Here is a 56,536-nt window from a genome sequence, read left to right as displayed (position 1 = left end):
CAGAGCCACGAGTCGACGCGGACGGGGGAGGCGGCATCCGTCATCTCGTCGCCTCCCGGCGCGAGGCCGGATGCCGGACGACGCCCGCGACGAGCAGTCCCTGTCCGAGGCAGTACGTCAGCATGACGACCGGGCTCGCCTCCCCGGGCATCGCCTCGGGGAGGAAGAGACGGAACGCGAGCACGGTGTCGGAGACGAGGAAGAACGCTCCGCCTGTGGCGATGACCGGTCCGCACCGCGCGGCGGCGGCCGCGGTGCCGCCGAGGACCAGCCCGTAGGCGGCGACGGGGATGGCGAGGCCGCCGAGGTGCGGCCACAGGATGAGCAGGAGTGCGACCCACCAGGCGGCGTACACGAGCGACCAGGCGGGGAGGCGCCTAAGGGCGAGCGGTCGGGCGAACAGCCAGATGTAGACGAGGTGGGCGAGGCCGAAGCACAGCAGCATGACCGGCACGGTCGGCGCATCCGGGAAGAACGCGCCGGCGCCGTCGCCGAGCCAGGAGAGGGCGAGCGCGAGGAAGAGGGCGGTGTAGGGCGTGCCCCATCCGGAGCCGCGGCCGGCCCAGAGCGCAGCCACCGCGAGCGCGGGCATGAGAGCGAGTTTGGTCGGGGCGGCGATCGCGTCGGTGCCGAGCCCCAGTGCCACGACGTGTACGAGGGAGACCGTGGTGAACAGCGCGAAGCCCCACCACCACGATCGCGGCGGCGTGGTGACGGGGGCGGACTCCGCGGCGGTGCGCATCGAACCACGGTAGCGCGCCGGCGGTTCAGCGCAGGCCGAGGGCGACGATCGCGCGATCGGCGCGGGGCCGGGCGGTCTCGGTGAACCCGGCATCGAGAAAGGTGCGGAGAGCTCCGATGTAGAGCTCGTTCGAACCGACCTGCCCGGCGGAGGTGTCGATCGGATACCCCTCGATGACGCGTGCGCCGTGATCGCGGGCGAAGTCGACGGCCCCGGACAGAAGGGCCGTGGCGACGCGTTGTCGGCGGAACTCCTTACGCACGGAGAAGCAGCTGACGGCCCAGACCGTGTGGTCGTCCCAGGGCTCGGGAGAGTTGGGCCCGAAGAGCCTCGTGCGCGCGAGTCGGCGCTGGCGGGTGCGGGGGCCCAGGCGCACCCAACCCGCGGCCTCGCCGCCGATCTCGGCGACGAGGCCCGGGGCGCGCGGCTCCCGGGTCTCCTGGCGGAGGAGCTCCGTGCGGGGGTGCGCTGGAACTCGGCGCTGGTGAGCGTCCACCACTGGCGCTGGCAGGAGCGGCCGTCGCCGCCCCCGATGAGCGCGTGCTCGACGGCATCGAATCGGTCTGCGGCCGCGGGAAGAACGGTGATCGTGCCCATGCCGAGACGGTACTCGGGGGCGTCGACACGGCGAAGGACTTGACGGGTGCGGCCGCGGCACGCCAGGGGCGGTCGTGTTTCGCTGTCGGTCGGCGGACCGGCTAAGATAGTCGAGTTGCCCGCGTGCGGGCGGCAACGGGATGTGGCGCAGCTTGGTAGCGCACCTGACTGGGGGTCAAGTGCGGTAGCGGCTGTTTCAGCCTGAAAAGTGAACAACGGGATGTGGCGCAGCTTGGTAGCGCACCTGACTGGGGGTCAGGGGGTCGCAGGTTCAAATCCTGTCATCCCGACACAAAAGCCCAGGTGAGAGCATGTTTCTCGCCTGGGCTTCGTCGTTCGCGTTCGAGGGTTTATGGGGACCTTCGTGGACTGGGTTCCGTTGCGTCGCGATGTCCACGAGTGGGTGCGTTGCCACGCGCCGGGACACAGCCGGGACACCGGCGCCCCATTCGCGGCTCGTGAGGCGGATCACCGGTGCGGTGAGGTCCGCGTCGCGCCGGAGGTCCGGGAGGGCGTTGGCCGCTGTTCTTGGGCGTCGAGGAATGCGTTGGCCTGTTCCGCGGCGGAGGCGAGGTGGCGGGTGTCGGGGTGTAGGTAGCCGCGGGTGGTCTCGATGGATTTGTGGCCGAGGATGCGTTGCAGCACGTGCAGGGGGATGCCCGCGTCGGCCATCCAGGTCGCGCCGGTGTGTCGGAGCCCGTGTCGGGTGAGTGAGGGCAGCCCGAGCTCGGTGACGAGGGCGTCCCATTTGGTCGCGTCGCGTACGCTCGCTGTGGTCAGGACGCCGCCGCGGGGTCCGCGCAGCAGCCGCTCGTCGGGCTCGCGGTCTGCGGTCAGACGCTCCAGGACTGGCTTGAGCGCGTTCAGGATCGGGACCGGGCGCGCCGCCCGTCCTTTGGTCTGCTTGGTGACCAGGCCGCCGGATCCGGGGTAGGTCTGCCGTTTGATGGTCACGATGTTTGTCTCCGTGTTGACGTCGCCCACGCGGAGCCCTGCGATCTCGGAACCTCGGGAGGCGAGGAGTGCGCAGAGCATGACGAAGTCCGAGTAGCTCTGATGCACTTGTGCGCAGGCTTCGGCGAGCCGGTTCAGCGTGGCGAGGTCGGGCAGGGCGTGGGCGCGAGGCGAGGTGTGTTCGGCGGGGATGATGAGGGCGGATTTGCCGAGGCTGCGGCGGGACCTGTTGCGGGCGGGGTTGCTGGCGAGCACGTCGTCGCGCACGGCCTCGTCGAGCACGCGAACGAGCGGTGCGATGCTGTTTTTGATCGTCGAGGCGGAGTGCACCTTCTCCCAGTCGTCAATGGTGCGATCGATCATCCCGGCCGTGATCTGCGAGAGCGGCAGGTGCCCGAGTGCGGGAAGCACGCGCAGACGCAGGCCGACTTGGTAACCGTCGGCGGTCGAGGTCGGGTCCAGGCCGCGCGTCCACCGGTCTCCGATGGTCGCCAGGTAGTCCGCGAAGGTGATGCGGCGGTCGATGCCGATCTCGGAGGACTTCAGCAGATCGCTGAAGAACGCATCGGCGGCCTCCTCGTCGGGTACGACGAGTGCGCGTACGATGCGCCGTCGGGTCTGCGGGTCGATCCAGCGCGCCCGTGCCCGGATGCCGGAGGCGCGGTACTCGAGGTCTGTGGTGACCTTCACCCCGAAGGGAGGGACGGCCGGGGCGCTCTCAGCTGTGCTCATCGGCGGAGAGCGACGCGAGCCACGTCTCGACATCATCGACCCGGTACCGGGTGATCCCGCCCATCCGCAGGAACGGGGGTCCCTTCTTGTCGGTGCGCCACCGCGACAACGTCGCCTCCGAGACTTTCAGGTAGGCGGCGACCTCTCTGCTGTCGAGCAGCGGCGACACCAGGTTCGACTCGGCGATCGTCTCGCTCATGGCCGGTCGCTCCAGTCGGTGTTCACGATCTCCTGGATCGTCGCGTCCTGCTGCTGCTGCCGGACGCGGATCTGCTCCTCCACGAAGGCGAGGAAGTCCTCGGTGCGCTCGGTCACGGGCCGGTCGGTGGTGTCGGGCTCCGCCCAGCCCGCGGCTTCACCACCGGGCCAAGGGGTGATGCGGGTGGGCCGGTCGCGGTCCAGGCGGGTGCCGGAGATGGTGACCCAGTCGCGGAGCCGTTCGCGGGCTAGGCCGAAATCGTGGTGCCAGGCGAGGGCCTGGTTCCCCTTGGCTTGCGGGTCGTAGCTGAACAGCCAGTGCTGGCGGAGCGCGGACAGCTCCCAGAGCAGCTCGGGGTGGCGGTGCCACATCGGCGGGATGATCTGGGCGGGCAGCCCGTACTCGTGTCGGAGCCAGTCGACCCAGGCGTTGAGCTCGAGCAACTCGTGCTCCAGATCTTCCGGGGGCAAGGTGCGCCAGTTGATCGGGCGGGGCACCTCGCCGAGGACGTCGTTGATGTGCTGGGTGTACTGCTCCTCGACGATGCGGCGTACCTCGTCGCCGGGATCGTCCGGAAGCGGCACCTCCGGGTCAGTCGTGTCGGGCATAGCGATCCTTTACATCCGCAGAGCGGAAACGGGAAGGGTGCCGCCGGCGGGTGGCTGCGGGGCCGCCGGCGGCACCCGGCTCATCGGGCGACCGCTGCGCGATCGGCCTGGACGACGCCGCCTGCGGCGGCTGTCTCGGGCTGGAGGGCCTGCTCGCGCTGGGCGAGCGCGACAGCGGCCGGGTCTCGTTCCCCGGCTGCCCGCTCTGGCGCCTCACGGTCCGCGCTCGGGCGCTCCTGGCGCGATCGGTCGACGGTGTAGGTGGTGCGGTTGTTGTCGTGGCCGATGCGGGAGGCGATGAACTGTTCGCGCTGCTCGCCCTGGTACTCGTGGATGTTGGTGCGGCCCTCGGCGATGAAGTTGTCGCCCTTCTGGAACTTCTCCGCCGCGCGTTCGGCGGCCTTGTCGAACATGACGAGGTTGGTGAACTCCGAGTCCAGCTGCGTGAACGAGCCGTCCTCGTTGCGTTCGAACTGCTCGATGCCGACGCGGGCATAGAGCCTGTGCCCGCCGGTCGCAGTCTCGGTCAGCTGCGGGTCGGTCGCGATGAACCCCGACAGGGCCTCGCGGGTGGGAATGGCCATGAACCCTCCTTCAGGGTCTGATCGGCTCGCCCGCTCATGCGGGGTCACAACTCAGGTACGAACTGCGACCGCGTGTTCAGGCGCCGGCGCGGAGGAGCCGCTCGATCTCGGTGCGGTCGCTCCGCAGCTGGTCGGCGTCCCGGCGGCGGGGCCAGGCCCGCAGGTTGGTGATGATGGGTCGGGCGGTGCGGAGCATGACGATGCCGGTACCGAAGGGCAGGGTTCGCAGGACGTCGGGTGGCAGGATTGGGAGGCGCCGGACCGATCGTTGGGTCGAGTGGGAGCCGTAGGCGTCGGTGGTGACGCTGTCGGTGGTCTCGTCGCGGTCGCCGATGAGCGTGGAGAGGTCTTGCAGGTCGCGGGAGTTGGAGGCGCCGCCGAGGATGATCTTGACGATGGAGGCGTCCCAGATCGCGTTGGCGTTGTTCTCGCCCCACTTCTCACGCGCCTGCGCCAGGGACTGGAGCACGGGCAGAGTCGTGATCCCGGTGCCGCCTCCCTCAGCCATGAGCGTGGGAAGCGACGGCAACGGCGACAGGTTCCCGATCTCGTCGAGGGCAAGTAGCAGTGGCGGGTCCATCCGTGCGCCGGGCGACCTTGCGGCGATCTTCCGTGCCGCCTCGACGAGGTCTTCGATGAACGCCGCGACGAGTGCCGCCGACGCCCCGGCCCCCGCTCCCGTGGCGAGCAGGTACAGCGTGCCCCCGTCACGCAGGAACGACTCCGGGTCGAACTCCTCACCCGGCGCTGGTGAGACGGCGTCGAGCACGCGCGGATCGGCCAGGGACGCGAGGGCGAGGGACACGCCTTGCCAGATCGAGTCCCGCGTCCGGGGGTCGGCCTGCACCATCGCATCGAGCGAGTCCGCCCATCCGTCCGCAGCTCCCGGATGAGTGGACAGGATCCGCACAGCGTCCCCGGCCAACGTGGGGTTGAGCGCCCACTGGTAGAGGGTTCTCGCGTCGCGGCCATCGAGCGCGGCAGCGTGCAGCAAGGCTTGGATGGCGGCGGTGGTCTTGCCTTCCCAGAAGCCGGCATCCTGAACGCCCCCGAAGCCAGTCGCGGTGGCCAGGCCCTTGGCGCGGATCATCGCGGTCAGCGGGTCCTGGCAGCCCCTAACCGGCGACCACCGCATCCCGGCGGACAGGCCCGGGGCGAGCTGCTGCGGATCAAAGACCGCGACAGGCGCCTTGCGCTCCCGCGCACGCAGGGTCGCAGTGAGGTTGTCGGGACGGGTGGACGTTGTGATCACGGCGCCGGGCGCGTCGAGGATGCTGTTGATCAGGACGAACAGACCCTTCCCCGACCGTGGAGGCCCGACCAGCAGGATGCTGTCCTCGACGGTCGCCCAGACCTGGCCGCCCTTGCTCGTCCCGAGCAGGTACCCGACGTCGCCCGGCTCGGGCTTGGCGGTGACCGAAGGCCGCAGTGTGCTCGCGCGCTTGACCAGTGCCCGTGGTGACGCGACGCGGGCGATCTCCGCGCCGCTCGCGGTGCCGGCCAGGTGGTTCGGGTTGGTCGTGGACCGGGCTGCGCGGATCGCGCGGAACACGAACAGCGCCGCGGTCGCGAGGATGCCCAGCAACAGGACAACCACTGCCCAGTAGGCGTAGGGGTTCAGGCCCGGGGTGCCCAGGACTGCGCCCGGGTCGGCGGGGGCGGCGAGCACGCCGAGCCCGTCGGTGATGCCCGCGGTGGGCTGCGGGTGGCCGGTGAGGTACGCGGCGATGCTGCCGGCGAGACCGAGGACCCCGCCGAACGCGACGACGGCCACGAGGCCACCGAGGGCAACGTTCATGAGCGCGTCGTTCGCGGGCCGTGGCCCGGCAGTGGGAGGCATGATCGTGCGGTCCTTCCTGAGCCCGCCGCCGCTCGGCGAGCTCAGGAACCAGGTGCGGACGTTCAGTCGATGCGGCGAACTGCGGTGGTGCCGGAGATCCGGCCCAGGAGCACGACCTCCCCGGTCACGGCGGCGTGCTCGGCGCGGTCCAGGAGGGCGCGTGCGGTGCCGTTGCCGGCGGCGGAGGTGTGGCGGAGCACGAGAGCGATCGCGACGTCCTCACCGGGGACGAATCCCTCGGCGGTGAACTCGACCAGCACCGGCCGCGGCGGCGTCGGAACCTCGTCGAGCATGGCCGGGTTACCCAGGTCCGGGGTCAGGATGTCGGCGTAGAAGCTGCCGTCCAGCTCGCGCACCTCGACGCGCGTCGGGCTGGCGAACCGGGCCACCAGCCCGGCGATCGCCTGTCCGAGCTCGTCACGAGGCGTCGGTGTCGCGGGTAGGCGTTTGCCGTTCACGGTGAGCACGACGTGCTCCTCCGAGACGACCTCGGCGATGATCTGCGGCAGCACCGGCGGCACCGGCCCCGGCGGCCTACGCTGGCGTCCACGACCGATCACAGCCCGCCTCCTACACCGTGCTCGAGGGATGCTCCTGGCCGAGTGCCGACGGCGGGATCGAGCATTCGAGATCGAGTGTCGAAGGCCTGCAACTCGGCAGGGTGCAGCTGGTGTTGCACGACGTATGAGGATTCCTTGATTCGCCAGAGGCCTTGGCCGGTGCCCAGGGAGGGCAGCAGTTTCCGTTCGGTGCCGGTCAGTCCCAGTGCCTGCGCGGTGACGCCGAGCTGGTCGGATTCTTGCCGGTAGATGATCCGGGTCTCGGCGTTGGCGAGCAGCGAGGACGCGAGGGCTCGCATGGCGGAGCCTTGGTCGCCAACGTTCTCGAGGTCGGTGAGCTTGTGGAAGATGAGGAGGTTTGCGATGCCGTAGTGGCGGGCGAGCCGCCAGTGGGCGTCCATGCGGCGCAGCAGGGAAGGGTGCGACATGAGTCGCCACGCTTCGTCGTAGACGACCCACCGCTGTCCGCCGTTCGGATCCAGAAGCGCGGACTCCATCCACGCCGATGAGCAGGTCATGAGGACGCTGATCAGGGTCGAGTTCTCCACCACGCGGGACAGGTCCAGCGAGATCATCGGCAGCGTCGGGTCGAACCGGACCGTGGAGGGGCCATCGAAGAGACCTTGCAGATCCCCGGCGACCAGGCGCCGCAACGCGTGCCCGACGATGCGTCCGTCTTCGGCCAGACGACTGTCGCTGTCCTCGGCCTTATCTGGGGCGAGGATGCGGTCGACGACCATCGGCAGGATCGGCACGGAGCTCTGCGCGACGGTGGCTCGGAGGGCGACGTCAATCGCGGTGTGTTCCAGCGGCGTCAGCGCTCGTTCAAGGACGGTCTCCGCGAGGGCGCCGATGAGATCGCGGCGGCGGGCGGCGACGGTGGTCGACCATTCGTGGTCGGTGAGTCCGCCGGGACGGTAGCCCTCGTCCAGCGGGTTGAGACGGTTGCCCATTCCGTGCCCAAGAATGATGGCCTTCCCGCCAACGGCTTCGGCGATCGCGGTGTGCTCTCCCTTCGGGTCGCCGGGCACGTAGACGCGGCGTCCGAACGGGATCGATCGCGTGTAGAGGCTCTTGGCGAGGCTGGATTTGCCCGATCCGACGATGCCGGCGAGGACGAGATTGGGGGCGGTGATGATGCCGCGCTGGTAGAGCACCCAGGGGTCGTAGACGAACGAGCCGGAGCTGTAGAGGTCTTGACCGACGAACACGCCGTCCGCACCCAGGCCGCCTTCGGCGAGGAACGGGTACGCGCCCTGCAGCGTGGCCGAGGTGTCCTGGTGGGCGGGGACGCGGAAGCGACGCGGGGATCGCAGCGCGGCCGGTCCCGCTTCACCGCCGCGCGGCAGGTAGGTCGTGGCGCGTGCTTCGGCGCGTTCGGCCTCGTACCGGGCCTTGGCCTCCGCGCGGATGGTCGCCTGGTCTTGCGCGAGGACTTGCCGGGCCGCTCGCTGTAGCTGACGTCGTGCTTTGCGGTCGCCTTTGCCGTTTTCGACCAGGACGGTCGAGTACAGCTTCCTGCGCGTGTCATCCGTGCCCATGCGCGCACCGTTCCCTTCTGCTGCCTGTGGTTCCGGTGGTGAGGTACGGGTCAGAGCCCGCGGCCCAGCGGCAACGCGGCGGCGACGAACGCCTGCGCCTGCTGCCCGACCAGCAGCCGGGTCTCGCACGAGGCCTGGATCGCCGCCTGCTCGATCGCGGCGACCGCGGCCTCGAGCTCGTCGACGCTCGAAGCGGAAATGGCGACCAGCCCGGTGTAGCGGAGCACCCCGTGCCCGGCCGTGAGGTCGGCTTCCTGCTGGAGCACGTCCTGGTACTCCGCGGACTGCGAGGCGTCCTCGATCTGCCCGATCCGCTGCCGCTGCGCGGCGTCCGAGACGTACTCGGTCTTCTTCTTGCGGATGTCGCGGGCCGCCTGGTCGGACCGCACCGGGTCGTACAGCAGCGTCACCGCCCGGCGGATACCGCTGGAGAGCAGGATCGGCGCGAGAAACCCCGGGTACACCTGGGACCGGGGCCACTGGGAGACCCACAGCACCGCGTGGTGGGCGGAATCCGACCGTAACCGGCCCCAGGTCTCCTCGACCGCGACCGGGCCGGCAGCGGCCAGGTCGCGGCCGATGTCCCCGGCCCGGTCGAGCGTGGCGGCGACCTGGGGGTCGTAAGCGGTGCGGAGCATCACCGCGAGATCTCCGGGGGTGTACCAGTCGGAGGGCTTCAGGTCGGCGGCGCGCAGCGCGGTGACCAGGGTGTGCATCTCCTGCCGCAGCACTTCGGCCGCGCCCTTGATGCCGCCGCCGGCGGAGCGGATCTGCCGACCGGCGGCCTTCATGTCCAGCGACAGGGACAGGGTGGTGATGTGGCGTTCCCCGGCGGGGCCGGCGCGTTCGATGAGCTCGGCGTAGGTCTGCGCGACCCAGGACCCGTCATCTCGGCCGTGCTCGGTCCACCACTGCGACAGCCCCGATCCGGAGTCCGGGACGGTGCGCTCGAGCACCTGCACGCGGGCGATTCGCCCCGAGCGGCACACGGTGGACAGCACCCGACCCCACCCGTGCACGCGCCGCTCCTGCTCACCGGGGTCCATCAGCACGAACGCGGAGTGGGTCACCTCGAGCACCGCGGTGAGGGTCTGCGCGTGCGGGTCGTGCACCATGACCGCCCCCAACTCCGGGTCCTCGTACTGGCGGAGCGCGGCCGCGTCTCCAGGCAGCGCGAGAGTGCCGGCGGGGCGTGGCTTGACGATCCGGCGCCGGTACGCGGTCTGCCGAGCGGCCTTGCGCCAGACCCAGTGCCCGGTGATCGGCACCCACTCGATCAGCTTCCGCCCGCCGACCCCGACCACCGCGAGCGCGGCGAAGGTCAGCCACACCGGAGCGGTGTAGCGGGCGGCGGGACCACCGGAGTACAGAGCGGCGATGAAGACGACCGCGCCGGTGGCGAGGGCGATCACCTGCGACAGGGACAGGCCCAGGATGATGCCGCGGGTGGTGAGCCGGGAGAACTTCACCGGGCTCAGCTCATAGTCGGTGGTGGCCATGGCGCTCCTTCAGACGACGCATGCGGGTGTGGTCGTCTGCCAGGTACGCGCCCGGCACCGTCCGTGGACGTGCAGAAGCGGCGACGCTCCGGGCTCTGGTCAGGTCGCTACAGCTGACCGAGTCGTGGATGCGCCGCCGCTTCTGGGCGGGCGGTTCACCTCCTCTCGACGTGTCCGATGAGGGCGGTTACCGCTTGCCCGGATCCGTCGGGGGCGGCGCCGCTGGTGGTGGTGAGGTGCGTCGCTCCGGTGGGGTCGACTGCTGCGGCTCCGTCGCCGGCGTCTGCGACTGCGCCCGCTCGGCCCGCTGCTGTGACTGTGCGTTCGCCGGGGGCTGCGCCGAGCCGGCGGCGTTCGTGGCCGGTGCGGTCGCCAGTGGTGTGGCCTGCTGCGCGGGCGTGGCGGGCTGGGACGGAGAGGGGGATTGCTGCTGGTCGGGTCGCTGTTGGCCCGCCGGTGGCGGCGTCTGGCCCTCTTGCGCCGCACTGGCGTGGCCTTCGGCGCTGCGCCCGACCATGCCGCCAAGCTTCGGGCCCGCCTCCGCGGACCCCTTGGCGACCTTGGCTCCGGCGACTGCAGCGATACCGATGGGTCCCGCCGCAGCCCCCGCTCCGGCTCCCGCGCCCGCGGCGGCTGATCCTCCGCCGCTCGCTGTGGCAGATGCGCTGCCGCCCGCGGCCTCGCCGCCGGGGGTCGGATTGCCGGTCGCGGGCGCGGTCGTCGGTCCCGAACCACCACCACCTCCGCTGCCCTGGTCGCCGGCGCCGTCGAGGACCTGCTTCGGGGCCGGTCCGTCGGGCCTGCCGGGGAGCGGCACGGGCCGGTTCATGGACTGCTTGGACTCCTGCTCGGCGGACATGACCTGGTAGGCATCGAATCCGACGAACGCGATGAACTTGTAGACCATGTACGGCGCGAACGCGGCGACGAACATCAGCACGATCCCCGCGACCGGGTCGGCGATCGAGGCCAGGTCGAAGTCGATCGGCGCGTTGGTCTGGTTGATCGCGACGAGGAACACCACCGCGATGACGAGCTTGGAGAAGATCAGCGCGAGCACGAACCCGGCCCACTTCCCGAACCATCCCCGCGTAGCGTCCCACGACCCGCCCGAGAGGGCGATCGGGGCGAGCACAACCCCGACGAGGATGAGCGCCTTGCGGATCAGCAGGCTGAACCACACGATCGCCGCCGCCGCCAGGGCGAGGAACGACAGGAAGATCGTGATGATCGCACCCGCCCCGGGAGCGCTGAGGTTGATCGCGGTGAGCCCGGCGACGAGGAGCCCGATCTTCGCGCCCATCTCCTCCAACGTCGTGCCGGTGGCCTGGATGACTCCGATAGTGAGTTGATCGACGATCTCCAGCAGCGTGGTGGTCAGGGTGAGCACCAGGAACGAGCCGAGCACGCTGCGCGCAAGCCCGAGGGCGGCGCGGGACAGTGCGGACGGGTCGCGTCGGATGAGGCCGGTGATCAGCTGCAGACAGAAGAAGATCAGCATGATGAACACCGCGATCCCGAAGATCACGTTGTACACGCCGATGTAGCCGGGGTCGGTGAGGTCGACCAGGGTGGTGGTGTCGAACAGCCACCAGACGCCTTGGAACATCCAGGACGCGGCCTGTCCGATGGCTTGGGCGAGCCAGTCGAACGGGGCGCTGATCAGTGTCGCGGCGGTCTCGCCGGCGACGTCGCAGACGTTGCTGATGATGGGGACGTCACAGATCCCGTCCATACCGTTCCCCTCCTCTCGTACGTGGGTGGGGACGGGTCAGGAGACGGTCTGGCCGACGTTCCAGAAGAAGTTGATCAGCGTGACCGCAGCACCCGTGATGATCGCGGCGCCGCACGAGATCAGCACGCCGAGCTTCCCCCTGCTGGCCAGGTGGGGGTTGGAGCTGTTGGCGCCGAAGCCCCACACCACGGCGGAGATGATCAGCGCGAGCACGGACAGGATGAGTCCGACGGTCATCACGGCGCCCACGATGGTGCGGAGAGCTGCGATGCCCGGCAGCCCGCTGTCGTTGGGGTTGATGTCGATCTGCGCCGGCACCACGACCATGGCCTGGGTGAGCGTGTCGAGGATGAGGGTCATGCGAGGCTCCTTCACGAGTGCGCCCCACCCGGTGCGGGGCTCATCGCGACAGGTGCGGACCCACGCCCACGGCTACAGCCCGAGCCGTCGCGCCGCAGGAGCGCTGCGCTGCGAACTCGGCCCCGGACGGGTGGTGGTCGCCGGTGACGGGTCGAGGTCCTCGGCGCGTGCGGCGAGCTGCTCGGTGAGCCGGGTCGCCAGGTGCGAGGCGTTCACCGCGTCCCGTGCGAGCTCGCCCACGGGTGCCGCGGCGGTGCCCCGACTGGTGCCGGCGCTGCGTTCGTAGGCGAGGTCGCGTTCGGTCTCGGCGTGGAAGGTGCTGATGACAGTGCGGAGCTCGGTGATCGAGAGGACTTCGCTGAACGGTTCGACCTCGACCCAGTCCTGTTGGCGGGCTGACCAGACCTCCATCACCCAGGTGTAGCCGTCGATGGAGCCCATGAAGTTCGCTTCGTCCCAGAACGTCAGTCGTCGCCGCTCGGGGTACTCGAGCACGTTCCCGTAGGCGCTGTTGACGTAGGACCGCCAGCGCGCGTCCGGGTAGCCGGCGGTGATGCGTTCGGCCAGCTCTTCGGCCAGCGGGTACGTGGTCCGGCAGCGGTTCGCCGATGTTCTCCTCGTCGATGAACGACGCAGCGATGCCGATCATCTCCGCCGGGCTGGCTGCAGACCCGCTGCCATCACGGACGGGCCGATAGGTCTGGTCGCGCCCGTCCCATTCCTCCACGCCCCAGACGTATCCGGCATCGCCGGCAGCGGCGGTGATCCGCAGTAGGATGCGCTCGGGGAACACGATCGCGGCACTGGGTGACCAGTCCGGGTCGGCGTGGTAGATCCACGCACCGCCGGGGCGGTGCTCCTCCTCGACGATCTGGACGAGCTGGTGACTGGTGGGCTGAGTCTCGGGCATGGCCGCCTCAGAGGGTCGTTCCCACGCGCAGCAGGAAGTTCAGCCATGCCACCCCAGCGCCGGCGAGTGCCGCGGCTCCGATGGAGACGAACACGCCCACGCGGCCGCGGGTGGCGGCGGTGATGTTGCCGGTGGAGGACGAGACGGCCCACACGATGGCGCAGATGATCAGCATCAGCACCGCGACGATCAGCGTGATCGTCAGCAGGGCTCCGACGATGCCGATCAGGGTCGAGCGGCCGCCGACGGCGTCGAAGTCCGGGTACACATCCACAGCGGTTTCCTCTCCATCACAGCAGGCTTCTCACCGCACAGGTGCGCACCCGGCCCGGGCGGTCCAGTCCTAGAAGGCGCAGCCCGGGCCGCCGCTGGTTGGAGCATCGAGGCCTTCAACGCCGTGGTCGGCCAGCCACGGGATCGCATCGACCGGGGAGGCGCCCGCGCCGCCGGGGTGCAGCTGGAAGTGCAGGTGCGGGCCGGTGGATCGGCCGCTGGAGCCGACGTCGCCGATGTGCTGCCCGGCGGCGATGCGGTCACCGGCCTGGACGTGGATGCCGTGCGCCCACATGTGGATGTAGACGCTCGCGATGCGTTCCCCATCGATGGTGTGCTCGATCGTGATCTGCCCCGAAGTGCCCCCGACCATCCCGGCGTAGGTGACGACGCCGTCGGCGAGGGCGAAGATCGGGGTGCCGTCGGCGGCGGCCCAGTCGGTGCCGGCGTGGAAGCTTCTCTCGCCGGTGAACGGGTCGCTGCGCCATCCGAAGTCCGAGGTGTGCGTGTAGGTGCCGTTGGGCAGCGGGAACACCAGGCCCGTGGTCTCCGGGATGCTCGCATCGCCCGGCACACCGGACCCGCCGCTGCCGCCTCCCGGGGTGAGGGCTTGCAGGATGGCTCGGGCGACGGGTTCGTAGTTCTGGTATCGGTCCGGGTAGGCGGAGACCTCGACCGCCTGGGCGGCCTCGCCCTTGTCCATCTGCTGCCACCCGGGGATGTCCAGCAGACCCCGCGGCGACGGGTAGTTCGGACCATCCGGCCCGCCGTAGAACGCGCGCGCTTGGTAGCCGGTGTCCATGAGCTCGGCGACCGTGCCCCACCCCGCCACGGGCCGCATCTGGAACAGCCCGAGCGAGTCATGATCCGACCCGTTGCCGTCGTTGGGGAACTCGCCCGACTCGGGGTAGGCACCGGTGTTCGCCAGCTGCCGCAGCGTGGACTCGGTCAGCGCGGCCATCAGTGCGATGATGATCCCGTCCCGTCCCACCCCGGGGGTGCGGGCGCCGGTCTCGGTGATCGTGGCCGCGTGGGTGAGCTGCTGACGTTTCAGGGTGAACGTCGTCCCGTCACGCGTGGTGACCTCCAGCGAGTCTGGGACCGGGCCAAGGACGACGCCGCTGGCGATGCACATCGCCTGGTTCGTCACCGCGGGGTTCACCAGCACCCCGACGCCGATCAGCGACAGCATCGGCGCGAACAGCACCCCGACGAGCAGGAGCAGCAGAGCCTTCTTCATCACGCCGCTCCTGTCTCAGCGCAGCGGGTTGTCCAGCTGCGACAGGCGCAGTAGCACGCACCGGTCGGTGGCCGGCGGGCAGGAGAGGAACATCGTGAACGCCACCGCATGTTGGGAGGTGACTTGCTCGTCGAACCAGACGCCCTCCCGGTGCCTGGTGCCCTCGACCGTGTAGGCGATGAGTCCGTCGGCGAGCTGCCCGTCGGCGGCAGCGACGGCCTCGTACCACTGGTCGGGGACGTAGAGGCGGTCGATGTCGATCCACTGCGCGGTGCGGTACTCCTGCAGATCTCGCCATGTCGCCGCCGAGGGCAGGTAGTTCGACAGGTCGCTGATCAGCCCGGGCGTCTCCGTTCCGGACGGGTCCGCGGCTGCCAGCAGCACCGCCCGATGATCATCGGGCGCGAACGTGGTGAACGTGTCCCAGACGAACAGAGCCTCCGCTGCGGCCTCCGCGAACCGTTCCGGATTCGTCGTTTCGGGCAGGGGCGGAAGCTCCGCCGGTCCCGTCGTCGGTGAGGACGGGACCGTCGGCCCCGGGACCGTCGGCCCGGTCGGCTCGGTGGGACCGGGCCGGGATGTGGCCGGGCCGGTGACCAGTCCGTAGATGCCGATGCCGGTCAGGATGGCGAGGATGATGCCGGCGGCGGCGAGGGAGATGATCAGCCGCAGTCGGCGGGCGCGGTCTGGGCCGGTGGTGGCGGGGTCGGTCATGACGAGGTGCCTCCTGTCCGAGTCGTCTGGCTCTGATCAGGTGCGCACCCCGCGCAGGTCACTGCAGCCGGCGCCTCGCGTCCTCCCGCGCTTCGCCGGTCGCCGGGGTCTCCGGGTCGAGGGAGGCGGATCGTTCCTGCAGCACTCGGTCCAAGGGGCTGGGCTCGGGTTGCCAGGCGATCCGGCCGTTCTCACTCTGTGCGGCCATGACGAGCTGGACGACCTGGTCCATGGATGCGGCGGCGATCGTCAGCCAGCCAGATGCCTTGGCCGCGTGCTCCTGGCTGGCCGTGCGGTTGCCGTCGTCGGTCGCCGCGAACGGGCTGCGCCGTTCGTGCCAGTCCGCCAGCTGCCGAAGCGACTGCTGCACGCTCGTCAGCGCATAGTGCATCGAGCCCAGCACCCGGTAGGTGTCCTCGGGGACGGAGATGTGCCGCGTGGCGTACGCGAGCCCGCGGGCAGCTTCACCGAGTTCGTCCGCGTCCTGCGCCGGATCCTCAAACGTCGGCATCAGCCGTCTCCTCCCGCGCCGTGCGCGCCGTCGCCAGGAACGTCGCGGCCGCCGTGATGTAGGTGTCCACGAGCTCCCACTGGTCGGGTTCGGCGTGGCGGCCGAAGTCGGTCGGGTCGAACCGGTCCCACCAGCCGTGCTCGCGGCGCAGCAGGTCGACGAGCTTGCGGATCTGGTGTTTCTCGCGCAGCAGCGGGTCCGCATCCTTCCACCCGATCCGCTCGGCCGTGCCCGCGCTCTCGCGCAGCTGCGTCAGGCGGGCCAGCGCCAGGCTGGACTCCTTCGCGACCTCCGCGGGCTGCTCCAGCTTCTCCAGGGTCTGCAGCTCCTGCTTCGCCGACGCACGCACCGTCTCTGGGGCATCGGGGTCGTCGGCAGCGCGACGGATCCCGGCGAGGTTCTGTGCGGATTTGACGTGCAGGTAGCGGCCGTTGACTTTTCCGTCGGTGTTCAGCTCGATCAGCGCCTCGGCTGCTTCCTGCCGCACATATGGGTCCTCGAGATCGTCCGCGGCGATGCGGCGCAGCTCGTTGATCTGCTCGAGCATGGTCCGCGAGTCCCGCCCCGTGACCGCACGCGCGGCCTGGACCCGTACTTTGCCTCCTCCGGACGGGGGTGCCGATTCGGCACCCCCGTCTCTCACCTCGGCGACGCGGTCATTACGGTCCGGAGAACCGAACCGCGTGGCGGCGTCGCGACGCTGCGCATCCTCTGCATAGAGAGCCTTCAGCTCCTCGTACAGCTCCGCCTGCTCCAACGGCTTCAGGGCCTTCTGCAGGGTCTGCTCGTCGCGGATCGCGAGGACGTAGGAGAGCTTGTCGGACACGTCCGGCACCACCCACACCGGGGTGACCCGCCAGCCCAGGCGTTCCATCGCTGCCAGCCGCCGGTTCCCCGTGATCAACACGGAGCCCTCGGTGATCGCCGGCGGGTTGAGGATCCCGACCCGCTCCAACGATCCGCACAGCTCGTCGAGGTCCTCGTCCGGGTCGCGTCGGTACTGGGAGCCGCGGCGGATCTGACCGATCGCCTGCTCCATGAGCAAGTGCCCCCGCGCCATAGCCGCTCACCGTCCTTCCCGCACGTCAGGTACGGGCGCCATCCGGCGGGCCACGTCCAGCAGGGCGCCATCGGAGAGCAGCTCCGCGACGTCGTCACCGAGCAGCACCCGCGCGAGCAGCCCGTGCCGTCCGGACCGGCGGCGTCCGGCGGGAACTCCGACGAGCAGGCGCACGAGCTCGGCCCACTCGTCGCGGCGGTAGCCGAAGCGGACGGCAATGCTGAGGTCCTTGGAGACGATGTCGACGGCCGACTCGCCCGAGGACAGCGACGCGACGCGGTGCGCGATGTAGTCCACGGCCTGCTCGACCTGGCGGGCGGGCCACCCGGCGACGACGAGGAACACGCACACGGTGCGAATCACCGGGTCCGCGGACCCGTCATCGTCCCGGCCCGCGCTGCCAACGAGCTCGGTGGCGTGGGGGTGGACGTCGTAGAAGAACTCCTCGTAGTGCCCGGCGCGCACGGGCTCCTCGTTGGGACGCTTCGAGGGGCGGCGGGCCTTGTCCTGGCTGGTCATGTCCCGGTCGGCGTGGACCTCGGCGGCGATGCCGAGCGCGACCGCGCGGGTCACCACCGCCCACGGGTCGTCTGCCTTCACGGTCGTGCGCTGCCGCATGGCGATGAAGGCCTCATAGGCGGCGTCGGCCGGGTCGCGGTGCCAGGCACGGGCGACCGGGGTGTACTTCGCGGTGGCGTAGACCATGAGCTCGGCGGCCACCGAGCTGGTCGCCCACGCATTGTGGGTGTTCAGGTCGAGGAGGACCTGGCGCAGGCCCTCCGGTGTGGTGAAGTCCGGACCGGCGTGGTCGGCGTCCGGGACGAATGGATCATGCATAGCGACTCCCTCAACGGATCTGGGTGCAAGCGAGGTATGAACCCGCATCCGCTGAATGACCCGCCGCGCCCTCCCCGGAGGCGAGTGCCTCCGCGCGGAGCGCTGGTTTCAGGCGTCACTGAGCCGCGCCGCGATGCACACGGGCTGCCGCGGTGAGTGGTGCCGCCGCGCTGTGGCGACGGAAAGATGGTTGGTCAGAAGGTGGATGCGGGGCCGGGCGTCGGGTGGCTGCCCGGGCAGGCAGAGGTCACCGGCTCACCCCCTGCCTGCCCAGCACGGGCTGCGCGGGGCTGGTCGGCGCATCCGGGGTCAGGTCCACCTCGCGGTGCGAGAGCGCACGGCGGATGCGGGCCGCGCCGTCGCGGGATGCTTGGCGGACGAGCTCGTGGACGTCCTGGTTCAGGTCCGCGGTCTTCTCCATCACACGGGCGCCGGCGCGGGCGGCCATGTCGGTGGGACGAACCCAGTCGACATGGGTCTCCTCGTGTCCTGCCGGTGTCGCCGTGCGGGCAACGCTCGGGTCACCGTGGCGGGCGATGACATGCGCGCCGTCGGGGTCCACGCGCTCGCTGTCGTGCTGATCGTGCTGGTCGTGCTCGGGTGGGGTCCCGCTGCTTGCGGGTTCCGAGGGTGTGGGGTCGGTCATGGGGAATCTCCTTCCTTGTCTTCGTCAGGTGCGGCCAGCCAGCGGCCGATCGTGGTCGGGTGCACGCCCAGCTGTGTCGCGATCTGCCGTTGCGAGACGCCGTCGGCCGCGAGCCGTGCCGCCTGCTCCCGGGTCTCCTGGTCACCGCGAGCCCGCTCCGACCGGCTAGTCGCCGTGCGCGTGCGCGCTGGCTTCGCTGTTGCGCGCTCGTCCGGTCGGGTCGTGGGCATGCCAGCGGCGTGAGGCGGGGCGGCGTTGCGGGTGAGCTCGACGGTCAGGTGGGTCATGGCCAGCAGCACCAGCGGGGGCACCGAGGCGACCAGGGCAGCGACCACGGCGGGTACGCGCGCGTCGGCGGCGACGATCGCGTGCGTGATGTTCGCCGCCACGGACACGCCGGCGCCGGATGCCAGCAGCAGCCAGGCGTAGCGCCGCGCCGCGGGTGCCTGGTTGCGTAGCGCGACAACGGAGATGGTCGCTTCGAGGATCACCCCGTCCACGATCAGCGGCCACACCCACGCCTGGCCGGCGGGGATCCCGGCCATGATCGCCAGATCCTGCAACGTAGTGAACGACAGCCAGAACGCGCCCAGCGCGAGCACCAGTGTGCCGGTGACGCTGCTGGCGATCACCAACCGTGGCACCCCGGTCGCGGGCCCGGCCACACCTGCATCCGTCAGTGAGGCGGTGCGGGGCGCGGCGGGCGAGCTCATCGCCGCACGGCTCCCGGGACTGGGCCAGCTGATCGGCCCCCAGCGTCCGCAGCGGGTGTGAGCTGAACTGTGCGCCACGCAGATCGGATGGTCGCGTCGATCTCCCGTGCGCCGAGCCCGACACCGAGCGCTGGCCGATCCAGAAGATCGTGGATGCCCTGCTCGTCGATGCCGTGTTCGGCCAGTCGGCACGCCGCCCAGAACAGGCTCGCGTTGCGGTTGCCCTCCACGGCAGCGCCGAGCCAGTGCGTGAGTCGCTCGGATTCCGCGGGCGCAGAACCCGCGAGGGCCGTGGTGACGGTGACTCGTGGCCGGATGGGAGTGAGGAGCTCGCGTATCCGGTCCCCGTCGACCGGGCGTGGTTCGGTGTTGAGCGTCAGGATCGTGTACCCCGCTCGTCTGCCCCGATCGATCACCGTCGAGGGCGGGGCGAGGACGTAGCCGTCGGTGCCGCGGAAGTCGACGTGACTCGTGCCGCGTGACCACGTCTGCTGCGGCCGGTCGGCCTCGGAGGGGAAGTACAGGTGCGTGCCTCCCGACGGGGTGCGCACCGCGGCGAGCGCTCCGGTGACCATGCCCGTGCGGTGGAGGCGTTCGAGGACGGCGTAGCCGTCGCCGCCGGCGTGCACGTCGATGTCGAGCACGTCCAGTCCGTGCCCGGTGGCGATGCCGATGTTCGCCTTGGGCTGCCATGCCCACCAGCCGCGGATGCGGCGCGCGCCGGTGGTTGCGTCGCGGTATCCGCGTGTGGTCAGTGGCTGCTTGCCGCCCGGGGCGCAGGGGAACACGTCGAGGCCCGCCGCCGCGTACATCAGGGCGGCGTCGCGCATTGTGCCGCGGTGCGCGCCGACCGCGCTCAGGGTTTCCTGTAGTGCCTGGATCATGTCCGCCTCCTCTCGCGGCTCGGGAGGCGAGCGCCGAACCGCAAGAGTCAGGTGCGCGTCACCGCCGGTTACGCGTAGCCGCTAACCTGGCCGAGAGACAGGCCCTTGGTTGTCTCGAGGACGCAGGTGCGGCATCTATCGATCCGAACCCGACAGTCAAGCTCCGTCCAGCGCTCCGCGCGAGGATGCGTGTTTGAGCAACGGACTTGCGCGATTCAGCGACGTCCCGTGGCTGCCCGCCAGACTCACCCTCGCGTGATGGACCCGCGAGAGGTTCACAAGATGGACGGTCGGCGCTCTGAGCGGTTGTGCCCGGAGGCCAGATAAATTATGCCGGATATTTCTGGCTGACGGAAGGTGGTTGCGCTCGTCAGCGTAGAGAGGTGTCCTACTCCACCGTGCCTTCGACCTGGGAGGAGTACGCCAAGACCCTCGGGATTGAGCTGCAGCGTCGAAGGATCGCGTTGAACGTCACGCAAGAGAACCTCGCCCACCAGGCCGGGCTGACCCGCACGCACTACCAGCAGCTTGAGCGTGGGTTCTGGAAACCCGGATCCCCAGCCAACCCGTCACTGAAGATCCTGGTGCGCTTAGCGCAGGCTCTACAGCTCGAGGTCAGCGAACTGTTGCCGTCCGGCGACGGCGTCAAGTGGCCGGGGAAGTAGCCCGGTCACTGCGCCGACGCACCCCTCATCACCCTTCGGTGCGACGCATCTCGACACGGTCGATGCGAGACGCAATCAGTGGGATGAAGCTCGCGTCCTTCTCGATCGCGACCACCCGCATCCCTTCCTCTAGCGCCGCCTCGATTGTGGCGCCCGAGCCAGCGAAGGGTTCCAGGACGAGGCCGCCGGGTGGGGTGATCAGACGCACCAGCCAGCGCATCAACGACAGTGGCTTCACGGTCGAGTGCGAGACGCCGAACGCGCGAGGGCGCTCGGACCCGGGAGGCTTGTGCTCGTAACGGAAGATCGGGAACCGGGCCGAGGCGGAAACGCCTCGCCATGATCCCGTCAGCAAGTCCAGCGACTCGGCTTGCGCCGTATCCAGCGCCGCGTTGGCAGGCCACCGGCCGTCGTCGCCGAAGCGCGCCGAATCGATGTGCAACGCGCCGGTGCCGTGCATCCGCACACTGTCGACCACCGTCCCTGGTATCGGCTTGCGGGCGATGATGATCGGCTCGAACGATGGCCGCAGCCCCGTGCCCCATCCCTCCCACTGCTGGGCTTCATTGCTCACCGGTGCGCCCTGGTGCACTACCCGCCGCGTTGCACCGAGCACACCCTCGCCGCCCGACTCCTGCACCATCCGGTCCGGGCGCAGCACCCCGTTGCGCTTGTCCAGCGCGTACCCGAGGTCCATGCTCTTCGGCATCCCCGACGAGTACAGCCACGCAATCTGATCGCGCACTTCGAACCCCGCGCTCTCGATCCCGCGCACCATGCGGTGCCAGGTGCGCGTGCCGCCGAACGCAGCCAGATGGGCGCCGGGCTTCAGTGCGTGCAACGCGCCGTGCGCCCACGCTGCGCACCACGCTTCGAACACCTCCGGTGTGCTCATTGCCGATACATCGACGTCCGGCAGCGACTCGGCGAACCCCGATGCTCCGTCCCAGGCGTGCCCACTGAACTCGAGCCCATACGGCGGGTCGGTCACCAGCGCGTCTGCGATCGACGGCGCCAGCCGGGGAAGAACGCCCACCGAGTCCCCGCCGAGGATCACTGCCCCATCGCGGTCGATCTCGACAGGAAGCTCGTGGGAACCGTAGGCATGTGGAACCTCGCGCGGCATGGAGTACCTGCTCTCTGAGCATGTTCGCCGCCGTTGCCCGACGAACTCGATGCCAGCCAGGTACGCCCACTCGGACGCCCGCGAAGCCCATGCCTCGCCGCCCCAGAGTTCGCGCCGTCTATCGCGGGCGTCGTGACCGACCGAGCCTCCTCTCAAGGTGCTCCACACGATCGGCAATCAACGATCGACGATGACGAATCGCATCTGATGCGATCCCGTCACCCGTGTTGTCCCCGGCCCCCCGACCCGTTCTCCCCTGGAATATCAACGATCTGATGAGCCTCGATCGCCGCCCTCGCGCCCAGCCGTCCGGCGCCGCTTCGGGACCTCCACTCGTGACCGGGACTTTTTCTTGCGCATCGCATCAAATGCGATATTCTCGCATCAGATGCGATTGACCGAGAGGGATGACATGGCCGGTGATGAGGGAGCTCTGGCTGGCTCTGCCCGGCTGGTGCTGCTGGACTCGGTCGCGTTGTTGCGCCCGGACGAGCAGGTGTTCGAGGCGATGTTGGAGGGCTGGCGGAACCAGGGGCTCGCCCGGAATCTCGCCCGCTCGACGGTTCAGGCGCGGGAGCGGCAGGTCCGCGCCTTCCAGGCGCACGCCGCGACGTTCCCGTGGGAGTGGACGGCGTTGCACGCGGACGAGTGGTTCGCCGATCTGCGCGCGGTGCACCACTGCACGCGCTCCACGGTGCGCGGCTACCAGGTCGCGGTGCGCGGCTTCTGCTCGTTCGCACTCGACCCTGCATACGGCTGGGCTGACGAGTGCATGCGTCGCTTCGACACACATCCGGTGCAGATCATCACCGACGTCAACTCCGCGCAGCACGTCGCGGACGTCGAGTCAGAGCCTGCGAAGCGACCATTCACCCGGCGCGAGCTGCAGGATCTGTTCGACTACGCCGACGAGCAGGTCGAGCTGAAGCGCTCCCAAGGCAAGAAGGGGTGGATGGCCGCGTTCCGCGACGCGACGATCTTCAAGACCACCTACGCCTACGGCACACGCCGCACCGAGACGCAGATGCTCGACGTGTCTGACTTCGGCCGCAACCCGGAGGCGCCGGAGTTCGGGCAGTTCGGGCCGTGCATGTCCGGCATGGGAAGGCAAAGCGCGCCTCGCCGCCGAAGCGACGCACAGTGCTGACAGTCTGGCCCTGGGTGGTCGACGTCCTCGAGCAGTGGTTCACCGAGGTGCGCCCGCTGTTCGGCGCCGACGACAACCCCGCCGCGTGGCCTTCCGAGCGGGCGCCGCGGGTGAGTGCGGCGCTCCTTGATCACCGGATGGCCGACTACCGGGAAGCGATCGGCCTGGACCCGATCCTGGACTTCCACTCACTGCGCCGCTCCTACGTCACGCATCTGATCGAGGACGGCTGGGACCCGAGATTCGTGCAGGATCAAGTCGGCCACGAGCACGCCTCGACCACATCGATCTACACCGGAGTCTCCTCGGACTTCCGCGTCCGCACGCTACGACGCGCATTGGACCAGATCATTGCCGACGCGGTCGGCACCGAACCGAGGGAGGAAGCGCGATGACCAGACAACGCCGGAAAGTCTCATACGAGTGGCGGCTGCGGGAGGTGATGGCCGACCACAAGATCTACGCCACCACCGAGCTGGTCCCGCTGCTCGCCGAGCGCGGCATCGTGCTCTCGGCCTCGCAAGTCCACCGCTTGGTGACCACGACCCCGGAACGGCTGTCACTGCCGATCCTCGCCGCGCTCTGCGACATCTTCGACGTCACCCCGAACGAGCTGATCCCCACCGACGCTGTCAACGTCGGCGTCCGCAAGATCGCCGCCGGCGACCGGCCCGCGAAGCCGACGGGCATCGGCGACCTGCGTCCGGTCCGCGCCCGGATCGTTCGCCCCGGCGAGTGACCGCAGCCGATCCCGTCAGCGGGGCCACGCGCTGCGCGCGCTGCGACCGTCGAGTCCGGGATCGGCATGAGCCGCCCGGCGAGACCGATGAGATCGTGCTGGTCTGGATCCGCCGCTGGCCGGACGGGCTGATCTGCTCCGGCTGCTTCGCCCGCGCGATGGAGACCTACGGGATCTGCGACGGCTGCAGCACCGATCGGCTCCTGCCCGGCATCGGCCCCGCCGGGCAGCGCTGGTGCACCGACTGCGCAGGCGGCCTCGGTGACTTCACCTGCACCCGCTGCGGCCGAGAAGGATGGCGCGAGCACGCCGGCATCTGCGGCTGGTGCGTTCTGCAGGACCGCGTCGACGAGATCCTCGACGACGGCACCGGCAGGCTCCGGCTCGAGCTGATGCCCCTGGCCGCGCTGATCATCGGCATGAAGCGGCCCCGCTCAGGCGTCCTCTGGCTCAGCCGGCCCGAACCGCGCAGCGTCCTGCGCGCGATCGCGCGCGGTAAGGTTCCACTCACCCACGAGGGCATCCACAGCCTCCCCGAGCGCCGATCCACCGCCTACATCCGCGACCTGATGATCACCGCCGGGATACTCCCGCCCATCGACAAGTCGCTGTTCTACTTCGAGCAGTGGTGGCTCGGCTGGCTCGACGAACTCCCGAACCCCGAGCAGCGCAAGATGTACCGCTTGTTCATCACCTGGCACTACCTGCGCGCCTTCCGGGTGCGCATCGACGCCCGTGGCGAGCTCGGCTACGCGGCCCCGCAACTAGCCCGGCACCAACTCCGCGCCGCTGCTGCATTCGTCGCAGGCCTCACCGAGCAGGGACGGAGTCTGGCCGACGTCACCCAGGCCGATCTCGACCGTCTCTTCGCCGAGGGAACGCCCCGGCTGCGCGACATCCTCCAGCCGTTCCTGCGCTGGGCGATGAACAGCCGTCGCATGCCGAGACTCGAGCTTCCGCCCTTCGTCCAGCGACCCGTCTTGCTCCTGACCCAGCAGCGACGGATCAAACTCATCCGGCGGGTCCACGACGGCGACGGCATGGACCTTACCGACCGGGTCCTCGCGCTGCTCGTCCTGCTCTACGCCCAGCCCCTGACCCGCATCCAACAGCTCACCGTCGACGACATCGGCATCGACGACGAAGGTCACGTCCTGATCCGGCTCGGAGACCCACCGACGCCGGTTCCCGCGCCGTTCGACGAGATCATCCGCCAGCACGTCGCCGCCCGTCGGAACCAGACGACCGGAGCCAACATCACCAGCCAGTGGTTATTCCCCGGGCGCGCGTCCGGGCAGCCCCTGCACACCACGTCCCTGCGCGACCGGCTCCGCAAACTTGACATCCCGAACCTCAGCAACCGCAGTCGCGCGATCCGCGAGCTCCTCCGGGAAGCGTCACCGATCATCGTCGCCGGAATGCTCGGCTACAGCCCCACCGGGAGCGAGCGAATCGCCACCGAGTACGGCATCGCTTGGCACCACTACGCGCCGCTCGGGAAGCCAGCCGGGCGCCCGCCCCGACTCAGTGAGTGAGGCCAGATCACGGCGGGAGTCGATTGAGCAGAGAACGCTAGTCGGATCGGTCGCCTGTCATCGTTATTGAGCTCGGCGTGTCGAGCCGTCGGAGTCGAATATGCGTGCGAATATCTGCAGAGACAGAGAAGCCCGAGATGCGGGTCCAATCCGTCTCGGGCCTTCTCGAACTTGGCGGTTCTCTACAGAAGGTAGCTGAACGTCGCGGGTGCACCAAGCGCCACGCCGACTTCGGTGGCAACTGGGGCGGCTTGGGTGTCTACGGAGAGACACATCGTGACCAAGAAACGAGAACGCCGGAACTGGAAGGTTTTCCAGCGGTCGACCGAGAGCAACGCGTATCGGCCGCAACCGCCGAAGGCACGTCCGGATGAGCTCTGGGAGCGGATCGAAACGCTCATCGCGAGCGAGCCGCCGACTGAGGCTGACCCGGCGTCGGCCGCGGAGCCGAAGACTCCCGCGGCGAGCACGCAGAAGCGGAAACGTGGAGCTGCCCGTCGGCGTCAAAGACGACGGCGAGTCGTCCGCACGCTCGACGTTCTCGGATCCGTCGTCTGGATCGTGAGCCTCATCAAGCTGTTTGTCGGTGACTTTGACCGGCTTCTCATCTCCTCGTTCGCTCCACAGCTGGTCTGGCTGCTGGACATGAGGTGGCTCCTCGTCCTGGGCCTGGTTGCGCTGATCCTGATCCTCTTTCGTGCACGCACCCTTGGGGTCGCCGTCGCCTACATCGTCGGGTTTCCCCTCGTGATCCTCTTCTGGAAGATTCCGAAACTGCTCATCAAACGGCGCAGCACCCTCTTGGTGTCGAGCCTGGCCGGCGTCGCCACGGGATTCCTGTCGCGCGCGAAGTTCTTCATCGTCGCCCTCGCAATCGCCTGCCTCTCAGGGACCATGATTCTCATGGGCGAGACGCCGCCGGTCGTCCTGGCGGGGATGGGCGCCATGCTGCTCGTCGTCATGTGGTGGTTGACGGTGACCGCGATCGACCTGCTCCACACGAGCGCGTTCATCAAGGCTCAAGAGCGAGTCATCAACTGGATCTTCGGTTTCGAGCTCATCGAACGGTTCGTCACCCCCGAACAGCCAGACGCGCTGGCGCTGAAGGCGTGGTCGGTGGACGACGCGAAGAAGTTCCGCGACACCGCGGGATTCGCGCTCATCGCGCGACGTGCGCTGTTGTTCTGGGCAAGCGCCGTGGACCAGTATCGACGCGGACCCGCCGTCGTCGTCCTCAACGCACTGCTCGTCGTGCTGCTCCTCGCGCAGGTCATCGGCGCATTCGCATTCCTCAGCTTCGGTGTCTTCGTCATCGATCCGACCCAGTTCGCGTTCACGGTGACTCCGGATGCCTGGACCTTCGTCTACTACTCCACTGTGGGGGCGTACTTCGGCGAGATCTCTGCACTCGTACCGGTGGGTGGACTCGCCATCGCGGTGAAGCTCCTGAACGGCATCATCGGGTCGATCGGCGTTCTCACGATCATCGGCTCTACTCTCATGGGATTCCGCGCAACACGATCCGACTCGGAGTCGAATACCGCCGCTCGAGCCCTTCGCCGCAAAGCCGACGAACTCGAATCTCTGTCGGAGCAACAGTTCCAGATGTCGCTGCAGGATCTGCAACAGCACCTCGTGGCTGCCGGCTGGGGCTTGATCGGCGTGGTCACCTGGTTGAAAGCGAAGACTCCCGTAACAATGCCGGGCGCCGAGAGCTGAGGACATGTCTGAAGTCGAGCGGGTCTTCATCGCCACCGTAGCCCAGGTCGTCCCGGTCCTGCTCCTCGCGCTCGTGGTCGAGACACGCTTCTTCCGGTTCACACACGCTGACGCGATCCCCTCGGTCAAGGACGCGCGACAGGCGTTGCACGAAGATATGTCGGGTTTCGACTACTGGGGCTGGCGAACTCTCACGTCCTTCAGAAGGTGGGGGCTCGGCATCTCACTGACCTCGGGCTTGGTGGTGGTCCTGGCTGCCGTCGAGGTCTTCGCGCTTTACCTGCTCGCTCACGATCTACCCGTGACTGGAGGCGTGAGCAACCTGCTTATCGGCGGCATCACAATCGGCGTGCTCGCGGTCGGGGTCCTGCCGGTGCTGGGAGTCATCGTTCGACGTAACGTGGAGTTGAACCAGCTTGAGCTGGAAGTCCAGCGGGCAGTCGAAGCCAAGCGGAAACGCGACGCCGAGGAGGAGCGAGCACGCGCCGCGATGCAAGCCGCGCGGTCAAGGCGGCGGCGGTGGATCTGTTGGTTCCCCCGGCGTTAGCCGACCATTCCGAGTCGCATCCCTCACATTCCGCTGAGCAAGCCTGCCGGCTCCCTCCGAGGCTCAGCGAGTAAAGACCTCGTCACTCGGGTTCACGTCAGAGCGCCAGTTTGTCCCGAGCCCACTCAGACTGACATCCTCGCGATGTGATCTGGGCGGATTTGAGCCCGTGGAGCGACTACTCCGATGCCCGAAGGTCGGTGAGGGGATCAGGTTTCTGCTGGTGTTCGACGACCGACTGTGTGATCACTTTGACAGGCTTGTCCTCGCGACCGTCATCGTCGGGAGTTGACTCGGACATTGGATTCTCCTCGGTCTTCTATGGTTTGCGACGGCTTGGGAGCAGCCACCTCTTGCATGATCACGCGGGGCGGCTTCTCTTCGCGTTTGTCATCGTCGGCGTCACGGTGCAGCATCTTGCGCTCCTTCGATCTGAATGATGGTAGGTGCTTCGGGTTGAGGGTTGACGAGACCGTAGATGGTCCCTGCGCCGGATGCGATCCACGCAGCGACGAGGACGATGAAGCCCCCGACGAGCCAGCCATGTCGGCCGTTCAGCACTGTGCGCGCACGCTCGTGCGAAGCTAACCGGGTTGCGAGCAGTCCTCGGCGTAGCGAGATGGTCTTCGCTGTCGCGTACTCTGCTATCAGGCCAGGAAGGCCGGGCTGCTTGGACATGCGGGAGCGCATCGCGAAGAGACCGCAGAGCGCCGCGCCCAGGTACAGGGTGAGACTGATCCCGCTGATCCACGGGTTGCCCGACGAGGTCACCAGTTCGGTGCCGCCGAGGACGCCGCTGGCACCGATGAGCACGGCGGCACGAGTGCTCGTGTTCGAGAGCCGGACATCCATCGCCTTCTCTTGGCGCTCGATCTGCGCGTCGAGCACGTCGAGTTGGCTGCCGACCAGATCCTCGATCCCAGGTGCCGGATCGGGATCCACCGGTTCGCTCCGCTCCCAGGGCCACGCCATGCGCCTCAGATTAGTGGGTTAGGGGATCTGTCTACGAGGCTGTTTGCAGATTCCGTCCGTGATCTGGCCGCCGGTTGCAGCCGGAGTGGACTGTTCGAGTGTTTTGTGAAGTCCATCCCGAACAAACCTCGGCCCGCCGCGCGGATAACGACGCCGAAGACGATCCGACTGAGCGAACGATCGTGGTAGATGAAAGCCGATGTAGCAGTGCCGCGAGTAAGACCGGCTGGCCGCGTGCATCTATGTCTGAGGAACTCGTCACTCGAGTTCTCGTCATGGCGCCAGTTATCGGACTGTCAACCGTCATCATGCTTGAGTCGGCCAGCGTCCCGTTTCGTGAAGTCTCGCGGGGATATTCCGTACCGATCGCGGAAAGCGCGACTGGCAGCTGATCGGCTACGCCAGCCGGTCTTCTGTGCGGCTTCCGCGACAGTGATATCCGACGTGATGAGCAGTTCGGCCATCACCTCGGTGCGCCTGCGCCACAGGTAGGCCCCCGGGGGTACGCCGAATGCTGACCGGAACAGCCGAGACAGTTGTGATGGCGAAAGAGCGACTGATGCAGCGAGGTCGTGGATGCTCCAGGGGTGGGCGATTGAATCCTCTACCAGATGTTGCGCTTTGGACACCTCAGGCCTGAGGTGCGCCCCGGAGCTAACCAACCGAGGCCCTGACGGAGAGCGGTGGCGCGGGTCAAGGAGGTCTAAAATCTCCGACGCGCGGGCGAGCCGGTCGTAGTGTGTGAGAGCATTGTGGCGCTCGAGCGCAGCAAGTTCGAGCAAGGGCTCGCGGATGGAACGCAGGCCCTCGTCGCCGACATACGCCGCTCCCGGCCGTGGCGGTGATGAAGTCGCCGATCCGACTGCCGGGCTCAAGATATGCGTCGGTGGCATCCACTTTGAGTGAGATGCGGCGAACTCCTCATCAACAGCCCAGGAAACTGCACGCATCGGTCGCAGCGTCTCATGTGTCCCTTGCGTCCCTCGGGGCAAGGCGAACACGACGCCCTCGCGCGCGAGCGCCGTGCCGTCGGAAAGACGAACGATCGCTTGCCCGGAGACTACAAACACCAGGAGGAACGACGACGCGTCGATTGTCCCTGAACGGCTTGTCATTGTTTCGTGCACCACCAGGGGTCGTGGCGTATCCTCGGCCGTTGCGGAAGTAGTGGATCCTCCGCCTGAGACAGTCATCGTGACCGATTTCGATTCCGCCGGTCAGGCGTCCGATGCGGTGACCCGAGCTCGATGCGTCGATATCGAGGGCGCTGTTTCTGTGATGCCCAGGACGCGCCGCGATGGGCACTGTTCGCTATTCGCGACGCGAGGAAGATGGACGTGGTGCTGCGCGGATTACGCTGATGAGAATCGATGTTCAAGACGAGCTCGAATCTCAAGGCAGGTCACCGGCGAATCGGCAGGCGCATGCCTTCGGCGCGCTGGCCTTGGGTCTTGGTTCAGCCCTCACTGCAGTGCTCGTGTGGCCTGCGGGACTTGGACGGGAGTCGTAGTGGATGCGCACTCACGTCGAGTGGAGCTCTTGAAGGGCTTGACGGAGGGCGTTCGCGCTGGCTTCGGGGGACACGTCTGCAACCCATGCGTTCATTGCCGACTCTGATCCTGCGAGGTACTTGAGTTTGTCTTCGGCGCGGCGGGGTGAGGTGAGCTGGAGGTGGAGCCGTGCGGAGTCGCGCGCGTGTCGCGTGGGCGCTTGGTGCCAGGCGGCGATGTATGGGGTGGGGGTGTTGTAGAGGTTGTCCACCGCGAAGAGGAGCCGGAGATAAACGGTGGCCAGCTCGTCGCGCTCGTCAGCGGTGGTGGCGGCGAAATCCGCGATCTGTCTCTTGGGGAGCAGGTGTACTTCGAGGGGCCAACGGGCTGCGAATGGCACGAATGCTAGCCAATGTTCCGCTTCGAGCACGACGCGGGGACCGTTCAGTTCAGCCTCGATGAGACGGTGGAAAAGATCGTCTCCGACGGTGTCGATCGCGGACAGGAGTTTCTGAGTTCGGGGGGTGATGTAGGGGTAAGCGTAAATCTGTCCGTGTGGATGAGGCAGGGTGACGCCGATCTCGGAACCACGGTTCTCGAATATGAAGACCTGCTCGATGCCCGAAAGCCTTGACAACTCCGCAGTTCGGTCCGCCCATGCTTCGATCACCGTTCTGGCTCGCGTGGGTGTGAGCGTGACGAACGATCCTTCGTGTTCAGGGCTGAAACATACGACTTCGCACCGGCCAATGGCAGCTCGTTCGCGTTCGAATCCGATTGCGGCCATATCACTGAGGTCGACGGGTGCTGGTGGCTCGAGACTGGGCGTGTCGGCAAGTGCGGGACCGAAAGAAGGGGACTTGTTCTCGAACACCGCGACGTCATAATTCGACGGGATCTCTGAGGGGTTGGTGGCCGTCTGCGGAGCGAGGGGATCTTGGTGGCTCGGGGGCATATAGGCGCGCGTTTGCCTAGCAGTGGCCAGGGCGATCCAGTCGCCGGTGAGGACGTCTTGACGCATGGTGGCCGTGCGCGGGCGGTGCTCGGGGGCGCGACCGTCGATGCTTCGGTGCGCGGGCAGGACAGTGCCGGGGTCGTCGAAGTAGATCAGCTCGCGACCGTCCGCGAGGTGCGTTGTCCGCTTGACGACACCAGCGCCGAGGTTCTCAACGTTCATCCGACTCCTCCTGCTGGTTTGCGCGGTGTGCAGCCCAGCCGCTACGCACCATCTCCTCGACGCTGTACCGCATCGTCCATTCAAGATCTCTGGTTGCCGACGCGCCGGACGCAACGATGCGGTCGGGATCGCCTTGTCGGCGGGGACCGACGGCGGGATCGAATGCGATGCCGGTGATGTCCCGAGCTGCATTCATGATCTGGCGCACGGAGAGTCCCGTGCCGGAACCGAGGTTGTAGGCGGTGAGCAGCGGTTCGCCATCGCTGAGCTTCTTGGCGGCTACGGCATGCGCGGCCGCGATGTCGGCGACGTGGACGTAGTCGCGAACTGCGGAGCCGTCCGGTGTCGCATAGTCCGCCCCGTGGATCACGGGCGCCACGTTTTCTGAGAGGGCGCGGAAGATGAGTGGGAAAAGGTTATACGGGCTCGTGTCGACGACGCGTTCGCTGCTTGAGCCGACGACATTGAAATATCGCAGCGAGGTGTGCTGCAGCGGGTGACCCGTGCTTCTCGTGGCTGCTGCCTGATCACGAATGAGCCATTCACCGATGAGTTTGGACTCGCCGTAAGGAGTAGTGGGGTTCTTGGGTGTGGACTCGGTGACTCTTGGGACTTCAGGTGTTCCATAGACGGCCGCGCTGGAGGAGAACACGATCCGATGCACGCCAGCACGATGCATGGCGTCCAGGACGCTCCGCGTGCCCTCGACATTCTGTTCATAGGTGTGGAGCGGACGATTGACCGATTCGCCCGCGTATTTGTACCCGGCGACGTGGATGACTCCGGAGGCGTGGTTCGTCCGGAGCGTGTTCTCGAGGAGTTTCGTGTCGAGTATGTCCCCATGGACAAGCGGAACGTCTGGGGGAAGGAAGTGTGCGTGGCCGGTTGACAGGTTGTCCAGCGCGATCGGGTGCAGTCCGGAGGCCTGGAGCGATTCGACGATGTGAGCACCGATGTATCCGGCGCCGCCGGTGACTAGCCAGCTCATGGGTGTGCCTTTCGCGAGCGGAGCAGACCCCCAATGCTTGGAGTCTGCCCCGCTCTTGGTGGGGTGCGGTCGCTTACTGGCCGACGCGCTCGTTGTATGCAACGAGCTGGTCGGTGCCCTTGTCCTGCGCCGCGACGAGCGAGGATTCGACGTCGGCGCCGCCGGCGATGGCCTGGATGGCGCTACGCACATCGGCGCGGCTCTGGCCGAAGGCGCCGTTGTGGCAGCCGCCAGTTGCCACCGAGTCGGTCGTGTTAGTGAGCTGCTCGAGGAGCGCAACCTTTGGCTGGCTCGTCTCTGATTCGATGAGCGCGTCGAGGGCGTCCTGGTTGCTCGGCAAGTAACCGCTGTCCTCAAAGATCTGCTGCTGCACATCAGCGGACCCCATGAAACGGGCGAATTCGACAGCTGCGGCCTGGTCGGCTTCGCTGTGTCCCTCGCCGAGCACCCAGAGTGCACTGCCGCCCGGGACTGCGCCGCCGCCGTCTGCGGAGACGGGAAGAGCGAACGCCTGAATGTCGAACGCTGCCGCGGCTGTCGTCGTGCCGAGGCTGGCAGACGAGGCGAGGAGTATGGCTGCCTGCCCCACGCTGAACGCGTTCTGCGCGGCGACGCCGTCGCTGCCGACGTTCACGATCGCCCCGGACTGCAACGACGACTGGTAGTGGGTCCAGGTGTCCACGAGTTCGTCGTTGACGAAGTCGAATGCGTCGGCGGGATCCGCGCCGAGCCCGTTGTCGGGTGTGCAGTAGACGACCCCGTTGAGGGCGCTGAACTGCTCGTTCCACCACTCGTTCTGCTGGAAGACAAGACCAGGCGTGCCCGTGGCGGCGTAGATCTCGTCCGCCCAGTCGAAGAGTTCGTCGATCGAAGAAGGCGGGGTGGTGGCGTCGAGGCCCGCCGCATCCAGTTTCGTGGCGTCAAAGAACACCGCCGGCTGCGACACCATCAGCGGAACGGCCCACAGTTCGTCGTCGAACGTGTAGTAGTTGGCGGCTGCCGCGACGACAGCGCTGCCGTCAAACCCTTCTTCGCCGAACGCCGCGATTGTTTCGGGAGAGGTGGCAAGGCCGCTGTCATGCAGGTAAGCGGAGAACGTGTCGCCGCCCTGCAGGAGCACGGGCGTGTCACCGCTTTGGACAGCGTTGGTCAGTTTCGCGGCCGTCTCGGTGTAGTCGCCCTGGTAGATCGGATTGATGGTGATGTCGTACTCATTGTCCGCGTTGAACGCGTCAACCTGCTTGAGGAGGGCATCGGCTGAGGACCCGCCTACTGAGTACCAGAAGTCGATGGTGATTGGCCCGCTGGGCTCGGCCGTGGATGGGGTTTGGGTAGCGCCGGAGCATCCGGCCAGGAGAAAGGTCACGGCGGCGGTTAGGGAGATCGCCGCAGTCACCTTCTTGCGTGTGTTCTTCACTTTACTGCTCCTTCGGTTAGTCCTCGGGCGAGGAACTTCTGGCCCACGATCACGAGGATGATCGTGGGGATGCTGACGACGATGAGACCTGCCAGGCCAGCGCCGAAGTCGGTGTCCGCCTCATCGAAGAGCGCTTTCACCCCCACCTGTACGGTCCGTGCCGTGGGCGACTCGGTGACGAGCAACGGCCACAGGTACCCATTCCACGCCGCGATCGCTGAAACGAGAGTGACGGTCATGACGGTCGGTTTCGTGAGGGGTAGGAGGAACCCGAAGAGAAACCGCATCGGTCCGGCTCCGTCGACGGTCGCCGCTTCCTTGATCTCCGCAGGGAAGCTGAGGAAGGTTTGGCGCAACAGGAAGATCGAGTAGGCCGAGGCTACGAAGGGGATGAACACCGCGACGATGGTGTCGAACAGACCCAGCGACCGGATCGTGAGGTAGTTGGCGACCACGGTCGCCTCATTCGGGATCATCATCGTCACGAGATAGACACCCAGGACCAGTCCCGGTCGGCGGAAGCGACCAAAGACAATCGCGTAAGCGGCGAGCACGCTCGTCACGACCTGCAGCCCGGTCTGAGCAACAACCACAACAGCACTGTTGAGCATCTGCCGAAACAGTGGTGCACGGTTGAACGCAGATACGAAGTGATCCCACGTGAAACCTGTGGGCAGCAGATCCCAGAGGGTGCCGGTGATCGCCGGTGTAGGGCGAACCGAGCCAAACAGAACGTAGACCAGCGGCAGAATGATCACCAACGCGACAATGGCGAGGTAGGTGAAGAGCGCGATATGCGCAACGGGCTTCTTCATCGGTAGTTGACCCTTCGCTCGAGGACGCCGAATTGGATCGCGGTCAGCGCGAGGATCAGCACGAGCAAGATGATCGAACGAGCTGAGGACGCCCCATAGTCCGCGGTGCCGCCGAACGCGGCTTGGTAGATGTCGATCACGAGCGTGCGCGTCGAATCCGCGGGTCCACCGCCGGTCAGGACGTTGATGATGGTGAACTCGCGCAGAGCCTGAATCGACTGAGTCACGATCACGAAGAACAGCGTCGGGGTGATCAGGGGCAGAGTGATGCTCAACGTGCGACGCCAGAATCCTGCGCCATCGACGTCAGCGGCCTCGAATACCTGCTTATCGATAGAGTCCAGAGCGGCGAGCAGCAGCAGCACGGTGAACCCGATCGCGGTCCAGACGTCCACGATGATCACGGACAGAAGCGCCACGTTCGTCGACGTCAACCAGCCGACGTTCCCCCCGCCCAAAGCATGAGCAATGACGTCGAACAGTCCGGTCGACGGTGTCATCAGGGCGCGGAAAGCGAGACCCGCCACGGCGGTGGAGACCGCCATCGGGATCAGGACGGACGCCCGAAAGACGCCCGTTCCGCGCACACGGCGTGAGATCGGAAGGGCGATCGCGAGCCCGACGATGACCTTGCCCGCGACGGATCCCAGCATGAATAGAACGGTGATGCCCAGCATCCGCCAAAAGTCAGGGTCGCCGAACATGTTGCCGAAGTTCCGGCCGCCCACGAACCCGCTGGGCTGGCCGAACAAGTTCGTCGACTGCATCGACAAGAAACCGGTACGAAGCAACGGCCAGTAGTCGAAGAAGACGATCGCGATCAGGCTCGGGGCGAGGAACAGGATCGCCCAGAAGTGCGGGCCGCGACGTCGGCGCCCACGCGTCGTCGCTGGCAGTGCGGAAGTGTCAACCACGATGTCTTTCTCCGTCTACTCGGTGCAGTTGAAAGTGTAGGGAACGTTCCCTACTATTGCAAGCGTGCTCATCCAGCCGGTGTCCGGCGGGTGTCGCCAGACGAAGGATTAGGTGAACATGCTTCTGCAGATCGAGTGGATCAACGCCTCGACACTCACTGAGGTGGTGCTCCTGGCGCTAGCTTTCTTGTTGTCCTCGGTCGTGGGAATCGAGCGGCATCGCCAGGTGAAGAGCGCGGGGCTACGCACCCACACGCTGGTCGGCGTGGGTTCCGCGATCTTCACCCTGGTCTCGGCCTACGGGTTCAGCATGGTTGATGGCGCCAACGTCACGCTCGACCCCTCGCGTATCGCTGCGCAGATCGTCTCCGGCATCGGATTCCTCGGCGCCGGTGTGATCTTCGTGCGGCAGAACATTGTGTCCGGACTGACGACCGCAGCGTCCGTATGGGTTGTCGCGGCAATCGGAATGGCCTGCGGGGCCGGGATGCCGATCCTCGCCGTCGCGGGAACCGCGCTCCATCTGGTGACCGTGACCGTCCTATCTCGCCTCGCTCGAAGAGTTCCGATCGCAGGACGTGGCCGCGACCTGGTCGTCTATTACAAGGATGGACGCGGAGCCCTGCGATCTGTGCTTGAACGCGCTTCGGAGATGGGGTTCGAGGTCGCGCTGACGGGAACTCATCGTGAGGAGAGCGGCCGATCGACTCCGATCGTCGCTGCCAGCCTGCGCTTCAATCGTGGGAAGACATCCATCGACAATCTCGTGGAAGCGTTGACCGAGGTCAAAGGTGTTCAGAAGGTCGAGGCAGCCACCGAAGGCGATGCCGTCTAGGGTGGCTTAGGTCGCCGAGTGAGACGATGAGTGATGTGAAGAACACCCCGAGCGCACGTCAACTCGCGCTAGACCGCGTCGCCGCGGGCGACTCCATCGAAGAGACTGCGCAGCAGTACAACATTCCGCCCGACCGGTTGCGCCGGTGGGTGGGAGCGGCAGATGCGTCAGAGGAGCCAACGACGCGCACTCGACCGCGCGGTGGCCAGGCGACGATTTTTGATCTGGCCGAACATACCGGGCTATCCAAGTCGGTCGTGTCACGAGCGCTGCGTGGCCAGTACGGCGTGAGCCCAGACGCGCAGGCGCGCGTGGCGGCGGCAGTGGAAGAACTGGGCTACGTGTCCAACGCTGCTGCCCAGAACCTCAGCGCGTATCGCACTAACACGATCGGAGTCCTGGTCCGAGACGCGTCCGCCCCATTCTACGGTGAGATGCAGTCTGCCCTCCAGAAGAGGGGAACGGCGCTGCAGCAGCGCGTATTCATTACGTCAGGCGCGCTCGACAACAACGATGAACGACGCGCCCTCGAAGACCTCATCGCCCTGCGCGTCGACGGGCTGATCGTCTGCAGCGGCCGCCTCCCTCTCCGCGAGGTCAAGCGGTTCTCAAGCAAGTTCCCGGTGGTGGTCGCAGGCAGGCCGGACGTGGACCCGGCCGTGGACAGCGTTTTCGGCGATGAGGACGAGGGGGCCCGTCAGCTCGCAACCCATCTTCTCGAGCGTAAACACCATGACATCGCCGTCTTCCAGCCGCCGGCCGCGATATCTCCTATCCTGCACAGGCGCACGCAGATCATGGCAACCCACCTCGCGACGGGCGGGGCCCAGGTTACGGCTGTCGCGGTTGCTTCACCTGATGACGTGTCGTCAGCCCTCGCCCACCTTTCCGCCGAGGTCACCGCGGTCATGTGTCCCAACGATCGCTACGCCGCAGCGCTTCTTCTGGGCATGCAACGTGAAGCCAGGTCCCTCGCGGTGACCGGATTCGACGGCCTGGGAGGGCTGGCTAGCGCTCTGATCGACATCACCACCTGGCGTCAGCCCATCGAGGACGTCGGGGCGGCGGCGGTAGACCGACTCGTCCGGCTCGTGGCGAACAGGGGCCTGAAAGTGGAGCACCTCGCTTTGCCGGGTCGGATGCACATCGGTCGGACGACCTCCTGACGCTAATCGCCGCGCTCGGCCACCGATCACTCCGGCTATAGTAGGGAACGTTCCCTACTATGAAGGAGTATCGCATGGACACCGCTATCGACGGATTCACGTACGGCGTCTATCTCCGCCCAGACCCACTAACGTGTCGTGCAGTTGTCGATCTCACTGATCTGCTCAAGAGGCAGTTCGGGATCGTATCCGCCGCCGCCTTCCCTCCACACGCGACTCTCGCGGGGGCGGTCCCAAGCAACGCCAGCGAGGACGAGCTCATCAAGGCTCTGGATCCCGTGCTGGCTGCGGCCCGACCGCTGGATCTCCATAACTCAGGGATCGCCCGCCATAACATCGCGATCACGTTCGATGTCGACAAGACCGTGACCGGGCAAAAAAACCAAGATATCAAGGACCTTGCCATCCGCATCAATGAAGCCCTCGAACCGCTGCGAGACGGCGGAGAGGGGTATCGAATGAAACCGTTTGACGCCGATGCATTCCGCGCCCACCTCTCCCTGGCGTCTCACGATCTAGAGGTCACCCCCCACCTCCGGGCCGAAGTCGAATCGTTCCTGCGCGCTATGCCGCACACTGCACCATCCGACTTCGTCGCAGACACCGTGACGCTCTTCCGATTTCACAGTTCGGACTGGACCGGGGAATGGTGGCACGACCTCCGCTGGTGGCATCTCCGCTCCTGGACCCTCGGACACGGACACTCGCAGCGCTAAACCCCTTCTGTGATGAGCGCGCTCGGGCGTCGCTCGATAGAGGCGGCGATCCCCTTTCGCGAAGGTCGGTCATCCCGGGAAACTACTCGCGCCGCGGCAGGCCGTGACTGCCATGAATCGGATCGCAGCCTGCGCGGACGTCGCGTGGCGACCCGTCATCGCCGAGCACGGGGGAGCAAACGACCGCACTTTTCCGCCTTGCGATCCTTCACGCTCGATACGACTGTTCGCGCGCACGGCCAGGAGTGCTGCTGTGAGGCTCAGCTCGAACCGCGTCTGGAGGCTTCGCCCGGGAAGACGGGCGGGCTGTGTTGCCATACCTGAGGTGCGTGACGGTCTCGATCCGAGTGATGAGTGCGGGCCAGGGATACCGATATCTGCTGCACTCCGTCGTGGCCGGTGACGGGCATCGGGATGCAGCGTCCGCGCTGACTCGGTACTACGCGAATGCGGGTACTCCGCCCGGTACCTGGGCAGGCAGTGGCGTCGCCGGCTTCGCTTCACTCGCAGAGGGCGGCGAGGTCTCCGAGGACCAGCTTCGGCGGCTGATGGGACACGGGCAACACCCCGACACGGGCGAACTTCTAGGCCGCCCGTATCGCCAGTTCGCCGGCTTGGAACAACGCATCGAGCGTCGGGTGGAACGACTTCCGAAGGACCTCGATAAGTCCGAGCGTGAACTCCAGATCGCATCGGTCACGGCCGAAGAGGCAGCGAAGCCCACCAGTACTCCAGTCGCCGGATTTGACTTGACATTCTCGGCGCCGAAGTCTGTCTCAACGTTATGGGCGGTCTCCGACGCGGGCACACAAGCGCTGATCGCGGCCGCTCATCACCAGGCGATGAAGGACGTGCTCGATCTGCTCGAGCGTGATGTGGCGATGACCAGGGTCGGCGCGGAGGGCCCGCGCGGGGCGGTCGCTCAGGTCGAAGTCCGAGGTGTGGTCGCCGCTGCGTACGACCACTACGACTCACGCGCCTCCGACCCACAGCTGCACACCCACGTCGTAGTCGCGAATCGGGTGCAGGGGGTGCATGACGGGAAGTGGCGCACCCTGGACTCGCGTGCGTTGCACGCGGCTGTGTCTGGCCTGTCGGAGCACTACGACGCGGTCCTCTCGGATCATCTCTCGCGATTGCTGTCGATCTCGTGGGAGGCCCGCGGGCGTGGTGTGGGCCGAATGGACAGGTGGGAGATCGCCGGGGTTCCGCAGGATCTGATGGACGAGTTCTCCTCTCGCACGAAGGACATCGAACGGGTCAAGGAGCGGCTGGTCAGGGAGTATGCGGCCAAGCACGGGCGTCAACCGTCTCGCGCGCTGCTGTGGCAGATCCGTCAACAGGCCACGCTCGAGACGCGCCCGCCCAAGGAGCTGCGCTCTCTGCGGGAGCTGACCGACCTGTGGCGTGCACGCGCGTCCGACGTGCTCGATCGCGACGCCGTCGCTTGGGCGCGCGAACTCGCCACGACCGGGTCTGCCGAGGCGCTGCTGCGTGCGGACGACATCCCCTTGCAGGACGTGGAGCAGCTGGCGTCGGTCGTGGTGGATCAGGTCGCTGAGCGCAGGTCGACATGGCGACGGTGGAACCTGCATGCCGAGGCGGTGCGGCAGACAATGCCGTACCGGTTCGCGTCGGCCACGGATCGTGATGCGGTTGTGGGCCTGATCGTCGATGCGGCTGAGGCCGAGTCGCTGCGATTGACGCCGCCTGAACTGGCGAGCAGTCCACCGGTGTTTCAGCGTCCCGATGGCTCGAGCGTGTTCCGCCCCAAGGCCTCCACCGTGTACTCGTCCGAGGCGGTGCTCGCGGCCGAGGATCGGCTGCGGGACGCGACCGGGCGCCGCGACGCGCCGACTGTCGACCTGGAACTGATCGCGAGGGCTGCTCGCCCGCACGCGCCCGGTCAGCGGGCACTCGGCGCGGACCAGCAGGATGCGATCGGGAAGATCGGCGTGTCCGGCCGGGTGCTGGATGTGCTCGTCGGCCCGGCGGGCGCGGGCAAGACCACGACGATGCGCGCGTTGCGCCGAGCGTGGGAGGCCCGCTACGGCATGGGGTCGGTGGTGGGGCTTGCCCCGTCGGCGGCCGCAGCGGCGGTCCTGGGTGAAGAGCTCGACGTGCAGACAGAGAACACGGCGAAGTGGTTGTACGAGCACGACCGGGGCCGATGGGATCTGCGCGCCGGGCAACTGGTGATCATCGACGAGGCGTCGCTGGCCGGCACCTTCGCGCTGGACCGCATCACCGCGCACGCCGCCGAGGCTGGCGCGAAGGTGCTGCTGGTTGGCGACCACGCTCAGCTGCAGGCCGTGGACGCGGGCGGCGCGTTCGGGATGCTCGTCCGAGACCGCGACGACGCCCCGGAGCTCGTAGATGTGCGCAGGTTCCGCAACGACTGGGAGAAGAACGCCTCCCTCCAGCTGCGTCTGGGCGACACCGCCGTGATCGACACCTACATGGATCACGGGCGGGTCGCCGGCGGCGAGCATGACCAGATGCTGGACGCCGCCTACCAGGCATGGATGCGCGACGGCGCTGCGGGGAAGGTGTCGGTGCTGATCGCCGAGACCATCGAGACCGTCACCGACCTCAACGAACGGGCACGATCGGACCGAATCCTCGCGGGGCTCGTCACCGACGGCGGAGTGCGCCTACACAACGGCACCCGGGCATCCGCCGGCGATGTCGTGATCACCAGGCGGAACGATCGCCGCCTCGCCCTCGGTCGGGGCTGGGTGAAGAACAACGACCGATGGCACGTCATCGATGCCCACAATGACGGTTCGCTCAGCGTCCGGCGTGAGAAGTCGCGCTGGCGCAGCACGATCACCCTGCCCACGGCCTACGTCGCCGAGCACGTCGAGCTCGGGTACGCGATCACGGCGCACCGCGCCCAAGGCGCGACCGTCGACACCGCTCACGCGGTCGTCGCCAGCCCCGAGATGACCCGCGAGGCGCTCTACGTCGCCATGACCCGCGGACGCGAAGCGAACACGGCATACGTCGTGACTGACCAGCACCATCATGAGGAACATCAGCACCGAGACGACCTGCAGAACAGCGCACGCTCCATCCTGTACGGGATACTCCAGCACACCGGCGCCAAGCTCTCCGCCCACGAGACAATTGCTGCGGAGCAGGACGAATGGACATCGATTCGGCAGCTCGCCGCCGAGTACGAGACCATCGCGCAATCCGCGCAACACGACCGGTGGCTCGGGCTCCTCCGCGCAGGCGGACTCGACGAGACCACCATCGATGAGCTCGTCACCACCGACTCGTACGGGGTCCTTAGCACCGAACTGCGGCGCCTTGACGCCGAGGGGCATGATGTCGACTCTTTGTTGCCCCGAGTTGTCTCGGCCGGAAACCTGGAGGGAGTCGACGATCTCGGCTCGCTCCTGCGATACCGGATGCAGACGGTAGCGAGCCGGTTCACTCCGGCGGTCCGGCGTCGCCAGCTCATCGCTGGCATCATCCCTAAAGCGAACGGAGACATGGACCCAGCGATGGCACGAGCTCTCGCCGAGCGCGAGGAGCTCATCACGCAACGTGCGGTCGGGCTCGCTCGCCGGGCCGCGGGGGAGAGCGGCTCCTGGGCGCCGCTCACACTTCCGTCCAGTGTCCGCCCGCTGCCGGATGACGTCCTCCAGCCGTTGACGGTCGTCGCCGCCTATCGCGATCGGTACGCGGTCACCGGCCAAGACCCACTTGGTCCCGTCCCGGACGCCGACGCGCAACGCGTGGACTACGAACGCGCCCGCACTGCACTCGCGGCTCTCCGCGACGCGCGAGACGCACAGCCCGACGCTGCAGAGCAGTCCCTCCACCGGGGTGTCTCCCGGGACGCCCGCTGACGGTCTGCGTTCCCTTCCGCTCGACGGCCGACGAGCGTAATCTGGGTGCAGCGGCAGGACAATCGTTGGCCGACCCCGTTCCGGCGGGCGACGCAGACCCCTCGGGGACCTCAAAGCTCAGGACCACGCCGCACCAACCGTGTTGGCCTGAAAGCGAGGACCCCTCATGCTCATCCGCACCCTCTGGACACTCAGCGTCCGCACCCGCACCTTCCTGCGCCGATGGATGCCCACCAACATCCTGCTCGACAAGCTCCGCACCCGACGCGGCCTCAAGTGGGGAGTCCCCGCGATGGGGCTCGGCCTCGCCTACCTGCTCATCGCCGCGGCAAGCATCACGCTCATCAACGGAGGCTGGTCGCAGGGGCTCTACATCGTCTTCGCCCTGTGTCTTTGGAACGCGCTGAAGTTCCTTCTCTTCGGCCCGATCAGCCTGCTGCTTCTCGCGAGGGCACGCGTCCACGAACACCGCGGGAAGCGTGATCTCCAACGATCCTCCGCGGACGCAGTGGCGGCGTAGCTCGCGCGGAGCACCGAGGGCATGAGTCGCGAGCATCGATGATCGGCAGACTGGAGGGATGCCCCCTCAACAGCGCAGCCGCTGCCACAGCTTCGTAGCCTCGCCGAACCTGACCCGCGTTCTCACCGAAACGGGGGAGCGAACGCTCCGTGGCTAGACCTCGCACCCCGATCGGCACGTACGGCACCATCTCCATCCGACGCCAGCCCAGCGGCCGGTACGCGGCGCGCACCCGATACCGCGACTGGGACGGAAAGAGCCGAGACGTCCAATCCACCGCCGCCACGAGGCCCGCGGCGGAGCGCGCGCTCAAGAAGAAGCTCGCCGAGCGTTCGCTGTTCCACCCCGGGTTCACCGGGATGAGCGCCGACAGCGCGTTCACCGCCCTGGTCGACTACTGGCTGGAGGACATGGAACTCGAAGACCGCCTCTCCCGCACGACCCGGCAACTGTATGAGCGGAACATGCGCACCCTCGTGCTGCCGTTCTTCCAGGACGTCACCCTCCGCGAGATCGGCGTAGCTCGCTGCGACTACTTCCTCAAGCAACTCGCGAAGCAGAGCTACAACCGCGCCCGCCAAGCACGCGTCGTCCTGCGCCTCGCACTCGGACTCGCCGTCCGGCACGAGATCCTCCCACGCAACCCCATGGACCACGTCTCGCGCCTCCGCAGACCCACCCGCAGCCCCGACGTGTTCACCTGGGACGAGATCCAAGCCATCCGTGCCGCGATCCGCGACTGGGAGAAGCGGCCCATCCTCGCCGGACCCCGCCCAGACGGACAGCTCGGTCAGATCGTGGAGGTCATGCTCGGCACCTCCGCCCGCATCGGTGAGGTTCTCGCGATCCGCGTCGTCGACCTCGACCTCGAAGCGCCCGTGCCGATGGTCCGGATCGCGGGCACGATCGTCAGCCGCAAGGGCGAGCCGACGCACCGGCAGGACCATCCGAAGACCGCACGCTCGGTCCGTCGCGTCGCGCTCCCCGGGTTCGCGTTGCGTGCGGTCCGTGCTCGGCTCCGCGGCCTGCGTTTCGTCGGCCCGGAGACACTGTTGTTCGCCACCCGTGTCGGGACACCGCACACGACGAACAACGTCCGACGCCAACTGCGGGATGTCATGGACCAAGCTGCCATCGAAGACGTCACCCCGCACCGGTTCCGCCGCACCGCCGCCACCGCGATCAACGACGTCGGGGGACTTCAGCTCGCGTCCGAGCTCCTCGGCCACAGCGACCCCGCCATTACCCGCGAGCACTACATCCGCCGCAACGAGACCGTGAACCCCGCCACCGCCGACTTCCTCGAGCATGCCTTCGGGAGAGCCAGTTGAGCGCACGTCTGGTCAGGCCCGCCGCAGCGCTGCCGCGAATCGTGACGGGTGGTCGAACTGGGCGGCAAGTCCTCCAGATCCTGCTGTCCGATGCCGACCTTGCGGAAGCCGTCGCCCCCTAATCGACGAGAACCGCAGCGCCGTGACAAAGTCCTTTAAAACGTCGGGGTGGTCCCAGTTGAGATCGGGCTGCTCGTCGCAGCCCCGTAGGGTCACTCTTATGACAGGCGACCGTGTTCTTGCGTTCTTGGACTCCACCGAGTTCTCGATGGACTCGAGCCTCCGGTCAGCGAAGTGGGACTCGCTGCGTCGTGCGATTGTCGACGGGCAGCTCGTGCTCGCTGCATCGGAGGTCACGATCGGAGAGGTGTCTAGGCAGGTCGGTGAGCGCGCCACCAAGTACAACGGGATGATCCGTGAGCAGTCGAAGCAACTTGTCGCTCACCTTCCTGACGTGAACGTGCCAGGGGAAGCGGACGCTTCCACATTCGAGCAGAGCCTTCGTAGCCGGCTCGCGAGCACGGGGGTCGTTATCATGCCGCTGCCCGTCACTTCTCACGCGGCCCTGTTGTCGCGCGACCTGTCGGGGCGTCGTCCGTTCAAGCGAAATGGCACGGGTTACCGGGACGCACTCATCTGGCTGTCATTCGTCGAGTGGATCGAACGAGAGCACGCCCATCAGACAGAGGTGTACTTCGTGACTGCGAATCGCTCCGACTTCGCGGATCCGTCAGGGGCTTTGCATCCTGATCTGCAGGCCGACCTCCCTGTCGGAATCGACGTGACGCTCGCGGAGAAGCTGCAGACGCTGATCGAGGTGGTGCGGCCTCCGGTGGACTGGCTCGCCGTCGATGAGCCGGTCGCAGTTGAAAGGGCGGCGGCGGCGGCCATCGCGGAGTTTGCATCTTACCGAGGCTTCCCTTTCAATGACCTTCCGGTGGACGAGCCCTATGTCGATATGCCGCCCGTGGATCGCGGATTCATCACGACGCTCGATCTCGATCCTGGATCCGCGGAGCTGGTGCTCGTTGACAGAGTCGATGGCATCCAGATTTGGGACGTGTCTGTGTCGGGCTCACTGACACTTGAAGCCCGTCTATGGGACGTGAGCGAGGCGCGAACCCTCCCGGAGGGATGGAGACTCCTCACGAGCGCCGGCGGGGCGGAGGCGGCGTTCGTTGAGGGGTCGTTTGCGTGCACGTGGGTTGCGGATGTCCGGATCGATGCGGACGGCCGTGCGATCGATGTCGCAGTGACGCAAGTCGTGCTTCGCCTCCCGCGCCCGCGAGAGGTCTAGGTGGACCCGACAGCCTGGTAGAGCAACGATTCTGTGCTGCCGTCGTGCATGTCGGCACTCGCCCCTACCCTGGGGGTACACAGCAAGCTCTGAAGGGAACGACGTGACGGCATCAACGCGGGAGCTCCACATCACGAAGGCGCTCGACGAGCAGCGCAACCGACCGGGTGGTGGAGAGGCGACGACGCTCTTCTTCCGAGGCAAGCGCGAGCTGCTGCCCGTCATCGAGTTGCCGCTGACCGTGCCGATCCTGAATGCTCGCAGCTTCCGCATCGCGCCGCTCCTTGAAGACCACGCGAAGAGAGATCGGGTCGAACAGGATCCGGAGTCTGACGAAGCCCAGGGGGTCGTAGCGGAGCTCGTACGCCGCGCCCATCGCCATAAGGAAGGGCTCAAGGAGAGCTTGCATGTGGATGGGCAGGACCAGCCGGGCGTCATTACGCGCAGCGGCAAGCTCATCAATGGAAACTCGCGTTGCGTGCTCCTGCGCGAGCTGGTGCACGATGGCACCATTCCGTCGTCGACGGTGATCCGGGTCGCCGTACTGCCTTCAGACACCAGCAACCGCGAAGAACTTGACCTCGAGAGCACGCTACAGCAGCAGAAAGACTTCAAAGACGAGTACAACCTCGTCAGCCGCCTAATGATGTTGCAGCGCCTTTCCGACAGCGGCATGAGTGATCAAGCGATCGCAGCGCAGCAGCGGACCAAGGGCGGTGCCAAACGTGTCAAAGAGCTGCGCGAGATCCTGGTGCTGATGGGTCGAGCCCGGCTGCTGCCTACAGAGCACCTCCCGCTTTCAGCCTTCGTCAAGGAGGAGGACCAGCAGGAAAACTGGCTGGCGCTCCGTTCGAAGGTGCTGGAAATCGAAGGGCTTTCCACACGGGACGCCGCCGACAGCTATCTGCGCGAGTGGCTGGTGGCCTACTTCACGGGTCATGACTCAGTCCACCAGCTCCGTAACGCCACTGAGGGGTGGACCCGCCGGGACATGCTGCCGCACCTTTCCGAGGCTGGCGCGGACGGGGAGCGGCTACACGAGCTAGTGACGGCTAAGGACGAGGCGAGCGCTACGGATCCAGCAGCCGCGGCGGCGGAGCCGGAAGGGCTCGATCTGCTTGCAGTGAACGCCGAGGACGCACCGGCAGCGAGCGTCATTGCCCCGACGCAGAGGCTGCTAGACCTCGCCACGCAGTCGTCGCAGGATAGCGCGCGGGAGTTCACGTTCCAGGACGGCACAAAGCGCACAGGGCAGGAACTGCAGAAGATCCTCCACAAGACAGCGTCCGAAGGGCTCAGCGACGCCGCCCAGCGGAAGAAGGATGCGAACCGCCTCACCCGTCCGCAGTCCGAAGCGGACGGCGCTGCCCGTTCCCTGCGTGGACTCATTGAGGCGCTCGAAGACGTGATCGACGATAGCGAATTCGTGCCGAAGACAGACGACCTTCGCACCACGCTCGATCTGATCCAGTCACGGCTCGACGAGGCGATCGAGTTGGTCGGGTCGGTGCCTAAGCATTCAGACGAAGGGGATAGCGAGGAGTGACCGGAGCGATCTCCGCCCGGCTCGACGAGAGGCCGCCGCGGGTAGTGATCTCAGGGACGGATGTCGAACGACACGCCTGGACCGAGATCGCGATCGTCGTCGACGGCGAGATGAATCTAGGCCGTACCGAAATCTCCACCTCGGTCGAGACCTTCCTGCGCACCCGCTCTCGTCTCATCGGCGCACTCCGCGCGCACACCGTCGGCTTCGGCGCAGACGCCGGTGTTCGTGAGCTCTTGGCTCGTGACGGCGAAGACGCCGCCGGTCTGCAAGGCGCTTCCGACAACCCGCCTGCGGTGGATCTGCCCGGTGAGTTAGCGCACGGAAGGTTCGCCCTCGTCCGCGAGCTTCGTGAGTTCCAGCTCAGGGACCTGACCAAGCTGCTGTCCCTCCGCCACGGAGCCAACTTCTCCGTCCCCGGTGCCGGCAAGACGACTGTTGCGTACGCTACGTACGCGGTCGAGCAGTCCAGAAACCGGGTCGACAAACTGCTGGTCATTGCTCCGTTGTCTGCGTTCGGAGCGTGGCAAGAAGACGCCAAAGCGGTGCTTTCACCCGCACCGTCTGTCGGCCGTGTCGGCCGCGACGGGATTCCGTCGACAGATGTAGTGCTCGTGAACTACCAGCGACTCCCGGCGATGCTCAATGACTTGCTGAGTTGGGTGTCGACGCGCCGCGTGCATCTCGTCGTCGACGAGGCGCACCGAGCAAAGCGCGGAATCGGAGGCGAATGGGGACGCGCGATTCTCGCGGTCGCTCCGCACGTACAACGTCGGGACATTCTCACCGGTACGCCCGCGCCGAACCACCCCCGCGACCTTGTCTCGCTCCTGAACATTGTCTGGCCCTCGGGTCGCGCCTCTGCAGCCATTCCGGCCGCCGCGCTCGCCCGCGATCCTCAGCCACGGGCGATGCGGGCGGTCAACGACGCCATCGCGCCGCTGTTCGTCCGGACCACCAAGACCGAGCTGCAGATCCCGGACCCGGTCATCCGTCGCGTGCCCCTGCCGATGAAGCCGCTCCAGCAAGAGATCTACGATGCGTTACTCAACCGCTATGCCGGCATGTTCGACCTGTCCCGGCATGACGCCCTGATGTTTGCCCAGATGGGTGAAGTGACAATGTACCTGCTGCAGGCTGCGTCGAGCCCACGCCTCCTTCGATCCAGCGCCGATGCCGCGCGGGCGTACAGATTCCCACCACTCGCCATCCCGGCCGGATCACCGCTCGCCCAGCTTGTCGAGAGCTACGCCGACCATGAGATATCGGCAAAGGTCGAGGCAGTTTGCCGGCTCGTACGCGAAAACGCGGAGCGGCCGGAGTCCAACAAGACGTTGGTGTGGTCGAACTTCCCGGGCAATCTGCTCGACCTCGAACAGCAGCTCGCAGCGCTTGAACCAGCCGTGGTCTACGGTGGCGTGCCGAGCGCCGATGATGCTCCTGCCGGAGTTCGCACCCGCGAGCGTGAGATCGAACGTTTCCGCCATGACCCGAACTGCCGTGTGCTGCTCGCCAACCCAGCCGCGCTGGCCGAGGGGGTCAGTCTGCATCTCGAGTGTCACGACGCGATCTACATCGACCGTACGTTCAACGCCGGCCAGTACCTGCAGTCACTCGACCGAATCCACAGGCTTGGCCTCCCCGCCGACACTGTCACCACGTTCACCATCTTCTCGACGACAGGCACGATTGATGAGCGCGTCGATCGTCGTGTTGAGGAAAAAGTCGCGCGCCTTTCCCAATTGCTCGCCGACGACCGACTCGTCGAGCTCGCACTACCAGATGACGAAGAACCTGCTGCAGTGCTCGACGAACAAGCGGACCTCGAAGCGGTGCTCGCAGAGCTTGGACGTCGACCCGTAGAATCGCCTTGACCTATGGCACCGGTTACCCTCTATCAGGTAGGCGCTGCCCTATGGGTGGTGCGGGCGATCGATGAACACGGGTCAACTTCCGCCGCTCTAGACGCGGCGTTCCATGGCGCCGTGACTCAGGGCCGATTCCCCCGCCAGGATCTCGACAACGCCCTCCGGCTGCTTCGCACACGCTCATTGGTTGAGTTTGCCGAGGACGTGACCCGACATCACGAGTCCCTGTCTGCGCTCTTGCCGCTCGGAGACGATGTAGCCCTGCAACTACTCGCTGAACTGCTAGGCGATGCTGAACATGCAGAGAGCGGCGACGATGCCGCTCGGGCGATGCTTGGCGCGCGCGGGGAGGAAGCCGTCGCGGCATGGTGTGTTGAAGAGCTTCTCACACTGGGGCGCCGCGACCTGGCCCTGCAGGTGCAGCGCGTCAGCCTCGTCAGCGATCGCTTCGGATTCGATGTCAGCGCGCCGACAACTACGAACGGACCACGCAAACTCGAAGTCAAGACGACCGGATCCTTCTCAGCGCAGATCTTCCGCTTCTACCTGACACGCAACGAGTTCGACGTTGGGCGACGTAATCCCCTCACTTGGGCGCTGGTGGCGTGCCGAGAACGCGAGGATGTGGTCGCGATTCTGGGCTGGTGCCGCGCGACTGAGCTCGAACGATACTTGCCGGACGACGCCAATGGTCGCTGGACCGAAGCGCTCGTAAGTCTGCCGATCGCGGCACTCTTTCCCAGCGTGCCGTCAGCGGTGAGTTGACTCTTCTGCCACGGATAGTGGAATGCGAACCGCACGGAGCGCGCCCGGCTCGAGTTTGAGTAGCCCGGCGCCCTGACGCCGGGCTACGCTCGTCAGTGCGGCTTGACCGTCGTCCGACCTGAGCCACTCCAGTACGCGCCTGCGCGTCGTCACGCTGACGTCCTGATGCCACGTGAAGCCGTACAGGTTGTTCGTATGCGTGGCCCCGATCAGGTTCTCTACGAGTCGGAAGCGATCCTGCGTCATCGCTCCGACCAGCACGTCAGGCTTGCGAACCTCCGCCGTGAGGTCGTACCAGTCGCGTCGCGATGCGCAAAGTACCCGCTCGTGGATGTGTTGCTCCTCGGCGGCGTCGATCAGAGTACGAAGCTCGTGACTGGATGCAACCTGTGAAGGTGTGATAGTGAGGAGCCAACCTGCTGCGCGTGACGACGCGCCGTCGACGCCCTCCTCGGATAGCTGGTCACCGAACTCGACTAGCCGGGTGATGACGCGCTTCCTAGCAGACTCGGGGAGTATCTCCGCAGCGTCTCCGTGCAGGATGAACGTGCGGTTCGCCCCGGTTGCTACGCCACGCTTCACGTCAGCCAAATCAGAGAGTGCGACCGTCGCGCGCTCGGCAGTGGTCCCGCTGTCGTTGTCGAACGGCCTACGCCACGATGCCGGGTTCTCATCTTGACGAGCCAGCGCTCTCGGCTCGGCGTCCCGCCAGCGCGCCACACGGAACGCCTGGATGGCTGGCTGCTGCGTGCCGATCACCAATGCGACCGCATCCACCTGCGCACCCCCGAAGAGGTCTTCCGACTCAACCAACCTGAGCTCGACGGCGCGTCGCGAAGCATTCCAGATCGCTCCGCGAAGGTCGCGCGCGTACTGAGATTCGAGCCACTGAGCGGGAAGCAGCAAACTCAGACCATCGCTCGGAGCAAGGTGCTGGAAGGTGAGTGCCGTGATCAGAGTCGACAGGCTTGCCCGCGACCCGCACACTCCGTCGGTCAGCTCGTGAAGCCGCTGACGCTCCTCAACGCTCATGAGTTGAGCACGAGTGTACGGAGGATTGCCAAGAATGAGCCTCCCACCGGGGGTGGGTGCGTCTTCGCTTGAGAGCCACTCGGTGTAGTCGCGCCGAACGAGCGTCACTCTGTCCTGCAAATCGGAGGACTTGTCGGGAGCATGTTCCGAGAAGAGGCGGACGGCGAGCAGCCCGAGAGTCACCGGGTTGATGTCGACCGCGACGACGTGTGCTTTCGGCCAGCGCTTGGCGGCCTCTGCAGTGAAGACGCCGACGCCCGCTCCCACGTCCACAACAGTGTGAGGCGGTGACTGCTCAGCCTCCATCCAGAGATCCAGCATGAGCTTTACCTCAGCGGCTGGCGTGAAGAAGGTGCCAAGCTGGCGGCGATGCGCACGGCTCACAATCACTGAGTAGAGGCTCGCGAAGGCCTCATCCGGACCATGCTCGATCGTTGCGCGGAACAGCTCAAGCGCGTCACTGGGCGGCTCAGGAGCCTCGTCCATCCACTGGCGGACCTCGACCGGCAACTCCTTCATCTGATCTGCTGCCAGGAGGCCGCGCGCTACGCCTCCAGCCGCGAAAAGTGCCTTCCGTTCGCGGGCTGTTAGTCCCGGAACCCACGTGGCCTCGACTTCCCCGTGCGAGGGGTCCCGTAGCCACCGTTCGAGGGCAGGGGGCAGGCTTGCGGGCATGTCCAACAGTTTTACCCTGGGTGGGCGACATTGACCGAATCCGTGCTCGGTAGGTCGGAGAGCAGCCGCGATTGGTCCCGGCAAGTCTGGCAGCCTGGTGACTGACGATGTGTCGATCGGGCAGGGTCATATCGAGGCGAACGACGAGCGACTTGAGGAAGCTGTTCGGCACGGCCGTGTTGGTGGGGTGACGATGACACTGGAGCGGTGTGTCGCCCTTCGCCGCTATCGCGACCGCTGCCTCCTGGCCTGCTGAGTGCCCGGCACATCGCATGCTCGCGCCGAGTCTCGAGGTGCACTTGTCTAGATGTCACGTTCCCGGTAAGCTTTCGTGACATGAGTGTCCTGTCCCCGTCGGCTGTGATTCGGAGTGCCCCCGAGCGGTCCTTCGTTCACGTCAGCCGGCTGCCGGGCACTGCGGCCGCCGCGCGTCAGGCCGCGTCACGAGCTGCCCGGAGCGGCGAGTTGTTGCCTGTCCGTCGGGGCTTGTACTACCGCGGCGCGAAGACGCGGTATGGGATGACACGTCCCCGTGTGGAAGAGGTTGCCAGGGAAGTGCTCGGCGAAGCGGGAAGCGGCCCGACCGGGTACTCCGCTGCGCGCGAGTGGGGCGTGACGACCCAGATTCCTTCGTCGTTCCATGTCGCGACGCTCTGGACAACGGATCCGATCCCAGGGGTGACCCAGCACGCTAGACGGAACAAGGAGCGTGCGAAGCTCAACGCGAAGGAGATCGGCCTCCTCGAACTGATGCGTGCCCCCGACGTATACATCGAAGCAGGGTGGAACGCCCTGGTAGCGCGAGTCCGAGACGCCCTTGCCAAGAAGGAAGTGCGTGAGGAGTCTCTTCGTACCGCCGTCGCCGGGGAGCGAAACACCAGCGTGCGAGAGAGCTTCGACAGACTCGTCACCGATTTGGCGGCCCATTGAGTGAGCGGCTTCGGGATCACCCGGACGACCTTGACGCACTCATCGGTGTGACCTCCGACGCGTTGGGGATGCCAGCGGTCTACGTTGAGAAGGACTTCTGGGTTACCGAGGTCCTTCGAGCGGCCAGCGCTGGAAGAGTGATCACTCTGCCGGATGGATCCCTCTCTGCGGTGACGTTCACGTTCAAGGGTGGGACGAGTCTAAGTCGGGTGTTCGGCATCGTGGATCGGTTCTCGGAAGACGTCGACCTGCTCGCAGAGTTCCCCGCTGAAGCCTCTTTGAACGCTCGACACAAAGTCTTGAAGGCGGTAGACGAGGCGGCTAGGAGCCACCTGGGTTTGGCGAACAATCAGGTCACCGTCGGTTCCTCGACGACGGGCATCAAGCGCTACACGACTTATGTCTACCCGACCGCACGCCAAGACTCCTCGTTGAAGGAGGGCGTGCTCCTCGAGCTGGGGAGCAGGGGCGGAACTCAGCCATCTGCGCCGCACCAGTATCGATCGCTCATCGCAGATCACGCAATCACCGTGCTTGGTGATGACGAGTCGGCATGGGAAGAGTTCACGTCCTTCGAGGTCAATGTGCTGGCACCAGAGCGCACCCTGTTCGAGAAGCTCGCTGCCGTCCACGACGCGGCGAGCCGGAACGACACTGCCGCCCTGTTGAAGCACGGCCGCCACTTCTACGACATCCACCGCCTCGTGGAGAACGAGCAAGTGGCGGGCGTGCTCGAAACGATCGGCCCTGCGGACAAGCGGCGACTCATCGACGACATCGAGCAGCAAAGCGTTGCCGCAGGTTTCTCTTCGACGATGCGGCCAGCCGACGGATACGCGTTGAGTCCGGCGTTCGACCCAAAACACTCATCGCGTGACGCCATCGAGACCGGATACAACGTCGCGCAACAGCTCATCTACGGAGAGCTCATCTCGCTGGAGGCTGCTGTCGCGAGCGTGCATCGCGTGCGGGATCTGCTGTAAAGAGACGCGTCTGCGGAACGCGCCTTATCGGGAGAGGAGGCCGCTTCGGACGCCTCCAGAAACCCACGTATACCCCCGACGAAGGTGCGAACGGCTGCCAAGAACCGGGACCTGACCGGGACCTGATGCAAGCAATCCATGCAAGTCGTGACGTGAAATGACGCCGTTGGAGGGGCATCGAGGTGCGGAAAACCAAGGAACCAGGCCGAACCGTCTACCTGGGGGTCAGGGGGTCGCAGGTTCAAATCCTGTCATCCCGACAGAAAAGCAGTGGATGACGTCCTTGCCCCATCGCGCAGCCAAGCCGGGGATGTCGGGCAGATTGTCGCGGGTGCCGGTGGCCAGCAGCACCGTGTGTGCGGTCACATCGTGGCCTGCGTCGGTGCGGACACGGAAGCCGTTTCCTTCGGCGCGGGCATCGGTGACCCGGCCGGTGATGACCTGACCACCGTATGAGGCGACCTCCTCACGCCCCTTCCGCAGCAGTTCGAACGGGCCTATGCCTTCCTGACCGAGGAGGCCATGCGCGCCCAGCGTGGAGGCGTTGCGGGGCTCGCCGTTGTCGATGACGATGATGCGGCGACGCGCGCGAGAGAGGGTGAGTGCCGCGGACAGGCCGGCGGGCCCGCCGCCCACGACGACGATCTCGGTCTCGATGGTGCTCATACGGCGACCTCCTTCTGGTCGGCCTCTGCCGGCATGGTGGGGGCGGGTGGCTTGCGCAGGAACAGCGCGAGGATGATTCCGGCGGCGCTGATTACCGCGCCGACACCGAATGCGGTGCCCACACCGCCAGCGAGGGCGGTGAGCGGGTTCTCGCCGGTGCTGGCGGTGGCGGCGGTGGCGGCGACAGTGAACAGCGTGATGAACAGGGCGGTGCCGGCGGCGCCGGAGACCTGTTGCAGGGTGTTCACGATGGCGCTGGCGTGCGCGTAGAGCTTCGGGGTTACCGCGCCGAGCGCGGTGGTCATCAGCGGGGTCATCATCATCGCGGCGCCGACGCTGAGCAGCATGTGCATGCCGATGACTAGCCACACGGGGGTATCCGTCCCGAGGGTGGAGAACGCGGCCATCGCGCCGGTGACGATGATCGCTCCGGGGAAGATGAGGGTGCGAGGGCCGACCTTGTCGTAGGCCATGCCGACGAACGGCGCCAGCACGCCGGAGAGGACCCCGCCGGGCAACAGCATGAGGCCGGCGACGTAGGCGGGCTCACCGAGCACTTGCTGGATGTAGAGTGGCAGCAGAATCAGCGACCCGAACAATGCGATGGAGACGATCACGATCGTGATCGTCGACATAGTGAACAGGCGATCGGCGAACACGCGGACATCCAGCAGCACTCGGTCGGTGTCGCGCAGCGCAAGTTGCCGTGCCACCAGTCCGGTCAGGACGACGACGCCGACGAAGATCGGGATCCAGGACGGCAGACCACCCTCGCGCTCGGCCTGTTCGCCGATGCTCGCCAGACCATAGATGAGGGCGGAGAACCCGACCGCGGACATCAGCACAGAGAGGACGTCGAACCGGGCGAGCATCGTCGGGGTCACGTTCCGCAGCCACACGGCCCCGGCGACGATCGCGAGCACGGCGATCGGGAGGACGATGATGAACACCCACCGCCATCCCAGCGACGACACGATCACGCCCGACACCGTGGGGCCCAGGGCCGGGGCGGCCGCGGTGACGATCGTGACCAGTCCCATCGTGCGGCCCCGGTGCTCGGGCTTGACCAACTGCATCACGGTCGTGAACAGCATCGGCAGCATGATCGCCGTGCCCATTGCCTGCACGATCCGCGCGGCCAGCAGCACCTCGAATTCGGGTGCGAACGCGGCGATCGCGGTCCCCGCCGCGAATAGCCCCATCGCGGTGAAGAAGTTGCGGCGCAGCGAGAAGCGCTGCAACAGCACGCCCGTGATGGGGATGACCACCGCCATGGTCAGCATGAACGCGGTCGTCAACCACTGTGCGGAGGCGGCCGAGACGCCGAAATCGTCCATGATGTGCGGGATCGACACCCCCATGGCCGTCTCGTTCAGCACAACGACGAACGCGGAGACCAGCAACACGGCGATCGCGGGACCGGTTCTCAGTGGGACAGCCGGTGGGGCAGTACGCATGGGCACGGTGGTCATCGAGTCTCCTTGGGATCAAGTATGTAAATGGTACTCAGTACCATATGGGTACAGCGTGCTAACCTAGCAGCGTGACTTCCTATTCCCCAACTCCGGCGCCAGCGCCCGATCTGCGTGAGCGACGCCGTCGCGAACTCACGCGCATGATCGCGTTCACCACCGTCGACCTGTTCGAACGCAACGGGTACGCGGCGACCACCATCGAAGACATCGCCGCGGCCGCGGGAATCTCCCGCACCACGTTCTTCCGGCACTGCGCCACCAAGGAAGCTGCGGTCCTCATCGACGACGCAGGGGTGGACACGGAGTTGGTCGCGGCAGCAGAGCGCACCTCCAGATCCGGCCCGCTGCGTCAGCTGGAGGTCGCGTGGGAGAAGCTGACAGCGGTGTTCGATACCGACCAGGAAGGACGCGATCTGTTCCTTCGGGTGCGTCGCCTGATGCGCGATAACCCGCCGCTGCTAGCGGCAGGGCTGGAACGCGACGCCCGGCTCGCCGAACACATCGCCGCAGCCCTCGTCAATGGCCCCGGCATTGACTCATTGGACGCGCACGCGGTCGCGGAGAGCTTCGTGCTCGGGATGCGTCTCACCTTCGACGAATGGGTGTGTTGCGCCGATCAAGCCCCATCCGCGTCGCCGCCGGTCCTTCACGACGTCTACAAGCGCGTTCGAGCCGCACTTGTCCGCGCCAACGAAACGACCATGCGATGACCGACGAGTTCGACAAGAACTACTGGGAAGCCCGCTGGGCCAGTACGCACGGCCCGAGCAGCCTTCCCCCGCATCCCGCGCTGAATACTGAGCTCACCGACCTGCGCCCCGGAACGGTGATCGATGCTGGCAGCGGCGAAGGCGCCGAGGCCGCATGGCTCGCTGTGCATGGATGGGCCGTCACCGCGGTCGATATCTCCCCACACGCCGTCACCCGTGCCTCCGCCAGCACCACTTCCAACGCCGAAGGCGGTTCGGTGACGTGGGTTGAAGCAGACCTCACCGAGTGGGAACCCGACCAGCAGGTCGACCTCGTGACAACGTTCTACGCCCACCCCACGATGCCACAGCACGCCTTCTACCAACGCATCTCCGAGTGGGTAGCGCCTCGCGGGACACTCCTCATCGTCGGCCACCACCACGACGATCGAAGCGGTGGCAGCCACGGTCACCCTGAGAATGCGCTCGCTAGGATCGAGCAGGTTCGGGACCTCCTGGATCCAAGCGACTGGGTCGTGCACACAGCCGAGATCCGCGAACGCATCGTCGCCTCGCGCGGCGATGCCCTAGTCACCCTTAGGGATGTCATCATCCAAGCCCGGAGAACGTGACATTGACTGTCGGGCCGAAGTACGCAGAAACGTGCTGGCTTGGTGAGGATCTCGAGTGACATCCCTCTGCGTAGAGGAGTTTCTCAACACGTGCGAGACAGCCGGCGTGATCGTGCCGCGGTGAGCTTTAGGGTGTGCACTCCTCCCGGTTGACCCAGAGGCGCACCACTGAGTGATCCGTGAAGTCGCGGAGGTCAGCGCCGTACGTGCGGATAGTCGACGCGACCGTCGGTCCGGCCCGTCTCGAGGACGGCGGTGAGCACCTCCGACAAGGAAGATCATTCCTCGACCAGAGCCGACCTCACGAACTTGATGGATTGAACGACCGGGCGCCCACCGGCCGTCCATTTCGCCTCGCACAGCCCGTTCAGGCGGCGAAGGCGGCCCGGACGGCGTCATTGACGATGGCGCCGGCGCTGACGTTGAGTCCCTTTGTCGCGCGTCAGAATGTTTGGCAGGGGTAGTTAGTTGCTGATGCAATGCCCCTATCGAAAGGTCTGAATCATGAGTCGTCCCCCGACGATCCCGGCGGAGAAGAAGCTCCGCATCGTGTTGTCCGT

The 56,536-nt window shown here is 66.8% G+C and carries 55 protein-coding genes and 1 tRNA gene (1 of these 56 cut by a window edge); 22 read left to right on the top strand and 34 right to left on the bottom strand.

The features are described 5' to 3' along the window. The 3 genes in view from GVL03_RS03215 to GVL03_RS03205 are tightly spaced (at most 25 nt apart) and all read right to left on the bottom strand, a layout consistent with a single transcriptional unit that may run on beyond the window. Nucleotides 1–44: the start of an RNA-binding S4 domain-containing protein gene (locus tag GVL03_RS03215; RefSeq protein WP_159499451.1), read on the bottom strand. 340 nt of this gene lie to the left of the window's left edge; only the first 44 of its 384 coding nucleotides appear in the window; it begins with the start codon at nt 42–44; its stop codon lies beyond the left edge, outside the window. Then, complete coding sequence (locus tag GVL03_RS03210; RefSeq protein ID WP_159499449.1) at nt 41–742, bottom strand: lysoplasmalogenase; 702 nt, start codon at nt 740–742, stop codon at nt 41–43. Before GVL03_RS03210 ends, GVL03_RS03215 begins: the two co-directional genes overlap by 4 nt. A gap of 25 nt (nt 743–767) precedes the next feature. Beyond that, on the bottom strand, nt 768–1,241 hold the full coding sequence (locus GVL03_RS03205; RefSeq protein ID WP_306770308.1) for a GNAT family N-acetyltransferase: 474 nt from the start codon (nt 1,239–1,241) through the stop codon (nt 768–770). A 314-nt stretch (nt 1,242–1,555) separates the two neighbouring features. Here GVL03_RS03205 and GVL03_RS03200 point away from each other — a divergent pair. After that, a tRNA-Pro gene (locus tag GVL03_RS03200) sits at nt 1,556–1,629 on the top strand. Nucleotides 1,630–1,807: 178 nt separating this feature from the next. On the opposite strand, the gene GVL03_RS03195 is transcribed toward GVL03_RS03200, so the two are convergent. From GVL03_RS03195 to GVL03_RS03100, 20 genes are all read right to left on the bottom strand, one after another. Then, nucleotides 1,808–3,025 carry a site-specific integrase gene (locus GVL03_RS03195; protein WP_200847042.1) on the bottom strand — a complete coding sequence of 406 codons (1,218 nt, stop codon included), beginning with the start codon at nt 3,023–3,025 and terminating at the stop codon, nt 1,808–1,810. Beyond that, nucleotides 3,012–3,224, bottom strand: coding sequence for an AlpA family transcriptional regulator (locus GVL03_RS03190; RefSeq protein WP_159499447.1), 213 nt, complete (start codon nt 3,222–3,224; stop codon nt 3,012–3,014). Before GVL03_RS03190 ends, GVL03_RS03195 begins: the two co-directional genes overlap by 14 nt. Continuing rightward, nucleotides 3,221–3,832, bottom strand: coding sequence for a hypothetical protein (locus GVL03_RS03185; protein WP_159499445.1), 612 nt, complete (start codon nt 3,830–3,832; stop codon nt 3,221–3,223). Before GVL03_RS03185 ends, GVL03_RS03190 begins: the two co-directional genes overlap by 4 nt. Before the next feature lie 80 nt (nt 3,833–3,912). Continuing rightward, nucleotides 3,913–4,416 (bottom strand): single-stranded DNA-binding protein, encoded by a 504-nt coding sequence (locus GVL03_RS03180; RefSeq protein WP_159499443.1) that lies wholly within the window; start codon nt 4,414–4,416, stop codon nt 3,913–3,915. 76 nt (nt 4,417–4,492) lie between these two features. Next, a complete protein-coding gene (locus tag GVL03_RS03175; RefSeq protein ID WP_235037997.1) occupies nt 4,493–6,214 on the bottom strand; it encodes a TraM recognition domain-containing protein in 1,722 nt (573 codons plus the stop codon). A 104-nt stretch (nt 6,215–6,318) separates the two neighbouring features. After that, complete coding sequence (locus tag GVL03_RS03170) at nt 6,319–6,816, bottom strand: hypothetical protein (protein WP_159499439.1); 498 nt, start codon at nt 6,814–6,816, stop codon at nt 6,319–6,321. After that, nucleotides 6,813–8,357 carry an ATP-binding protein gene (locus GVL03_RS03165; protein WP_159499563.1) on the bottom strand — a complete coding sequence of 515 codons (1,545 nt, stop codon included), beginning with the start codon at nt 8,355–8,357 and terminating at the stop codon, nt 6,813–6,815. Before GVL03_RS03165 ends, GVL03_RS03170 begins: the two co-directional genes overlap by 4 nt. Before the next feature lie 50 nt (nt 8,358–8,407). Beyond that, a complete protein-coding gene (locus GVL03_RS03160) occupies nt 8,408–9,856 on the bottom strand; it encodes an SCO6880 family protein (protein ID WP_159499437.1) in 1,449 nt (482 codons plus the stop codon). Nucleotides 9,857–10,043: 187 nt separating this feature from the next. Continuing rightward, nucleotides 10,044–11,591 carry a conjugal transfer protein TrbL gene (locus GVL03_RS03155; protein WP_235037996.1) on the bottom strand — a complete coding sequence of 516 codons (1,548 nt, stop codon included), beginning with the start codon at nt 11,589–11,591 and terminating at the stop codon, nt 10,044–10,046. A gap of 36 nt (nt 11,592–11,627) precedes the next feature. Next, complete coding sequence (locus GVL03_RS03150; RefSeq protein WP_159499435.1) at nt 11,628–11,951, bottom strand: DUF6112 family protein; 324 nt, start codon at nt 11,949–11,951, stop codon at nt 11,628–11,630. A gap of 72 nt (nt 11,952–12,023) precedes the next feature. Continuing rightward, complete coding sequence (locus GVL03_RS03145) at nt 12,024–12,446, bottom strand: hypothetical protein (RefSeq protein ID WP_159499433.1); 423 nt, start codon at nt 12,444–12,446, stop codon at nt 12,024–12,026. Between the two features lie 422 nt (nt 12,447–12,868). Beyond that, nucleotides 12,869–13,135 carry a DUF6112 family protein gene (locus tag GVL03_RS03140; RefSeq protein WP_159499431.1) on the bottom strand — a complete coding sequence of 89 codons (267 nt, stop codon included), beginning with the start codon at nt 13,133–13,135 and terminating at the stop codon, nt 12,869–12,871. Nucleotides 13,136–13,204: 69 nt separating this feature from the next. Beyond that, a complete protein-coding gene (locus GVL03_RS03135; RefSeq protein WP_159499429.1) occupies nt 13,205–14,374 on the bottom strand; it encodes a M23 family metallopeptidase in 1,170 nt (389 codons plus the stop codon). A 15-nt stretch (nt 14,375–14,389) separates the two neighbouring features. Further along, the gene (locus GVL03_RS03130) at nt 14,390–15,088 is read right to left on the bottom strand and encodes a hypothetical protein (RefSeq protein ID WP_159499427.1); all 699 of its coding nucleotides are present in this window, start codon (nt 15,086–15,088) and stop codon (nt 14,390–14,392) included. Between the two features lie 58 nt (nt 15,089–15,146). Then, nucleotides 15,147–15,599: a hypothetical protein gene (locus tag GVL03_RS03125; protein ID WP_159499425.1), complete on the bottom strand. Its 453-nt coding sequence runs from the start codon at nt 15,597–15,599 to the stop codon at nt 15,147–15,149. Then, nucleotides 15,586–16,659: a ParB N-terminal domain-containing protein gene (locus GVL03_RS03120; RefSeq protein WP_159499423.1), complete on the bottom strand. Its 1,074-nt coding sequence runs from the start codon at nt 16,657–16,659 to the stop codon at nt 15,586–15,588. Before GVL03_RS03120 ends, GVL03_RS03125 begins: the two co-directional genes overlap by 14 nt. A gap of 6 nt (nt 16,660–16,665) precedes the next feature. Then, complete coding sequence (locus tag GVL03_RS03115) at nt 16,666–17,496, bottom strand: hypothetical protein (RefSeq protein ID WP_159499421.1); 831 nt, start codon at nt 17,494–17,496, stop codon at nt 16,666–16,668. A gap of 247 nt (nt 17,497–17,743) precedes the next feature. Continuing rightward, nucleotides 17,744–18,142: a hypothetical protein gene (locus tag GVL03_RS03110; RefSeq protein WP_159499419.1), complete on the bottom strand. Its 399-nt coding sequence runs from the start codon at nt 18,140–18,142 to the stop codon at nt 17,744–17,746. After that, entirely contained in the window at nt 18,139–18,855 is a 717-nt protein-coding gene (locus GVL03_RS03105; protein ID WP_159499417.1) for a DUF2637 domain-containing protein, read from the bottom strand. The genes GVL03_RS03110 and GVL03_RS03105 overlap by 4 nt, the downstream gene beginning before the upstream one ends. Further along, entirely contained in the window at nt 18,852–19,739 is an 888-nt protein-coding gene (locus GVL03_RS03100) for a bifunctional DNA primase/polymerase (RefSeq protein ID WP_159499415.1), read from the bottom strand. The genes GVL03_RS03105 and GVL03_RS03100 overlap by 4 nt, the downstream gene beginning before the upstream one ends. Before the next feature lie 383 nt (nt 19,740–20,122). On the opposite strand from GVL03_RS03100, the gene GVL03_RS03095 reads away from it, so the two are divergent. Continuing rightward, on the top strand, nt 20,123–20,404 hold the full coding sequence (locus GVL03_RS03095; RefSeq protein ID WP_159499413.1) for a helix-turn-helix domain-containing protein: 282 nt from the start codon (nt 20,123–20,125) through the stop codon (nt 20,402–20,404). Between the two features lie 28 nt (nt 20,405–20,432). On the opposite strand, the gene GVL03_RS03090 is transcribed toward GVL03_RS03095, so the two are convergent. Then, nucleotides 20,433–21,530, bottom strand: a complete 1,098-nt coding sequence (locus tag GVL03_RS03090) for a site-specific DNA-methyltransferase (protein ID WP_159499411.1) — start codon at nt 21,528–21,530, stop codon at nt 20,433–20,435. A 412-nt stretch (nt 21,531–21,942) separates the two neighbouring features. On the opposite strand from GVL03_RS03090, the gene GVL03_RS03085 reads away from it, so the two are divergent. The 6 genes from GVL03_RS03085 (at nt 21,943) to GVL03_RS03065 (ending at nt 27,217) form a co-directional block, all read left to right on the top strand. Beyond that, complete coding sequence (locus tag GVL03_RS03085) at nt 21,943–22,677, top strand: hypothetical protein (protein ID WP_235037995.1); 735 nt, start codon at nt 21,943–21,945, stop codon at nt 22,675–22,677. A 14-nt stretch (nt 22,678–22,691) separates the two neighbouring features. Next, the gene (locus tag GVL03_RS22230; protein ID WP_373683823.1) at nt 22,692–23,072 is read left to right on the top strand and encodes a tyrosine-type recombinase/integrase; all 381 of its coding nucleotides are present in this window, start codon (nt 22,692–22,694) and stop codon (nt 23,070–23,072) included. Then, on the top strand, nt 23,069–23,416 hold the full coding sequence (locus GVL03_RS03080; RefSeq protein ID WP_159499409.1) for a helix-turn-helix transcriptional regulator: 348 nt from the start codon (nt 23,069–23,071) through the stop codon (nt 23,414–23,416). Before GVL03_RS22230 ends, GVL03_RS03080 begins: the two co-directional genes overlap by 4 nt. 95 nt (nt 23,417–23,511) lie before the next feature. Further along, nucleotides 23,512–24,951 carry a hypothetical protein gene (locus tag GVL03_RS03075; protein ID WP_159499407.1) on the top strand — a complete coding sequence of 480 codons (1,440 nt, stop codon included), beginning with the start codon at nt 23,512–23,514 and terminating at the stop codon, nt 24,949–24,951. Nucleotides 24,952–25,227: 276 nt separating this feature from the next. Further along, on the top strand, nt 25,228–26,670 hold the full coding sequence (locus tag GVL03_RS03070; protein ID WP_159499405.1) for a hypothetical protein: 1,443 nt from the start codon (nt 25,228–25,230) through the stop codon (nt 26,668–26,670). 4 nt (nt 26,671–26,674) lie between these two features. After that, nucleotides 26,675–27,217: a hypothetical protein gene (locus tag GVL03_RS03065; protein WP_159499403.1), complete on the top strand. Its 543-nt coding sequence runs from the start codon at nt 26,675–26,677 to the stop codon at nt 27,215–27,217. A 402-nt stretch (nt 27,218–27,619) separates the two neighbouring features. Here GVL03_RS03065 and GVL03_RS03060 read toward each other — a convergent pair whose 3' ends face one another. The 7 genes from GVL03_RS03060 to GVL03_RS03030 form a co-directional block, all read right to left on the bottom strand. Further along, complete coding sequence (locus GVL03_RS03060) at nt 27,620–28,159, bottom strand: hypothetical protein (RefSeq protein ID WP_159499401.1); 540 nt, start codon at nt 28,157–28,159, stop codon at nt 27,620–27,622. Nucleotides 28,160–28,485: 326 nt separating this feature from the next. After that, complete coding sequence (locus GVL03_RS22705; protein WP_373683824.1) at nt 28,486–29,082, bottom strand: helix-turn-helix domain-containing protein; 597 nt, start codon at nt 29,080–29,082, stop codon at nt 28,486–28,488. Nucleotides 29,083–29,710: 628 nt separating this feature from the next. Beyond that, nucleotides 29,711–30,856 (bottom strand): galactose-1-phosphate uridylyltransferase, encoded by a 1,146-nt coding sequence (gene galT / locus GVL03_RS03050; protein WP_159499397.1) that lies wholly within the window; start codon nt 30,854–30,856, stop codon nt 29,711–29,713. Then, on the bottom strand, nt 30,846–31,844 hold the full coding sequence (gene galE, locus GVL03_RS03045) for a UDP-glucose 4-epimerase GalE (protein WP_159499395.1): 999 nt from the start codon (nt 31,842–31,844) through the stop codon (nt 30,846–30,848). The genes galT and galE overlap by 11 nt, the downstream gene beginning before the upstream one ends. A gap of 73 nt (nt 31,845–31,917) precedes the next feature. Further along, nucleotides 31,918–33,261: an extracellular solute-binding protein gene (locus GVL03_RS03040; RefSeq protein WP_159499393.1), complete on the bottom strand. Its 1,344-nt coding sequence runs from the start codon at nt 33,259–33,261 to the stop codon at nt 31,918–31,920. Further along, nucleotides 33,258–34,076 (bottom strand): carbohydrate ABC transporter permease, encoded by an 819-nt coding sequence (locus GVL03_RS03035; RefSeq protein WP_159499391.1) that lies wholly within the window; start codon nt 34,074–34,076, stop codon nt 33,258–33,260. Before GVL03_RS03035 ends, GVL03_RS03040 begins: the two co-directional genes overlap by 4 nt. Beyond that, nucleotides 34,073–34,828 carry a carbohydrate ABC transporter permease gene (locus GVL03_RS03030; protein WP_159499389.1) on the bottom strand — a complete coding sequence of 252 codons (756 nt, stop codon included), beginning with the start codon at nt 34,826–34,828 and terminating at the stop codon, nt 34,073–34,075. The genes GVL03_RS03035 and GVL03_RS03030 overlap by 4 nt, the downstream gene beginning before the upstream one ends. Before the next feature lie 280 nt (nt 34,829–35,108). Here GVL03_RS03030 and GVL03_RS03025 point away from each other — a divergent pair, with 280 nt between their 5' ends. The 10 genes from GVL03_RS03025 to GVL03_RS02980 all read left to right on the top strand — a co-directional run bounded on the left by GVL03_RS03025 (nt 35,109) and on the right by GVL03_RS02980 (nt 48,894). Then, complete coding sequence (locus GVL03_RS03025) at nt 35,109–35,825, top strand: MgtC/SapB family protein (RefSeq protein WP_159499387.1); 717 nt, start codon at nt 35,109–35,111, stop codon at nt 35,823–35,825. 26 nt (nt 35,826–35,851) lie between these two features. Continuing rightward, the gene (locus GVL03_RS03020; protein ID WP_159499385.1) at nt 35,852–36,991 is read left to right on the top strand and encodes a substrate-binding domain-containing protein; all 1,140 of its coding nucleotides are present in this window, start codon (nt 35,852–35,854) and stop codon (nt 36,989–36,991) included. Between the two features lie 74 nt (nt 36,992–37,065). After that, a complete protein-coding gene (locus GVL03_RS03015) occupies nt 37,066–37,707 on the top strand; it encodes a 2'-5' RNA ligase family protein (protein ID WP_159499383.1) in 642 nt (213 codons plus the stop codon). A 350-nt stretch (nt 37,708–38,057) separates the two neighbouring features. Further along, the gene (gene mobF, locus GVL03_RS03010; RefSeq protein ID WP_159499381.1) at nt 38,058–41,567 is read left to right on the top strand and encodes a MobF family relaxase; all 3,510 of its coding nucleotides are present in this window, start codon (nt 38,058–38,060) and stop codon (nt 41,565–41,567) included. 166 nt (nt 41,568–41,733) lie between these two features. Beyond that, complete coding sequence (locus GVL03_RS03005) at nt 41,734–42,087, top strand: hypothetical protein (RefSeq protein WP_159499379.1); 354 nt, start codon at nt 41,734–41,736, stop codon at nt 42,085–42,087. Nucleotides 42,088–42,236: 149 nt separating this feature from the next. Further along, on the top strand, nt 42,237–43,418 hold the full coding sequence (locus GVL03_RS03000) for a tyrosine-type recombinase/integrase (protein WP_159499377.1): 1,182 nt from the start codon (nt 42,237–42,239) through the stop codon (nt 43,416–43,418). Nucleotides 43,419–43,638: 220 nt separating this feature from the next. Beyond that, nucleotides 43,639–44,715 carry a PIN domain-containing protein gene (locus tag GVL03_RS02995; RefSeq protein WP_159499374.1) on the top strand — a complete coding sequence of 359 codons (1,077 nt, stop codon included), beginning with the start codon at nt 43,639–43,641 and terminating at the stop codon, nt 44,713–44,715. A 103-nt stretch (nt 44,716–44,818) separates the two neighbouring features. Beyond that, complete coding sequence (locus tag GVL03_RS02990; RefSeq protein ID WP_159499372.1) at nt 44,819–46,261, top strand: hypothetical protein; 1,443 nt, start codon at nt 44,819–44,821, stop codon at nt 46,259–46,261. Next, the gene (locus tag GVL03_RS02985; protein WP_159499370.1) at nt 46,258–48,135 is read left to right on the top strand and encodes a DEAD/DEAH box helicase; all 1,878 of its coding nucleotides are present in this window, start codon (nt 46,258–46,260) and stop codon (nt 48,133–48,135) included. The genes GVL03_RS02990 and GVL03_RS02985 overlap by 4 nt, the downstream gene beginning before the upstream one ends. Nucleotides 48,136–48,138: 3 nt before the next feature. Next, on the top strand, nt 48,139–48,894 hold the full coding sequence (locus GVL03_RS02980) for a protein NO VEIN domain-containing protein (RefSeq protein WP_159499368.1): 756 nt from the start codon (nt 48,139–48,141) through the stop codon (nt 48,892–48,894). On the opposite strand, the gene GVL03_RS02975 is transcribed toward GVL03_RS02980, so the two are convergent. Beyond that, the gene (locus GVL03_RS02975) at nt 48,880–50,445 is read right to left on the bottom strand and encodes a methyltransferase (RefSeq protein ID WP_159499366.1); all 1,566 of its coding nucleotides are present in this window, start codon (nt 50,443–50,445) and stop codon (nt 48,880–48,882) included. The genes GVL03_RS02980 and GVL03_RS02975 overlap by 15 nt on opposite strands. A gap of 690 nt (nt 50,446–51,135) precedes the next feature. Here GVL03_RS02975 and GVL03_RS02970 point away from each other — a divergent pair. Both GVL03_RS02970 and GVL03_RS02965 read left to right on the top strand, forming a co-directional pair. After that, nucleotides 51,136–51,531: a hypothetical protein gene (locus GVL03_RS02970; protein WP_159499364.1), complete on the top strand. Its 396-nt coding sequence runs from the start codon at nt 51,136–51,138 to the stop codon at nt 51,529–51,531. Between the two features lie 47 nt (nt 51,532–51,578). Next, the gene (locus tag GVL03_RS02965) at nt 51,579–52,514 is read left to right on the top strand and encodes a nucleotidyl transferase AbiEii/AbiGii toxin family protein (RefSeq protein ID WP_159499362.1); all 936 of its coding nucleotides are present in this window, start codon (nt 51,579–51,581) and stop codon (nt 52,512–52,514) included. Nucleotides 52,515–52,739: 225 nt separating this feature from the next. Here the strand turns inward: GVL03_RS02965 and GVL03_RS02960 are convergent, their stop codons facing one another. Then, on the bottom strand, nt 52,740–53,180 hold the full coding sequence (locus GVL03_RS02960; RefSeq protein ID WP_159499360.1) for an NAD(P)/FAD-dependent oxidoreductase: 441 nt from the start codon (nt 53,178–53,180) through the stop codon (nt 52,740–52,742). Beyond that, nucleotides 53,177–54,652, bottom strand: coding sequence for an MDR family MFS transporter (locus GVL03_RS02955; protein ID WP_159499358.1), 1,476 nt, complete (start codon nt 54,650–54,652; stop codon nt 53,177–53,179). Before GVL03_RS02955 ends, GVL03_RS02960 begins: the two co-directional genes overlap by 4 nt. A gap of 71 nt (nt 54,653–54,723) precedes the next feature. On the opposite strand from GVL03_RS02955, the gene GVL03_RS02950 reads away from it, so the two are divergent. Beyond that, a complete protein-coding gene (locus GVL03_RS02950; protein ID WP_200847041.1) occupies nt 54,724–55,365 on the top strand; it encodes a TetR/AcrR family transcriptional regulator in 642 nt (213 codons plus the stop codon). Next, nucleotides 55,362–55,976: a trans-aconitate 2-methyltransferase gene (locus GVL03_RS02945; RefSeq protein ID WP_159499356.1), complete on the top strand. Its 615-nt coding sequence runs from the start codon at nt 55,362–55,364 to the stop codon at nt 55,974–55,976. Before GVL03_RS02950 ends, GVL03_RS02945 begins: the two co-directional genes overlap by 4 nt. The last annotated feature ends 560 nt before the right edge of the window (nt 55,977–56,536 follow it).

Source organism: Microbacterium sp. 18062 (genome assembly GCF_902706225.1).
Lineage (GTDB): Bacteria > Actinomycetota > Actinomycetes > Actinomycetales > Microbacteriaceae > Microbacterium.
This window is presented reverse-complemented; position numbering and strand designations above follow the sequence as displayed.

Excerpts from the sequence above, each read along its gene's own strand:
- GVL03_RS03125 (WP_159499425.1), bottom strand. The coding sequence starts at position 15,599 with ATGCCGACGTTTGAGGATCCGGCGCAGGACGCGGACGAACTCGGTGAA.
- GVL03_RS03175 (WP_235037997.1), bottom strand. The coding sequence starts at position 6,214 with ATGAACGTTGCCCTCGGTGGCCTCGTGGCCGTCGTCGCGTTCGGCGGG.
- GVL03_RS03110 (WP_159499419.1), bottom strand. The coding sequence starts at position 18,142 with ATGACCGACCCCACACCCTCGGAACCCGCAAGCAGCGGGACCCCACCC.
- GVL03_RS02945 (WP_159499356.1), top strand. The coding sequence starts at position 55,362 with ATGACCGACGAGTTCGACAAGAACTACTGGGAAGCCCGCTGGGCCAGT.
- GVL03_RS02995 (WP_159499374.1), top strand. The coding sequence starts at position 43,639 with ATGACAGGCGACCGTGTTCTTGCGTTCTTGGACTCCACCGAGTTCTCG.
- GVL03_RS03165 (WP_159499563.1), bottom strand. The coding sequence starts at position 8,357 with ATGGGCACGGATGACACGCGCAGGAAGCTGTACTCGACCGTCCTGGTC.
- GVL03_RS03090 (WP_159499411.1), bottom strand. The coding sequence starts at position 21,530 with ATGCCGCGCGAGGTTCCACATGCCTACGGTTCCCACGAGCTTCCTGTC.
- GVL03_RS03115 (WP_159499421.1), bottom strand. The coding sequence starts at position 17,496 with ATGCATGATCCATTCGTCCCGGACGCCGACCACGCCGGTCCGGACTTC.
- GVL03_RS03015 (WP_159499383.1), top strand. The coding sequence starts at position 37,066 with ATGGACACCGCTATCGACGGATTCACGTACGGCGTCTATCTCCGCCCA.
- GVL03_RS03150 (WP_159499435.1), bottom strand. The coding sequence starts at position 11,951 with ATGACCCTCATCCTCGACACGCTCACCCAGGCCATGGTCGTGGTGCCG.
- GVL03_RS03005 (WP_159499379.1), top strand. The coding sequence starts at position 41,734 with ATGCTCATCCGCACCCTCTGGACACTCAGCGTCCGCACCCGCACCTTC.
- GVL03_RS03185 (WP_159499445.1), bottom strand. The coding sequence starts at position 3,832 with ATGCCCGACACGACTGACCCGGAGGTGCCGCTTCCGGACGATCCCGGC.
- GVL03_RS03190 (WP_159499447.1), bottom strand. The coding sequence starts at position 3,224 with ATGAGCGAGACGATCGCCGAGTCGAACCTGGTGTCGCCGCTGCTCGAC.
- GVL03_RS03130 (WP_159499427.1), bottom strand. The coding sequence starts at position 15,088 with ATGACCGACCCCGCCACCACCGGCCCAGACCGCGCCCGCCGACTGCGG.
- mobF (WP_159499381.1), top strand. The coding sequence starts at position 38,058 with ATGAGTGCGGGCCAGGGATACCGATATCTGCTGCACTCCGTCGTGGCC.
- GVL03_RS03155 (WP_235037996.1), bottom strand. The coding sequence starts at position 11,591 with ATGGACGGGATCTGTGACGTCCCCATCATCAGCAACGTCTGCGACGTC.
- GVL03_RS03080 (WP_159499409.1), top strand. The coding sequence starts at position 23,069 with ATGACCAGACAACGCCGGAAAGTCTCATACGAGTGGCGGCTGCGGGAG.
- GVL03_RS03210 (WP_159499449.1), bottom strand. The coding sequence starts at position 742 with ATGCGCACCGCCGCGGAGTCCGCCCCCGTCACCACGCCGCCGCGATCG.
- GVL03_RS03025 (WP_159499387.1), top strand. The coding sequence starts at position 35,109 with ATGCTTCTGCAGATCGAGTGGATCAACGCCTCGACACTCACTGAGGTG.
- GVL03_RS22705 (WP_373683824.1), bottom strand. The coding sequence starts at position 29,082 with ATGCCACCGACGCATATCTTGAGCCCGGCAGTCGGATCGGCGACTTCA.
- GVL03_RS02960 (WP_159499360.1), bottom strand. The coding sequence starts at position 53,180 with ATGAGCACCATCGAGACCGAGATCGTCGTCGTGGGCGGCGGGCCCGCC.
- GVL03_RS03120 (WP_159499423.1), bottom strand. The coding sequence starts at position 16,659 with ATGGCGCGGGGGCACTTGCTCATGGAGCAGGCGATCGGTCAGATCCGC.
- GVL03_RS03035 (WP_159499391.1), bottom strand. The coding sequence starts at position 34,076 with ATGAAGAAGCCCGTTGCGCATATCGCGCTCTTCACCTACCTCGCCATT.
- GVL03_RS03160 (WP_159499437.1), bottom strand. The coding sequence starts at position 9,856 with ATGGCCACCACCGACTATGAGCTGAGCCCGGTGAAGTTCTCCCGGCTC.
- GVL03_RS02975 (WP_159499366.1), bottom strand. The coding sequence starts at position 50,445 with ATGAAGGAGTTGCCGGTCGAGGTCCGCCAGTGGATGGACGAGGCTCCT.
- GVL03_RS02955 (WP_159499358.1), bottom strand. The coding sequence starts at position 54,652 with ATGACCACCGTGCCCATGCGTACTGCCCCACCGGCTGTCCCACTGAGA.
- GVL03_RS03065 (WP_159499403.1), top strand. The coding sequence starts at position 26,675 with ATGTCTGAAGTCGAGCGGGTCTTCATCGCCACCGTAGCCCAGGTCGTC.
- GVL03_RS03085 (WP_235037995.1), top strand. The coding sequence starts at position 21,943 with ATGGCCGGTGATGAGGGAGCTCTGGCTGGCTCTGCCCGGCTGGTGCTG.
- GVL03_RS03195 (WP_200847042.1), bottom strand. The coding sequence starts at position 3,025 with ATGAGCACAGCTGAGAGCGCCCCGGCCGTCCCTCCCTTCGGGGTGAAG.
- GVL03_RS02980 (WP_159499368.1), top strand. The coding sequence starts at position 48,139 with ATGGCACCGGTTACCCTCTATCAGGTAGGCGCTGCCCTATGGGTGGTG.
- GVL03_RS03100 (WP_159499415.1), bottom strand. The coding sequence starts at position 19,739 with ATGATCCAGGCACTACAGGAAACCCTGAGCGCGGTCGGCGCGCACCGC.
- GVL03_RS03135 (WP_159499429.1), bottom strand. The coding sequence starts at position 14,374 with ATGAAGAAGGCTCTGCTGCTCCTGCTCGTCGGGGTGCTGTTCGCGCCG.
- GVL03_RS03180 (WP_159499443.1), bottom strand. The coding sequence starts at position 4,416 with ATGGCCATTCCCACCCGCGAGGCCCTGTCGGGGTTCATCGCGACCGAC.
- GVL03_RS03020 (WP_159499385.1), top strand. The coding sequence starts at position 35,852 with ATGAGTGATGTGAAGAACACCCCGAGCGCACGTCAACTCGCGCTAGAC.
- GVL03_RS03105 (WP_159499417.1), bottom strand. The coding sequence starts at position 18,855 with ATGAGCTCGCCCGCCGCGCCCCGCACCGCCTCACTGACGGATGCAGGT.
- galT (WP_159499397.1), bottom strand. The coding sequence starts at position 30,856 with ATGAACGTTGAGAACCTCGGCGCTGGTGTCGTCAAGCGGACAACGCAC.
- galE (WP_159499395.1), bottom strand. The coding sequence starts at position 31,844 with ATGAGCTGGCTAGTCACCGGCGGCGCCGGATACATCGGTGCTCACATC.